The 56,897-nt window shown below is 67.6% G+C and carries 55 protein-coding genes and 2 tRNA genes (2 of these 57 cut by a window edge); 32 read left to right on the top strand and 25 right to left on the bottom strand.

The features are described 5' to 3' along the window. The 5 genes from sigM to G3I17_RS17060 form a co-directional block, all read left to right on the top strand. Positions 1–167, top strand: partial view of an RNA polymerase sigma factor SigM gene (sigM, locus tag G3I17_RS17080; RefSeq protein ID WP_239062590.1) — the 3' portion only. Its footprint begins 547 nt before the window's first position; only the last 167 of its 714 coding nucleotides appear in the window; its start codon lies off the left edge, out of view; its stop codon occupies positions 165–167. A 109-nt stretch (positions 168–276) separates the two neighbouring features. Then, the gene (locus G3I17_RS17075) at positions 277–1,038 is read left to right on the top strand and encodes a hypothetical protein (RefSeq protein ID WP_164597254.1); all 762 of its coding nucleotides are present in this window, start codon (positions 277–279) and stop codon (positions 1,036–1,038) included. Positions 1,039–1,159: 121 nt separating this feature from the next. Then, a complete protein-coding gene (gene trxB, locus G3I17_RS17070) occupies positions 1,160–2,146 on the top strand; it encodes a thioredoxin-disulfide reductase (RefSeq protein ID WP_164597252.1) in 987 nt (328 codons plus the stop codon). Positions 2,147–2,193: 47 nt separating this feature from the next. Further along, positions 2,194–2,523, top strand: coding sequence for a thioredoxin (trxA, locus tag G3I17_RS17065; protein WP_164597250.1), 330 nt, complete (start codon positions 2,194–2,196; stop codon positions 2,521–2,523). A gap of 59 nt (positions 2,524–2,582) precedes the next feature. After that, on the top strand, positions 2,583–3,710 hold the full coding sequence (locus G3I17_RS17060; RefSeq protein WP_164597249.1) for an N-acetylmuramoyl-L-alanine amidase: 1,128 nt from the start codon (positions 2,583–2,585) through the stop codon (positions 3,708–3,710). 18 nt (positions 3,711–3,728) lie between these two features. On the opposite strand, the gene G3I17_RS17055 is transcribed toward G3I17_RS17060, so the two are convergent. Then, on the bottom strand, positions 3,729–5,867 hold the full coding sequence (locus G3I17_RS17055) for an MMPL family transporter (protein ID WP_164597247.1): 2,139 nt from the start codon (positions 5,865–5,867) through the stop codon (positions 3,729–3,731). Between the two features lie 88 nt (positions 5,868–5,955). Here G3I17_RS17055 and G3I17_RS17050 point away from each other — a divergent pair, with 88 nt between their 5' ends. Beyond that, positions 5,956–6,303, top strand: coding sequence for a helix-turn-helix transcriptional regulator (locus G3I17_RS17050; protein WP_164597245.1), 348 nt, complete (start codon positions 5,956–5,958; stop codon positions 6,301–6,303). On the opposite strand, the gene G3I17_RS17045 is transcribed toward G3I17_RS17050, so the two are convergent. From G3I17_RS17045 to G3I17_RS39850, 4 genes are read right to left on the bottom strand one after another with little or no spacing between them, the layout of a single operon-like run. Next, complete coding sequence (locus tag G3I17_RS17045) at positions 6,289–6,954, bottom strand: permease prefix domain 1-containing protein (RefSeq protein WP_164597242.1); 666 nt, start codon at positions 6,952–6,954, stop codon at positions 6,289–6,291. The two genes, G3I17_RS17050 and G3I17_RS17045, sit on opposite strands and share 15 nt — an antisense overlap. Before the next feature lie 29 nt (positions 6,955–6,983). Continuing rightward, the gene (locus tag G3I17_RS17040) at positions 6,984–7,364 is read right to left on the bottom strand and encodes a DUF2784 domain-containing protein (protein ID WP_164597238.1); all 381 of its coding nucleotides are present in this window, start codon (positions 7,362–7,364) and stop codon (positions 6,984–6,986) included. Next, positions 7,364–8,020 (bottom strand): GNAT family N-acetyltransferase, encoded by a 657-nt coding sequence (locus G3I17_RS17035; protein ID WP_164597235.1) that lies wholly within the window; start codon positions 8,018–8,020, stop codon positions 7,364–7,366. The genes G3I17_RS17040 and G3I17_RS17035 overlap by 1 nt, the downstream gene beginning before the upstream one ends. 16 nt (positions 8,021–8,036) lie before the next feature. After that, positions 8,037–8,213: a hypothetical protein gene (locus G3I17_RS39850; protein WP_203590311.1), complete on the bottom strand. Its 177-nt coding sequence runs from the start codon at positions 8,211–8,213 to the stop codon at positions 8,037–8,039. A 216-nt stretch (positions 8,214–8,429) separates the two neighbouring features. Between G3I17_RS39850 and G3I17_RS17030 the strand changes: the two genes are divergently transcribed. The 4 genes from G3I17_RS17030 (at position 8,430) to G3I17_RS17015 (ending at position 12,019) form a co-directional block, all read left to right on the top strand. Further along, the gene (locus G3I17_RS17030; RefSeq protein ID WP_164597233.1) at positions 8,430–9,740 is read left to right on the top strand and encodes a PLP-dependent aminotransferase family protein; all 1,311 of its coding nucleotides are present in this window, start codon (positions 8,430–8,432) and stop codon (positions 9,738–9,740) included. 104 nt (positions 9,741–9,844) lie between these two features. Beyond that, entirely contained in the window at positions 9,845–10,792 is a 948-nt protein-coding gene (locus G3I17_RS17025; RefSeq protein ID WP_164597230.1) for a D-alanine--D-alanine ligase, read from the top strand. 7 nt (positions 10,793–10,799) lie between these two features. After that, on the top strand, positions 10,800–11,675 hold the full coding sequence (locus G3I17_RS17020; RefSeq protein ID WP_164597227.1) for an SURF1 family protein: 876 nt from the start codon (positions 10,800–10,802) through the stop codon (positions 11,673–11,675). After that, the gene (locus tag G3I17_RS17015; RefSeq protein WP_164597223.1) at positions 11,672–12,019 is read left to right on the top strand and encodes a DUF3817 domain-containing protein; all 348 of its coding nucleotides are present in this window, start codon (positions 11,672–11,674) and stop codon (positions 12,017–12,019) included. The genes G3I17_RS17020 and G3I17_RS17015 overlap by 4 nt, the downstream gene beginning before the upstream one ends. 3,338 nt (positions 12,020–15,357) lie before the next feature. Here the strand turns inward: G3I17_RS17015 and G3I17_RS17010 are convergent. The 8 genes from G3I17_RS17010 to rpmH all read right to left on the bottom strand — a co-directional run bounded on the left by G3I17_RS17010 (position 15,358) and on the right by rpmH (position 21,847). Beyond that, positions 15,358–16,332, bottom strand: coding sequence for a ParB/RepB/Spo0J family partition protein (locus G3I17_RS17010; protein WP_164597222.1), 975 nt, complete (start codon positions 16,330–16,332; stop codon positions 15,358–15,360). 321 nt (positions 16,333–16,653) lie between these two features. After that, the gene (locus G3I17_RS17005; protein WP_164597340.1) at positions 16,654–17,475 is read right to left on the bottom strand and encodes an AAA family ATPase; all 822 of its coding nucleotides are present in this window, start codon (positions 17,473–17,475) and stop codon (positions 16,654–16,656) included. A 983-nt stretch (positions 17,476–18,458) separates the two neighbouring features. Further along, on the bottom strand, positions 18,459–19,133 hold the full coding sequence (rsmG, locus tag G3I17_RS17000) for a 16S rRNA (guanine(527)-N(7))-methyltransferase RsmG (protein WP_164597338.1): 675 nt from the start codon (positions 19,131–19,133) through the stop codon (positions 18,459–18,461). A 52-nt stretch (positions 19,134–19,185) separates the two neighbouring features. Further along, the gene (locus tag G3I17_RS16995; protein WP_164597336.1) at positions 19,186–19,692 is read right to left on the bottom strand and encodes a R3H domain-containing nucleic acid-binding protein; all 507 of its coding nucleotides are present in this window, start codon (positions 19,690–19,692) and stop codon (positions 19,186–19,188) included. Between the two features lie 113 nt (positions 19,693–19,805). Continuing rightward, positions 19,806–21,011, bottom strand: a complete 1,206-nt coding sequence (gene yidC / locus G3I17_RS16990) for a membrane protein insertase YidC (protein WP_164597219.1) — start codon at positions 21,009–21,011, stop codon at positions 19,806–19,808. Beyond that, positions 21,012–21,323 (bottom strand): membrane protein insertion efficiency factor YidD, encoded by a 312-nt coding sequence (gene yidD / locus G3I17_RS16985; protein ID WP_164597216.1) that lies wholly within the window; start codon positions 21,321–21,323, stop codon positions 21,012–21,014. Next, entirely contained in the window at positions 21,320–21,679 is a 360-nt protein-coding gene (rnpA, locus tag G3I17_RS16980; RefSeq protein WP_164597214.1) for a ribonuclease P protein component, read from the bottom strand. The genes yidD and rnpA overlap by 4 nt, the downstream gene beginning before the upstream one ends. A gap of 30 nt (positions 21,680–21,709) precedes the next feature. Next, positions 21,710–21,847: a 50S ribosomal protein L34 gene (gene rpmH / locus G3I17_RS16975; protein ID WP_083933330.1), complete on the bottom strand. Its 138-nt coding sequence runs from the start codon at positions 21,845–21,847 to the stop codon at positions 21,710–21,712. Between the two features lie 640 nt (positions 21,848–22,487). Here rpmH and dnaA point away from each other — a divergent pair. The 6 genes from dnaA to G3I17_RS16945 all read left to right on the top strand — a co-directional run bounded on the left by dnaA (position 22,488) and on the right by G3I17_RS16945 (position 30,064). Beyond that, positions 22,488–24,152 carry a chromosomal replication initiator protein DnaA gene (gene dnaA / locus G3I17_RS16970; protein ID WP_164597210.1) on the top strand — a complete coding sequence of 555 codons (1,665 nt, stop codon included), beginning with the start codon at positions 22,488–22,490 and terminating at the stop codon, positions 24,150–24,152. Positions 24,153–24,663: 511 nt separating this feature from the next. Beyond that, the gene (dnaN, locus tag G3I17_RS16965) at positions 24,664–25,809 is read left to right on the top strand and encodes a DNA polymerase III subunit beta (protein ID WP_164597206.1); all 1,146 of its coding nucleotides are present in this window, start codon (positions 24,664–24,666) and stop codon (positions 25,807–25,809) included. 34 nt (positions 25,810–25,843) lie between these two features. Then, a complete protein-coding gene (gnd, locus tag G3I17_RS16960; protein ID WP_164597204.1) occupies positions 25,844–26,764 on the top strand; it encodes a phosphogluconate dehydrogenase (NAD(+)-dependent, decarboxylating) in 921 nt (306 codons plus the stop codon). Positions 26,765–26,840: 76 nt separating this feature from the next. Continuing rightward, positions 26,841–27,977, top strand: a complete 1,137-nt coding sequence (gene recF / locus G3I17_RS16955) for a DNA replication/repair protein RecF (RefSeq protein ID WP_164597202.1) — start codon at positions 26,841–26,843, stop codon at positions 27,975–27,977. Beyond that, complete coding sequence (locus G3I17_RS39845) at positions 27,970–28,584, top strand: DciA family protein (RefSeq protein ID WP_164597200.1); 615 nt, start codon at positions 27,970–27,972, stop codon at positions 28,582–28,584. The genes recF and G3I17_RS39845 overlap by 8 nt, the downstream gene beginning before the upstream one ends. A gap of 145 nt (positions 28,585–28,729) precedes the next feature. Then, on the top strand, positions 28,730–30,064 hold the full coding sequence (locus G3I17_RS16945) for a hypothetical protein (RefSeq protein WP_164597198.1): 1,335 nt from the start codon (positions 28,730–28,732) through the stop codon (positions 30,062–30,064). Between the two features lie 22 nt (positions 30,065–30,086). Here the strand turns inward: G3I17_RS16945 and G3I17_RS16940 are convergent, their stop codons facing one another. The 3 genes from G3I17_RS16940 to G3I17_RS16930 are packed head-to-tail and all read right to left on the bottom strand — an operon-like array spanning position 30,087 to position 31,860. Then, the gene (locus tag G3I17_RS16940) at positions 30,087–30,644 is read right to left on the bottom strand and encodes a hypothetical protein (RefSeq protein WP_164597196.1); all 558 of its coding nucleotides are present in this window, start codon (positions 30,642–30,644) and stop codon (positions 30,087–30,089) included. Beyond that, a complete protein-coding gene (locus tag G3I17_RS16935; protein ID WP_164597194.1) occupies positions 30,641–31,237 on the bottom strand; it encodes a hypothetical protein in 597 nt (198 codons plus the stop codon). The genes G3I17_RS16940 and G3I17_RS16935 overlap by 4 nt, the downstream gene beginning before the upstream one ends. Further along, positions 31,234–31,860, bottom strand: coding sequence for a hypothetical protein (locus G3I17_RS16930; protein ID WP_164597192.1), 627 nt, complete (start codon positions 31,858–31,860; stop codon positions 31,234–31,236). Before G3I17_RS16930 ends, G3I17_RS16935 begins: the two co-directional genes overlap by 4 nt. Positions 31,861–32,233: 373 nt before the next feature. On the opposite strand from G3I17_RS16930, the gene gyrB reads away from it, so the two are divergent. The 7 genes from gyrB to G3I17_RS16900 all read left to right on the top strand — a co-directional run bounded on the left by gyrB (position 32,234) and on the right by G3I17_RS16900 (position 38,890). Continuing rightward, complete coding sequence (gene gyrB / locus G3I17_RS16925) at positions 32,234–34,225, top strand: DNA topoisomerase (ATP-hydrolyzing) subunit B (RefSeq protein WP_343238336.1); 1,992 nt, start codon at positions 32,234–32,236, stop codon at positions 34,223–34,225. 81 nt (positions 34,226–34,306) lie between these two features. Further along, entirely contained in the window at positions 34,307–36,958 is a 2,652-nt protein-coding gene (gene gyrA, locus G3I17_RS16920) for a DNA gyrase subunit A (protein WP_164597186.1), read from the top strand. Next, complete coding sequence (locus G3I17_RS16915; RefSeq protein WP_164597185.1) at positions 36,958–38,004, top strand: DUF3566 domain-containing protein; 1,047 nt, start codon at positions 36,958–36,960, stop codon at positions 38,002–38,004. The genes gyrA and G3I17_RS16915 overlap by 1 nt, the downstream gene beginning before the upstream one ends. Positions 38,005–38,113: 109 nt before the next feature. Beyond that, a tRNA-Ile gene (locus G3I17_RS16910) sits at positions 38,114–38,187 on the top strand. Between the two features lie 32 nt (positions 38,188–38,219). Continuing rightward, positions 38,220–38,351, top strand: coding sequence for a DLW-39 family protein (locus G3I17_RS40815; protein ID WP_020386709.1), 132 nt, complete (start codon positions 38,220–38,222; stop codon positions 38,349–38,351). Between the two features lie 13 nt (positions 38,352–38,364). Further along, positions 38,365–38,440 (top strand) — tRNA-Ala (locus G3I17_RS16905). 93 nt (positions 38,441–38,533) lie between these two features. After that, the gene (locus tag G3I17_RS16900; protein ID WP_164597183.1) at positions 38,534–38,890 is read left to right on the top strand and encodes a VOC family protein; all 357 of its coding nucleotides are present in this window, start codon (positions 38,534–38,536) and stop codon (positions 38,888–38,890) included. Positions 38,891–38,951: 61 nt separating this feature from the next. Here the strand turns inward: G3I17_RS16900 and G3I17_RS16895 are convergent, their stop codons facing one another. Beyond that, positions 38,952–39,617 carry a Type 1 glutamine amidotransferase-like domain-containing protein gene (locus G3I17_RS16895; RefSeq protein ID WP_164597182.1) on the bottom strand — a complete coding sequence of 222 codons (666 nt, stop codon included), beginning with the start codon at positions 39,615–39,617 and terminating at the stop codon, positions 38,952–38,954. A gap of 113 nt (positions 39,618–39,730) precedes the next feature. Here G3I17_RS16895 and G3I17_RS16890 point away from each other — a divergent pair, with 113 nt between their 5' ends. After that, the gene (locus G3I17_RS16890; protein WP_164597180.1) at positions 39,731–39,982 is read left to right on the top strand and encodes a hypothetical protein; all 252 of its coding nucleotides are present in this window, start codon (positions 39,731–39,733) and stop codon (positions 39,980–39,982) included. Between the two features lie 24 nt (positions 39,983–40,006). Here G3I17_RS16890 and G3I17_RS16885 read toward each other — a convergent pair whose 3' ends face one another. Further along, positions 40,007–40,516 carry a GNAT family N-acetyltransferase gene (locus G3I17_RS16885; protein WP_164597178.1) on the bottom strand — a complete coding sequence of 170 codons (510 nt, stop codon included), beginning with the start codon at positions 40,514–40,516 and terminating at the stop codon, positions 40,007–40,009. A gap of 458 nt (positions 40,517–40,974) precedes the next feature. Here G3I17_RS16885 and G3I17_RS42120 point away from each other — a divergent pair, with 458 nt between their 5' ends. Then, positions 40,975–41,616 (top strand): VanZ family protein, encoded by a 642-nt coding sequence (locus G3I17_RS42120; RefSeq protein WP_164597176.1) that lies wholly within the window; start codon positions 40,975–40,977, stop codon positions 41,614–41,616. Positions 41,617–41,703: 87 nt separating this feature from the next. Here the strand turns inward: G3I17_RS42120 and G3I17_RS16875 are convergent, their stop codons facing one another. Further along, positions 41,704–42,303, bottom strand: a complete 600-nt coding sequence (locus tag G3I17_RS16875) for a pentapeptide repeat-containing protein (protein WP_164597173.1) — start codon at positions 42,301–42,303, stop codon at positions 41,704–41,706. 75 nt (positions 42,304–42,378) lie between these two features. On the opposite strand from G3I17_RS16875, the gene G3I17_RS16870 reads away from it, so the two are divergent. Then, a complete protein-coding gene (locus G3I17_RS16870) occupies positions 42,379–43,290 on the top strand; it encodes an NAD-dependent epimerase/dehydratase family protein (protein WP_203590308.1) in 912 nt (303 codons plus the stop codon). 46 nt (positions 43,291–43,336) lie between these two features. Next, entirely contained in the window at positions 43,337–44,101 is a 765-nt protein-coding gene (locus tag G3I17_RS16865) for a protein phosphatase 2C domain-containing protein (protein WP_164597170.1), read from the top strand. Here the strand turns inward: G3I17_RS16865 and G3I17_RS16860 are convergent. From G3I17_RS16860 to G3I17_RS16850, 3 genes are all read right to left on the bottom strand, one after another. Beyond that, positions 44,084–45,067 carry a DUF4328 domain-containing protein gene (locus G3I17_RS16860; RefSeq protein ID WP_164597168.1) on the bottom strand — a complete coding sequence of 328 codons (984 nt, stop codon included), beginning with the start codon at positions 45,065–45,067 and terminating at the stop codon, positions 44,084–44,086. The two genes, G3I17_RS16865 and G3I17_RS16860, sit on opposite strands and share 18 nt — an antisense overlap. A gap of 78 nt (positions 45,068–45,145) precedes the next feature. Next, positions 45,146–46,687 (bottom strand): glycerol-3-phosphate dehydrogenase/oxidase, encoded by a 1,542-nt coding sequence (locus tag G3I17_RS16855; RefSeq protein ID WP_164597166.1) that lies wholly within the window; start codon positions 46,685–46,687, stop codon positions 45,146–45,148. Next, complete coding sequence (locus G3I17_RS16850) at positions 46,684–47,316, bottom strand: TetR/AcrR family transcriptional regulator (protein ID WP_164597165.1); 633 nt, start codon at positions 47,314–47,316, stop codon at positions 46,684–46,686. The genes G3I17_RS16855 and G3I17_RS16850 overlap by 4 nt, the downstream gene beginning before the upstream one ends. Positions 47,317–47,410: 94 nt before the next feature. Between G3I17_RS16850 and G3I17_RS16845 the strand changes: the two genes are divergently transcribed. The 5 genes from G3I17_RS16845 (at position 47,411) to G3I17_RS16825 (ending at position 53,268) form a co-directional block, all read left to right on the top strand. Next, positions 47,411–48,991: an FAD-binding oxidoreductase gene (locus G3I17_RS16845; RefSeq protein ID WP_164597163.1), complete on the top strand. Its 1,581-nt coding sequence runs from the start codon at positions 47,411–47,413 to the stop codon at positions 48,989–48,991. A gap of 119 nt (positions 48,992–49,110) precedes the next feature. Further along, positions 49,111–51,321 (top strand): discoidin domain-containing protein, encoded by a 2,211-nt coding sequence (locus G3I17_RS16840; protein WP_164597161.1) that lies wholly within the window; start codon positions 49,111–49,113, stop codon positions 51,319–51,321. A 41-nt stretch (positions 51,322–51,362) separates the two neighbouring features. Then, positions 51,363–52,082, top strand: coding sequence for an SDR family oxidoreductase (locus G3I17_RS16835; protein WP_164597159.1), 720 nt, complete (start codon positions 51,363–51,365; stop codon positions 52,080–52,082). Continuing rightward, positions 52,079–53,122 carry an S-adenosylmethionine:tRNA ribosyltransferase-isomerase gene (locus tag G3I17_RS16830; protein ID WP_343238333.1) on the top strand — a complete coding sequence of 348 codons (1,044 nt, stop codon included), beginning with the start codon at positions 52,079–52,081 and terminating at the stop codon, positions 53,120–53,122. Before G3I17_RS16835 ends, G3I17_RS16830 begins: the two co-directional genes overlap by 4 nt. Then, positions 53,119–53,268, top strand: coding sequence for a hypothetical protein (locus G3I17_RS16825; protein WP_164597157.1), 150 nt, complete (start codon positions 53,119–53,121; stop codon positions 53,266–53,268). Before G3I17_RS16830 ends, G3I17_RS16825 begins: the two co-directional genes overlap by 4 nt. Before the next feature lie 131 nt (positions 53,269–53,399). Here the strand turns inward: G3I17_RS16825 and G3I17_RS16820 are convergent, their stop codons facing one another. The 3 genes in view from G3I17_RS16820 to G3I17_RS16810 are tightly spaced (at most 9 nt apart) and all read right to left on the bottom strand, a layout consistent with a single transcriptional unit that may run on beyond the window. Beyond that, complete coding sequence (locus G3I17_RS16820) at positions 53,400–54,470, bottom strand: LacI family DNA-binding transcriptional regulator (protein WP_164597155.1); 1,071 nt, start codon at positions 54,468–54,470, stop codon at positions 53,400–53,402. 9 nt (positions 54,471–54,479) lie between these two features. Continuing rightward, positions 54,480–56,453: a DUF2264 domain-containing protein gene (locus G3I17_RS16815; RefSeq protein ID WP_164597153.1), complete on the bottom strand. Its 1,974-nt coding sequence runs from the start codon at positions 56,451–56,453 to the stop codon at positions 54,480–54,482. 8 nt (positions 56,454–56,461) lie between these two features. Continuing rightward, positions 56,462–56,897, bottom strand: the 3' portion of a protein-coding gene (locus tag G3I17_RS16810; RefSeq protein WP_164597152.1) for a sugar phosphate isomerase/epimerase family protein. It continues 371 nt past the right edge of the window; the window shows 436 of its 807 coding nt (coding positions 372–807); the start codon falls outside the window, past its right edge — the gene reads right to left on this strand; it ends in the stop codon at positions 56,462–56,464.

The following is a 56,897-nucleotide window of genomic DNA, read 5'->3' as shown; positions in this document are numbered from 1 at the left end:
CGATCGAGGAGGCGGCCGCGATCCTCGGTTGCGCGCCAGGCACGGTGAAGAGCCGATGTGCCCGTGGCCGGGCCCGGCTGCTGCCGTTGCTCCGGCATTGGCAGACCACCCGCGGCGGTTCCGACGTACCCGAGAAGACCGCCGCGGAATCAGTGGGAACCGAATGACGTACCCACCCGTCGTAGCAGAGTCGCCATCCTGCGACCCCGTGATCGCCGACCGGAGCTTTTCACTGATGAACACTCTGCGCACCTCCCGTGAGGAGGCGAGTTCCCGATGACCGAATCCGGTCTGCCGACCAGTGAGCACCTCGAGCACCTCGACACCGACACCATCGCCGACCTGATCGAGAACCTGCTGCCGGCACCCGAGGCGCACCGCGCTCGTGAACACGTGAAGGCCTGCCCGGACTGCCAGCAGACGCATGACGCGCTGCTGCAACTGACCGAGGACCTGGCCGACGAGGGCCGCGCCGACATCCCGATGCCCGCCGACGTGGCCGACCATCTGGACGCCGTGATCGTCTCCGAGTCCGTACTCCGCGCCTCCACGGTCGGCGTGCACTCGCTGGTCCAGTTGCGCGAGGAGCCCCGCCGGCATCTCCCGAAGCTCGTGCTGGCCGCGGCCGGCGTGATCGTGATCGCCGCGATCGGAGTTGGCGTCGTGCTCAGCACCGGGGAGCACGGCAACGACGGCGCCGCCGGGATCAACCCGACCGTGCCGATCGACTCGATCCCGTCGCTGTCGGCCGACCAGATCGGTCCGAGTGTGCAGCGCTGGCTGGAGAACGCCAACGGCCCGCTGCTGCACGCCGTCCCGATCGAGGTCGACTGCGCCAAGAAGTTCGCCGCCGGCCTGCCCAACCCGGAGGTCCGGCTGGTCCAGCAGGCCAAGATCGACGGCAAGCGGGCCACCCTGATCGGCGTCCAGGGCGCCTCGCAGCGCGATATCGAGATCTCGGTAGTCACCGGTTGTAGTACGTCCGGTGGCGTCGCGACGCCTTTCTACTACACTTCAGTGACGTTGCGTAACCGCTGATTTCGTTCGGTGAGTCCAGTGGCGTAGCAGGCCCGGCCCATGGGTACGGTGGGAATGGTCGGCCTCTACGATCCGTTGAGTACGACGTAACCCGTCTCGACGACACCCGAGGAACGCCTGAATGAGCGAGGCAGAAGTCCGCAACGTCATCATCATCGGCTCCGGCCCGGCCGGATACACCGCCGCCGTCTACGCGGCGCGCGCCCAGTTGGCGCCGCTGGTCTTCGAAGGCTCCGTCACGGCTGGTGGCGCGTTGATGACCACCACCGAGGTGGAGAACTACCCGGGCTTCTCCGAAGGCATCATGGGCCCGGCGCTGATGGACGAGATGCGCACCCAGGCCGAGCGCTTCGGCGCCGAGCTGATCGCCGACGACATCATCGCCGTCGACCTGACCGGTGAGATCAAGTCCGTCACCGACTCGGCCGGCACCGTGCACCGCGCCAAGGCCGTCATCCTGGCGATGGGCTCGGGCTACCGCAAGCTCGGCCTGGACCACGAGGACCGGCTGTCCGGCCACGGGGTGTCCTGGTGTGCGACCTGTGACGGCTTCTTCTTCCGTCAGCACGAGATCGCCGTGATCGGCGGTGGCGACACCGCGATCGAGGAGGCGACCTTCCTGACCCGGTTCGCCGACAAGATCACCATCGTGCACCGCCGCGGCGAGCTGCGCGCCTCCAAGATCATGGCCGAGCGCGCGTTCGCCAACGAGAAGATCGACTTCGCCTGGAACTCCGAGGTGGCCGAGATCAAGGGCGACGAGAAGCTGAGCGGCATCGTGCTGCGCGACACCGTCACCGGTGACACCCGTGAACTGCCGGTCACCGGCCTGTTCATCGCGATCGGTCACGACCCGCGCTCGGAGCTGATCAAGGGCCAGGTGCACCTGGACGAGGACGGCTACGTGCTGGTCCAGCCCGACAGCACCCGGACCAACCTGCCCGGCGTCTTCGCCGCGGGCGACCTGGTCGACCACATCTACCGCCAGGCCATCACGGCCGCCGGCACGGGCTGTTCGGCGGCCCTGGACGCCGAGCGCTTCCTGGCGACGCTGGAGTTCGAGGCGACCGTTTCGGCGGCTGAGGCCACCGAACCCGTCACCGTCTGATTCCCGAACCACCCTCCACCATTCGAGCAACTCCGAAGGAGATCGCCATGGGCGACAAGATGAACGCAGTGACCGACGCCGAGTTCGACGCGACCGTACTGAAGAGCGACAAGCCGGTACTGGTCGACTTCTGGGCCGAATGGTGTGGCCCGTGTCGTCAGGTCTCCCCGATCCTGGAGGAGCTGGCCGGCGAGCACAGCGACAAGGTCACCTTCCTGAAGATGAACGTCGACGAGAACCCGGTTACCCCGAGTACCTATCGGGTTACTGGGATCCCTACCATCAATGTCTACGTGAACGGTGAACTGGCCAAGTCCATCGTGGGCGCGAAGCCGAAGGCTGCGCTGCTCAAGGAGCTGGCTGCCTTCACCGGCTGAGACACTGCTTTGGACGCCTCCGCGAGGGGGTGTTTTCCGCCGCACGGCAAGGAGCATTGATGGCAGCCTCCCAAGGCATCTACCGAATCGGCGACAGCGGTGAGGCCGTTGCCGAGATCATCGGAAAGCTGAAGCGGCTAGGGCTGCTGCAGCCGGGCGATCACTACGTCTACGACGAAGCGACCGCTCATGCTGTGCGGGGGTTCCAGCAGCAACGCGGGCTGATGATCGACGGCATCGTCGGCCCGCAGACGTATCGCGCGATCGACGACGCCCGTTGGCGGCTGGGTGACCGGCTGCTGACGTACGTCGTCTCGCACCCGCTCACCGGCGACGACGTCCAGGCGCTGCAGGCGAAGCTGCAAGAGCTGGGCTTCGCGGTCGCCCGGGTGGACGGCATTTTCGCGGCGGACACCCAGCGCGCGGTGACCGAGTTCCAGCGCAACATGGGCCTGCCCGCCGACGGCACCTGCGGCCCCTCCACCTTCAAGGCCCTGCAGCGGATCCGCCCGATGGCGACCGGTGGCCGGCCTGACGCTCTGCGCGCATCGGAGGCCGTTCGCGCCGCCGGTCCGCGGTTGTCGGGCAAGACCGTCGTGATCGACCCCGGGCATGGTGGCTTCGACTACGGCTGGGAGGGCTTCGGGCTGCGCGAGTCCGACGTGGCCTACGACCTGGCTTCGCGGATCGAGGGTCGTCTCGGCGCGACCGGCGTACGGGCCTATCTTTCGCGCGGGCGGGACCAGGGGCCGGACGAGCTGGCCCGGGCCGCATTCGCGAACGAGACCGACGCGAATCTCTGCGTCTCGCTGCACACCGACGGGTCGATGAATCCTGAGGCCCAGGGCATCGCGACGTACTACTACGGCAACGATCTGCACGGCGCCTCGTCGAGCGTGGGCGAGCAGTTCGCCGGCCTGGTGCAGCGCGAGATCGTCGCCCGTACCGACCTGCTGAACTGCCGCACCCACGAGAAGACGTGGGACCTGCTGCGCCGCACCAAGATGCCCGCGGTCCGCCTGGAGATCGGCTACGTGACGAACCCGCACGACTCGTCGCGGCTCGCCGACGCCGCCTTCCGCGATGTGATCGCCGAGGCCATCGTGGTCGCCATCCAGCGCGTCTACCTGCCGCCGGAGCAGGACGCCTCAACCGGCATGCTGCACTTCGGCCAACTCACCGTCTGAGCTCCGCCGGCACTCGCGCTACGAGTGAGCCGGCTCGAGCTCATCAGCCGGTACTACGTCCGCCGGCTCAGCTCGTTCGAGCGCGATGACCGGGAGCAGCCGGTCGAGCCAGCCGGGCAGCCACCAGGCGTGGGCGCCCAGCAGGCGTAGTACCGCGGGCACGATCACGCAGCGGATCAGCAACGCGTCGAGCAGCACGGCGACCGCCAGGCCGAGACCGAACTGCTTCAGCATCCGGTCCGGGCTGAGCAGGAAGGCGCCGAAGACGACGATCATGATCGCCGCGGCGGCCGTGATCACGCTGCCGGTGTTCGCGAGCCCTTCCCGGACCGCCTCCCGGGCATCGCCGCTGCGGCGCCACTCCTCGTGGATCCGGGAGATCAGGAACACCTCGTAGTCCATCGACAGCCCGAACACGATCGCGAAGATCATCACCGGCACGAACGCCTCGATCGGCCCTTGTTGCGCGCCGAACCAGCCCTGCTGGAAGACCAGCGTGATCACCCCGAGCGAGGCGCCGATGCTGAGCAGGTTGAGCACGGCGGCCTTGAGCGGGATCAGCAGCGACCGGAACACCGTCATCAGCAACAGGGCCGACAGGCCGACCACGACTAGAACGAAGATCGGCAGCCGCTTGCTCACCGCATTGGCAAAGTCGTCGGCAGCCGCGGTCGAGCCGCCGATCAGATAGGTCGCCTTGGTCTGGCCGGCCAGCGCGGGCAAGGTGTCGTCGCGCAACCGCTGGACGAGTTCGCTCGTTGCCTCGTCCTGCGGCCCCGACGTCGGGAAGGCGAGCATCGACGAGACCTTGCCATCGGCGAGCACTTGCGGCGGGGTGACGGCGGCGATGCCGGGATCCTTCGCCAGCAGGCTGTTCAGCTCCTTGGCCGCGTCCGGGGTTCCCTCGGACATCACGATCAACGGGCCGTTGAAGCCGGGACCGAAGCCCTTGCTGAGCAGGTCGTACGCCTTGCGGCTGGTCTTGGCGGGGTCGTCCGTACTGGCGTCCGCGAAGCCGAGACGCAGGTCGAGCGCCGGCAGGCACAGCACCACCAGGGCCACCGTGCCGAGCACGAGCGGAACCCACGGGCCGCGCTGGACCACCGTCGCGAGCTTGCGCCAGCCGTCGCCCGGGTGGCGACGCGACTTGGCCGCGTGCTTGCGGATGCTGCGCTCGATCCGCTTGCCGAACAAGCTGAGCAAGGCCGGCAGCAGGCTCACGGCCGCGAGCATCGTCGTCAGCACGGTGACTGTCACGCCCAGCGCCAGACCTTGCAGCGAACCAAGCCCCAGGGCCAGCAGGCCAAGCAGCGCGATCACCACAGTGCAGCCGGCGAAGAGGACCGAGCGGCCGGCGGTGTCGAGCGCGATCCGGCCGGCCTTCGGGCGATCCGCGCCCTTGAGCAGCTCACCGCGGTACCGGGAGAAGATCAGCAGGGCGTAGTCGATGCCGACGCCGAGCCCGACCAGCATCATCACCGGCGCGGTGTAGCTGGGGATCGTGAACACGTGCGAGGCGAGGATCAGCAGGCCGAGCGTGCTGCCGACGGCGAAGACCGCGGTCAGCAGCGGCAGGCTCGCGGCGAGCAGGGAGCCGAAGAGGAAGACCAGGATCACCAGCGCGGCAAGGATTCCGGCGCCTTCCGAGGCTCCGCCGGCGCTCTCCTCAGCGCCCCGGACCAGGTCGCCGCCGAGCTCCACCTGCAGGCCGTCCTTCGCGATCTCCTGCGCCTTGTGGATGATCGCCCGCACGTCCTCGGCCGGCATGTCCGGCGCGGCCACGTCGAGTTCGACGGTCGCGTACGCCGTCTTGCCGTCAGTCGACAAAGAGCCTTTCGCCGTGAAGGGATCGGCGACGGCGTGCACGTGCGGCAACTCGGCCACTTCGGCCAGCATCGTGCTGATCCGGCTCTTCGCCTGGGCCAGCCCGCTTTCGTCGTACAGAACGACCTGAACAGACTCGGTCGCTCCTTGCGGCTGGTGCTCACGGAAGGTGTCGACCACCCGCTGCGAGTCCGTGCCCGGCAGCGAGTTGTCGTCCTTGTACGTGTTCCCGATCAGCGTCGACCCGGCCGTCACCACGATCAGCGCGACCAGCCAGAGCGCTACCGCCAGGCCCGCCCGCCGCATCGCCCACCCCGCAACCCGATGCAACATCTCCCTCACCCTTTCCGTCGCTTGCCTACGTGTAGTACGTCTACATGTCGCCTAGCGACGGTAGCATGTGTATGAGTAGACTGGCTACATGAAGGCGGATGCGCTCCGGGGGCACTTGGACCCGATGATCCTGGCGGTGGTCGAGTCCGAGCCGCTGCACGGCTACGCGATCATGGAAGCCCTGCTGGAACGCAGCGGCGGCGAGCTGGACCTACCGACCGGCACGCTCTATCCGGCGCTGCGGCGTCTCGAGCGAGCCGGTTACCTGGCCAGCGAGTGGAGCACCGTGGGCGGCCGCAAGCGCCGGACGTATGAGCTGACGTCGGCCGGGGAGAAGATGCTCGCCACCGGCAAGACCGAGTGGGACGCCTTCCGCGCCGTCGTAGAGGGCGTCCTGCGGCCGAGAGGTGCTTCGGGCCAGTCAGGTCAGGCGTAGGCAGCGGTGAGCTGAGCGGCCGACCAGCAGCAGGGGCGCGATGACGAAACCGCCCACGACGAGCATTCCCTGGGCATCGGTGCCGTCAGTGATCGCGCTGGCCGTTGCCAGTGCCAGACCGATCCCGCTCACCGCCGCGCAGCTCGCCAGCGCGAACTGTGCGATCACCTTGGTGCCGCGCTCGCGCACCATGGGATAACGCAGGCCGACCCCGCTGGCGATCAAGGCCAGCACACCGCCCGCGATGGCGAGCATCCCGACCAGCATCACGAGCTGGTTCAGGAAGGCGGTGGCCGGGTCGCCCGAGTCCGGGTGCTGGGTCCAGCTCCAGGTGCCCTCCATCCACACGATCGGCTGCGCCAGCATCACGAGCACGAGCAGGACCGCAGTACGGCGTCCCTGGGCGATCCCCAGCTCCGACCGGTAGCCCGCCGCCACCTCGTCCAGGTCACCGAAGTCCGCCACTGCCTGCTCGGCCGCCTGTCGCGGGCTCAAGCCGTCGGCCTCGTAGGCCTCAGTGGCGTCGACGAAGCTGTCCCGTGCCTCGGTCATCAGGTCGGCCTTGCGGCGACGTGGTCCTCGCAGCGCGCGGCTCAGGCCGGTCAGGTACGTCTCGACCGGGTCCTGGACGACGGTTCCGTGACTGGACACGATTCAAGTATGGGGACAAGTCGGTCCAATCACGTCCGGGTCTCCACTGATCGACCCCTGGTTCGTCTGCTGACGAAGTACAGGCCGACGTAAGAGATCACCAGGAGTGCGAAGCCGACTTTCTCCGCGACCCAGGTGTAGCCGGCCGGGTAGATCGTGCCGTCGATGTAGTGCTGGATGAAGCCGTCGGTGTACGGCTGCTCGCCGCCCTCGCGCCGCCAGTGCTTCTCCAGCGCCGTCACCGGGCAGCCGAAGTCGAGCACGACGATCGACAGGTTCCAGATGCCGACGAACAGATGGGCCCAGATCACCCGTCGCCATTTCCAGGCCAGGAAGCCGCCGATCAGGAAGAACACCAGCAAGGCGCCGTGCACGATCGCCACCAGGTCGGCCAGCACCCGGTAGATCATCAGGTCTCCGTCTTGCGGGGCAAGGTGTCGCGGACCGCGGCCGGTGCCGGGCGGGTGGGTTCGGGCCGGATCGCGCCCATCAGGCGTTCGACCGCGGCCTCCATCTCGCTGCGCCAGGTGATGGCCGAGCGGAGATCGAGTCTCAGCCGGGGGTTGCGCGGATGATCCCGTACTACGCCGAAGCCGACCGCCTGCAGGAAATCGGTGGGCCAGACGCATCCCGGCCCGTCCCAGCGGGAGTCGCCGAAAGCCTCGACGGCTCGGAAGCCGCGTTTGAGCACATCCTTCGCGACCGCCTGGATGAGGATCTTGCCGAGCCCCATACCGAGGTACCGCGGCATGATCCGCCCGGTCGCCAGTACTACGGCGTCCGGGCTCACCGGCGCGGTCGGGAACGCCTGGATCCTGGGCAGGTAGTTCGCCGGCGCGTAGAGCGCATAGCCGGCGGGCGCGTCGTCGACGTACAGGACGACCCCGGCAGTACCCCAGTCGAGCAGCAACTGGGAGAGCCAGGCTTCCTTCTCCAGCTGGATGTCGCCGTTGCGGCTCGCCTGGCGCGCGGCGACCGGGTCGAGCTCCCAGAAGACGCAGGCACGGCATGGCACCGGCAGCTCGTCGAGATTGGCGAGCGTGAGCGGTTCCAGCCGTCGCGCCATCAGTACATCCGCAGGTTCACCGAGCGGCCGGCGCCGGCGTCTGGGCGTCGGGTGTCTCAGCCGCCTCGGGGGCCACGTACCGCTGTTGCACCTTGGCCGCGGGTTGCCGTCGGAACAGCTCCCCCGCGAACCCGGCGAAGACGCCGAGCAGTAGCCCACCGAGCGCCCATCCGAACGCCTTGCCCATGCTCATCCGATCCCGCCTTCCGCAGCACTCCAGGTCGTGCGCTGGGGGCCGGCGGCCGTCTCAGCCACCAGTCGGCACCATGGTCGAACCTGCCCCTATAAGGCATGGTAGTGAGAGGTGGCGCCGATCGGCAGTCCGGGCACGCGAACACGCTCGGCTACTTCGGCGTAGCCTGGTGCCTTCCCCGGCATGCCCCTCGTCGCCTGTTCTTGGAGCCGCTTCGTGAGTGCTGACCTGCCCGATGTCCGGCAGACCCGTCTCGACAACTTCGTCGACCGGTACGCAGCACGGACCAAGGGTATGACCGCATCGGAGATCCGGGCCCTCTTCTCGGTGGCCAGCCGCCCTGAAGTGGTCTCTCTGGCAGGCGGAATGCCCAATATCGCCGGCTTGCCGCTCGACGTGGTCGGCAGCGCCGTCCGCGATCTCGTGGTCAACAACGGCGCGGTCGCGATGCAGTACGGCTCCGGCCAGGGCGACCCGACCCTGCGCGACCAGATCTGCGACGTGATGCGGCTGGAGGGGATCGAGGCCCATCCGGACGACATCGTGGTCACTGTGGGTAGCCAGCAGGCCGTCGATCTGGTCACCCGCGTGTTCTGTGATCCTGGCGACGTCGTGATCTGCGAGGCCCCGTCGTATGTCGGTGCGCTGGGTGTTTTCCGTGCGTACCAGTGTGAGGTCGTTCACGTCGCGATGGACGACGACGGCGTCGTACCGGAGGCGCTGGAGCAGGCGATCGCCGCGGTCCGGGCGGCCGGCAAGAAGATCAAGTTCTTCTACACGATCCCGAACTTCCACAACCCGGCCGGTGTCTCGCTGTCCGATGAGCGCCGCCGCCGGGTGCTGGAGATCTGCCAGCGAGCCGATCTGCTGATCCTGGAGGACAACCCGTACGGGCTGCTCGGCTTCGACGGTGAGCCGCAGCGCGCGTTGCGGGCCGACGATCGCGAAGGGGTCATCTACCTCGGCTCCTTCTCCAAGACGTTCGCGCCCGGTTTCCGGGTCGGCTGGGCGGTCGCACCGCACGCAGTACGGGAGAAACTCGTGCTGGCGCAGGAGTCGGCGACCCTGTGCCCGCCGATCTTCAGCCAGCTCGCCATCTCGTCGTACCTGAGCCGGCACGACTGGCTCGGTCAGGTGAAGCAGTTCCAGGAGATGTATCGCGAACGCCGCGACGCACTGCTCGCCGCGCTCGCCGACAAGATGCCTGCGGCAACGACCTGGACCCGGCCTGGTGGTGGGTTCTACGTCTGGCTGACGCTGCCCGAGGGCCTCGACTCGAAGGCGATGCTGCCGCGCGCTGTCACCAACCGGGTCGCGTACGTGCCCGGGACCGCCTTCTTCGCCGACGGTTTCGGCTCGCAGTGCATGCGGCTGTCCTACTGTCACCCGACGCCCGAGCGGATCACCGAAGGGGTCGCCCGGCTCGCCGCGGTGATCAACGAGGAGCTCGAGCTGCGGCACACCTTCGGTCCGATGAAGCCGGGTCCGCGCGGCAACTACGACGCGCCGGGTCCCGAGCTTAGCTAGCTTTTTACTGGGCACCGGGTTGGTCGGCCCGGTCGTGGCGGTACCGTTCAAACGGGCCTCGGGACCGGCGCCCGCCGGAGTCGCCTACTAGGATCGGGATGTTTATGAGTGATCTGGGTCGAGTGCTGGTACTGGCCGGCGGTCTGTCGCACGAGCGGGACGTTTCACTGCGCTCCGGCCGACGCGTCGCCGAAGCGCTGCGCAGCGTCGGGGTCGAGGTCGAGCAACGAGACGTCGACTCCAGCCTGGTCGAGCGCCTCCGCAACGACCCACCTGATGCGGTCTTCCCGGTCCTGCACGGCGTCACCGGCGAGGACGGCGCGCTCCGCCAGGTCCTCGACCTGTACGGCGTGCCGTATGTCGGCGCCGACGCGGCCGCCTGCCGGACCGCCTTCGACAAGCCGGTGGCGGCGACGATGGTCGGCTCGGCCGGTCTGTACACGCCGCCATCCGTCGTACTGGGCCACGACACCTTCCGCGAACTGGGTGCCGCCGCGTTGATGGAGGCCGTGATCGGCGAGATCGGTCTGCCTTTGGTCGTGAAGCCTGCTCGCGGTGGATCCGCGCTCGGCGCCTCGATCGTGCGATCGGCCGACGAGCTGCCGTCGGCGATGGTGAACTGCTACGCCTATGGCGCGGTCGCGTTGATCGAGCGGTACATCGACGGCGTCGAGGTGGCCGTGACGATCGTGGACGTCGGCGATGGGCCGCGAGCGTTGCCGGCCGTTGAGATCCAGCCGGACTCCGGGTTCTACGACTACGAGGCTCGCTACACGGCCGGCGCGACGCAATTCATCGTGCCGGCTCGACTTGAGGCCTCTATCGCCAAGGCTTGCGCCGACGCCGCTGTGACCGCACACAAGGCCTTGGGGTTGCGGGATCTGTCCCGCTCGGACCTCGTCGTCGACGCCGACGGGGTGCCGTGGTTCCTCGAGGTGAACGTGGCGCCGGGGATGACCGAGACGTCGCTGGTGCCGTTGGCTGCTGAGGCTGCTGGCATCGAGCTCGGTGTGCTGTGCCGCGATCTGCTGGCCGCGGCCGCTGCACGTTGAGGTTCTGATGCCCGTCGCGCCGACCACTCCGCCGGTGGCTCATTCGTCTACTTCATCCGCATCGTCGGGGTCGGCCTCGCCGCTTTGGCGAACGATCTTCACGCCGCGGTGGATCGGGCTGCTGTTCCTCGCGCTGGCGATCGCGGCCGTGATGTCCGTGCTCGGCGTGTGGCAGCTGGACGTCTACCACTCGAAGACCGCAGCTGCGACGGCCAAACGGGCCGAGGGTGCGCCGGTTGCATTGCACACGCTGTTCTCGATCGACGAGGGTCTGCCCTCGAAGGCGGTCGGACGGAAGGTGACCGTCGCCGGCACATGGGGGCCTGCGGCCGATCAGTTGTTCATCTCGGATCGCCGGCTGGGTGACCGGGATGGGTTCTGGGTGGTTTCTCCGGTAGTACTGGATTCTTCTGGTGCTGCTGATGGCTCCAAGGGCGCGGTCATGGTGGTCCGCGGCTGGGTCGGGACGGTGTCGGATCCCGCGGCTCAGCCCCCGGCCGGGCGAGTGGAACTGTCTGGCTCTGTCGCTCAGTCCGAGGCGCAGGATGCTTCTGGTGACGCGGCGAAGGGCCGGACCCTGCAGTCGCTGCGGATCCCGACGATCGTGCACCTGGTGGACTACCGCATCTACGACGCCTTCGTGGTGCTGTCCTCGATCGACAAGTCGGCCGGGTCTACTGCTTTGGCTCCCGCGATCGTGCCCGCGCCGACTCCGCCGACCGACCACGCCGGCCTGCGCAACGTCGCCTATGCCTTCCAGTGGTGGATCTTCGCGGCCTTCACGCTCTGGATGTGGGGCCGGATGGTCCTCGACGCGCACCGCGCGGATGACTCCGACCAGCCGGAAGGCGACCTGGAGCCAAGCGGTACCGTTTCTGCGTGACCTCCCCCGTAGACCCCGCCACCACCGCCAGCACACTCTCCCCAGCGGTGAGGAGCGCACTCACCCGGTACCGCGTGATCGCCTACATCGTCGGCGTCATGCTCCTCGTCCTCGTCTTCGTCGCGATGCCGCTGAAGTACATCGGCGACAACCCGTCCGCGATGAACGTGGTCGGCCCGCTCCACGGCTTCCTCTACGTCGTCTACCTACTCGGCGCCTTCGACCTGGCCCGCCGAGTCCGCTGGAGCCTCCCCCGCCTGGTCCTGGTGGCACTGGCCGGCACCATCCCGTTCCTCTCGTTCTACGCCGAACGCAAGGTCACCCACGAACTAACCAAGCCGTAACCCACGCAGCCGCCTCCACCAAACGCAACCCCGCCAACGCCCCCGCCCTAACTTCGGCGGTACGACCGCCCTCCCTCATCCCTGATCTTCATCCCCACCCCTGGTCCCACACCGCACAACCCTGACCCCAGTTGGCCCCCACGCAACACGGCCGCCCCGCCAACTTCCCTCGCGCACCCAGCCCAACCCTCCAAAACCTCGCATTCCCCCCGCGCCTCGCTGTACCCAAGCCAGCCCTGGCCGCCACCACCACCGCCACTGGCCGACGCGCCCTCCAGCCCGCCTCTGCTCCAGCAGCAACAAGGCCCCGCCCTAGGCCAACCTCAGCACCCCGCGATCGGCACCGACATCCCCAACGTCGCCCCCCATCGCCCAGCACTGCAGTCGTAGTCGCCGCCGCCGGATCTCAGCCGGCCTCCGCCGCGCCGACACATTCGACCTACCACCAGACCCCGCAGCCGGCCCGCATCTACTCAGGCCGCGCGCGATCTGCTGGGCCACCGTCAACCACTGCGGCACACCCACTCGCAGAACGGGCACCGACAAACTCCCACCGGCAGTCGCGACCCCCCGGCGTCTACACGAGCCAGAATCCTGGCTCGCCGACGATGTTTCACATGAAACATTCGGGCAGATAGGTCGCCAAGTTTCTATGTCGACAAATCCCAGCCGACCCTTCTCGCACCCCCAGCGGACTAGGCAGCCGAAATCTCAGCCCACGAAAGCAACCACCCAAATCTCCACAGAACCGCGATCCTCCACCTCAACAGCACCCACCACGCAGTCACCAACTACCTCATCACCATCAACAACCCAACCGGCCCTGCCTGCACCCTCCACCTCCGCACCAGCCCACCCCCAGCCAGCCAGCCAGCCAGCACGACGCTGCCGACAGACAGGGTCATCACGCAACCTCACCAAGGTCCCCGGTGCCCTCGCTGCACGCTCTCCCGCGCCCCAGCCGTGACCCCGCCAACGGCCAAACCTCACCCAGCAGTGGACAACCACCTACCGCCTAGACCGCCATTGGTACTGACCGGCCACTAGTTCAAGAGCCCAACTCAACCGACGCCGTTGGGATAGCCCGCCAGCGAGAACGGCCCGCCAGGCCCGCCGGTGAAGGCACCAGACCTATCCCCCGGACCCCGCGCCGCGCCGCGCCGCGCCGCGCCAAGTGACCGTCATCCTCCTCATGCTCGCCATTCACCCGGACTCACTGTCGGCAATCCATCGAAGGCCACCACCCACTTCTCCGTGCGGCCAGCGATGCCGCGCCCAGCCGCCCACAAATGCTCCTGCCGCGGACCGTCTCCAACCGGCCGAATAGTCGACCCTGGCCGATCACCGAACCAACCAGCCCGATCCGCGGACCCTCGCTCGGTAGGCCTCCCAAACCTGTCGCCCCTAACCCCACGCCCCGACCAACGCCGGCACGCGTCGCACCCCGTCGCCACCCGCCCTCCTACTGCCAGCCGCACACCCACGCACCACCCGCCCCGACCCGCCCCGGAGACAACAGAGCCCGCCGGCACCCAGCACGACCGTCCCCCGAACCAGCAACGACCCCACACCCCCGGACACTCCCGTTCCCCACCAGCCGCCAGCCCCGTTTCACGTGAAACCCACACCCAGGCGCACGTTCCAACGAGAAGCGCTCGGCCAGGCCGGCACTCCCCTTCAGTCACCTCAAGGCCGCGTCGCCGACCGTACGACCCCCTCGCGGCGAAGTCCCCAAAACCCCACCTCTGCCAACGCCATACCCCGGACCAACGAGCAATGCAGACGTCGCCCTCGCTGACCAACGAGCAAATGCCCACATCACCTCAGGCCTTAAATACAACGCTCGCGCTAGCCGACTCCCAGTTCGGCTCACTCATTTCCCGGTCCCGCTCACTAGCCGAGTCCCACCCGCCAGCCCCGCCCCGACCGCTCACCCGAACACCACTCCCGCTTCGCCTCCGAGGTCTCCTGCCCCTACCAGCCTCACTCCGACCCCCCTCCCACTCGCAGTCCCCACCCGCCTGCCGGACCCCGGTCCACTCTCACTCCGAGCTCCCCGCCGTGCCCGATGCCCGGTGCCACTGCCCGTGCCGGTGCCCGCTGCCGATGCCCGGTGCCACTGCCGGTGCCACTGCCCGTGGCACTGCCCGTGCCCGTGCCCGTGCCGTGCCCGTCTCCTGACGCCCGTCTCCTGACGCCCGATGCCAGTGCCCGATACCAAGACCGTGCCGGTCCCGGTCTCGTACCGGCATCGATCAAGATGCCCGCGCCTGAGGCCGTTGCCCGTGCTTGTGCCCGTACCGATCCCGATGCCAGCGCCCGTCTCGATCCCGGTGCGGATGCGGATGCGGATGCGGTCACGTTGCCGCTCGGCCCGTCTCCAGGTGAGCCTCAGTCCCGTCGCCTGTCCTCGCTCTGAGCTGCCTTACCGCCGTCCTGGGCAATCGGAGGCTGTGCGCTCGTAGGCAGGAGCAAGCCTCAGGTAGCGGAGGAGGCGGCTCGCTCGGCAGCGAGATGCCTCCACCCACGGGTATGGCGACGGGGGGTAGCAGCGAGCGATTGAGGAGAGGCGGCAGTGCGGCTCCTCATGTTGGAGCGGAGAACCGCCCGCCGACTGTGCGGCGGTCGATGGCTCTCGCGGCGATTGCCTGCAGGTTCATCTGCCGTCCTGTAGTGGGTGGTTGCGCGGCTGGCCGGCCTAGATGACGGTTCGTCAGTCAGGTCATCCCCGTCGAGACCTCCACGCCGAGGTCGTCTCCTGATGGTGTGCGTCGACGGTGGAGGGCGACGGACGCCGTGCCTGAACCACCGCCGAGCGTCTGGGCGGATTGCTGCGTGCGTGGGAGGGAGGACCGCCTATCGGGCGGCTTGATGACGTGGGATGGAACGACGGTTGCGGTGGAGAGCGGGCCTCGTTCGCTTCCACTCGAGGGCTGCGGCCATGGTCATCATGGCGACCCCGGCCTGTTCGCCGCAGGGATCCGGGGGCCGGTGCGGATCCAGGCCTCGCGGTGCAGGCGGTCGGAATGAAGGCACTGCCGGTGAAGGGCTAGTAGGGGTTCGGGGCTGGCGAGGAAGGGGTATTGGGTGCGGGCTGACGGAGGTGGCAGATCTTGCTACTAGCGACCTTCGGTACTCGGCATTCGTGTCGGTAGTGGGGTGCCGAATCCGCACGGGGCCAAACGCGAGGGACGGGCAGGCTCCGTGCCGGGGCGCTGCACCGAAGCCGCTGAATACTCCGCACTCTGTGCTGAGGCATGGGCCCGAGCGGATCTGCGCCGGCGGTGCCGTAGGGCCAGGCGTTGAGGGCCTCGACGCCGGACGGCTGTGGGGCGGGGTTAGGACTCGTTTGGGGGCGGGGGGTTGTTGGTGGACTTGTTGGGGTCCATCAGGGTGACGATTCGTTCTAGGTCGTCGATGGTGGCGAACTCGACGGTGATTCGGCCCTTGGTTTTGCCGAGGTCTACCTTGACGCGGGTTTCGAAGCGGTCCGAGAGGCGGTCGGCCAGGTCGACCAGGCGCGGGGCGACGGGCTTCTTGCGGCGGCGGGCCGGGGTGGGGTCTTCCGCCGACATGTCGCCCATTGCGACGATCTCTTCGACTGTGCGGACCGACATTCCCTCGGCGACGATTCGCTGGGCGAGTCGCTCGATGGCATCTCCGCTCGGCAGACCGAGCAGGGCACGGGCATGGCCTGCGGACAGGACGCCGGCGGCAAGACGGCGCTGGACCGAAGCGGGGAGCTTCAGGAGTCGGAGGGTGTTCGAGATCTGCGGACGCGAGCGACCGATGCGCGTCGCCAGCACCTCTTGGGTGCAACCGAAGTCGTCGAGCATCTGCTGGTACGCCGCGGCTTCTTCCAGCGGGTTCAGCTGGCTGCGGTGCAGGTTCTCCAGGAGCGCGTCGCGGAGCATGACGTCGTCGGAAGTCTCGCGGACGATCGCCGGGATCGTGGTGAGCCCGGCCTCCTGGGTCGCTCGCCAGCGGCGTTCACCCATGACGAGCTCGTACGTCGTGTCCGTCAGTCGGCGGACGACGATCGGCTGGAGCAGGCCGATCTCCTTCACCGAGTGCACGAGCTCCGCCATCGCGTCCTCGTCGAAGACACTGCGGGGCTGCTTCGCGTTCGGGGTGATCTTGTCGACGTCGATCTCAGCGAACTGCGCGCCGGGTACGGCGGCGAGTTCGGGGCCGGCCGGTACGGGCGGCGCTCCCGGAATCGAGTTCGACTTGCTGCCCAGGCTGTTGGTGGTGCCGGGAGCGGGCGTGCTGGGAATCAGCGCACCGAGTCCACGTCCGAGTCGGGTGTTCATCGCCGCTCCCTCGAGTTCAACTGCTTCTGATCGACTGACTGCTTCGACTGCTGGGCCGTTCGGCTAGCTGGTACTGCCGGAGTTTCAGCGACAGCAACTGCGCAACGGTAGCTGGTCTGAGGTGATGACCGCAGGGCCGGTCCCCCTCCTGTGGACAGACCCTTCACCGGCAGGCCCGTTTCACGTGGAACACGACAAGCTCCCGGCCCCGTCTTTCACGTAAGACCCGAACGCGGCAGGCCCACGTTTCACGTGGAACGCCTTCGGGAAAGCGAACGGCTCGCCGGCAACACAGTGCTGGCGAGCCGTCGGCGGATCAGATCAAGAAGCGTTGTTGCGCATCGCGATCTCGCGCGACGCCTCCAGGTAGGACAGTGCGCCGGCAGACGCCGGGTCATAGGCGAGCACGGTCTGCCCGTGGCTCGGCGCCTCGGAGATCCGCACCGAACGCGGCACCGCAGTGCGCAGTACGCGGTCCTGGAAATGGCCGCGAACCTCGGCTGCCACTTCACCGGCCAGCTTGGTGCGGGCGTCGTACATGGTGAGGAGGATCGTCGACACATCGAGTGTCGGGTTCAGGTGCGACTTCACCATGTCGATGTGGCGCAGCAGCTGGGACAGACCCTCCAGCGCGTAGTACTCGCTCTGGATTGGAACCAGCACCTCGCGGGCTGCGGTCAACGCGTTGACCGTGAGCAGACCGAGCGACGGCGGGCAGTCGATGAAGACGTAGTCGTACTTCTCGCCCGCGGCCTCGGTCTCGGCCAGGTGGGCGTCGAGCGCCTTCTTCAGCCGGCTCTCTCGAGCGACGATGCTGACGAGCTCGATCTCCGCACCGGCCAGGTCGATCGTGGCCGGGACGACCACGATGCCCGGGTGCTCGACGCAGGGTGCGAGCAGCTTGCTCAGCGGCTCGCCCTCGATGACCGCCTCGTAGACACCGGGGGTGCCTTCCGAGTGCTCGATCCCGAGTGCCGTCGAGGCGTTGCCCTGGGGGTCGAGGTCGATCACCAGAATGCGCGCGCCATACAGGGCGAGGCCCGCGGCGACGTTGACGGTAGTTGTGGTCTTGCCGACGCCACCCTTTTGGTTGGCGACCACGAAGACCCGGGTCTCTGCGGGCAGCGGGAACTCGCGGCCCATCGTGCGTCCTTCATTCACCAGCAGGGTCCGTTCGGTGGCGGCGGCGATCGGAGTTTCGAGAAGTCGTCGTTGAAGCTCGTCCGAGGTGGCCCGCGCGGCGATCTGTGCGGCAGTCATAGCGCCCATTCCGATAGGTGCGTTGCTTGGCCCGAAGAGGATGTCGGTGGGGGTCGGAGCAGACTTACCCCCAACCTTATCCACAGGCCTCTGTGGATGAATTCCCGCGTGAGAGGCCGATTCCAGGGGGTAGTCATCCACAGGCCGGGGTGATTCGGGGAACTCTTCCTCATCACCTGCGGCGGCAGCTGTTTGCCCTGAAACGGCGTCCTCGGTTTCACGTGAAACCGGTTCTGATGGCGCGGCGGCCGGCGCGTCTCCGAGGCCGATCGAAGCCGCCGCCTGGAGCGCGGACGGCCCTCCCGAGGTCTCCTCGAAGTCTGTCTCACCGCCCCCACCCAACTCAACCCGATCCGGAGAATCGGTCGCCGAAGGTCGAACCGGCGGAGTGAACACCGGCGCTGCCGTCAACCCATGCGTGGGCGTCAGGGTGCCAGCAGTCGGCTGTGCATCAGGCGTCGCCGCCAGATGGGCCTCGGTCAAAACTGTGCCGGGCTCCTCGCCTGCGGGAGCAGGCTCCACTCCGCTTGCGAGAGCGGCCGGCGCATCGACCGGCGTTGGCGCGGATGTCGTTGGCACAGCTGGCGTTGCGGAGGCCGGGGCCGATGACTCGCTAGGAGCGGCCGCTGCGGCCGGCTCCGTCGGTGCTGACGACGAGGCAGTCGGCTCAGAGGGGATCTCGGTGCTGGTCGCGGACGCCCGGGCGGGCGAGGTCGATGGGTCGGGAACGGTGGCTGAGGCGGCAGAGTCCGGGGTTACTTGGAGGGTGGCGGCGGGTTGGTCAGCCGGCCAGCCGATTCCTTGTGACACCCGAGGTTCACCGGTGCTTTTCTCAGGCCATCCGAGGGCACGACTCACGAACTCGATCACCTCCCGCGTCTCCTGTGCTGGGATCCCCGCGCAGCACGTCCGGCCACAATACTCACGACTGTCGTCGGCTGGGCCAGTTCGTCGACGCCGAGCTGGTGAACGTGCCATTCCTCGGCCCCGAGGGCCTCGAGTTCGGCTTCGGACGCGTCGAGCTCCTCCTCCGCGGAGGCTCCCTTCATCGCCAGCATCAAGCCGCCCTCAACCGTCAGCGGCAGGCACCAGCCAGCCAGCTTGCCGAGTGGAGCGACAGCGCGAGAGGCCACCACGTCGTACGGTGCCTTGCCGCGCGCAGCGCCTTCAACAGCAGAACGACGGCCGGGGATCAAATCTTCGGCGCGGGCGCGGACTACCTCGGCGTTCGTGCAGCCGAGAAGCTCCACTGCCTCTTCCAAGAACGTGGTGCGCCGGAGCAACGGCTCGACGAGCGCCACCTGGAGGTCCGGCCGCACGAGGGCGAGCACGATCCCCGGCAGACCCGCTCCCGTGCCGATGTCGGCAACGGTGGAATCTTCAGGGATCAAGCGCTCGAGCACCGCACAGTTCAGTAGGTGCCGGTCCCACAGACGCGGCACCTCGCGCGGGCCGATCAGGCCGCGCAGTGTTCCCTCGGTTGCCAGCAGGTCGGCGAACGCCGCAAGCCGGCCCGCCGCTCGTGGGTACAGCTTCTCCACGAGCGGCGGTGTTTCACGTGAAACGTCTTCCGTCACGAGCAGGACGCGGCGTTCATGCGGGCTGGACGACGACCCGACGACGCGGCTCCTCGCCCTCGGACTCGCTGGTCAGGCCGGCCGCCGCGACGACATCGTGGACGACCTTGCGCTCGAACGGCGTCATCGGAGCGAGCTTCACCGCCTCCCCCGAAACCTTCACCTCGTCGACCGCCTTGCGGCCGACCTCTTCGAGCTCGGTCTTGCGGTTCGCCCGGTAGTTCGACACGTCGAGCATCAACCGCGACCGCTCACCGGTCTCCCGGTAGACCGCCAGCCGGGTCAGCTCCTGCAACGCCTCGAGCACCTTGCCGTTCTCGCCGACCAGGTTGCTCAGGTCGGCGCCGACGATCGACACCGCTGCGCGGTCGCCGTCGATGTCCATATCGATATCGCCGTCGAGATCGGCGATGTCCAGCAGCTCTTCCAGGTAGTCGGCCGCGATGTCGCTCTCGGCCTCCAGTGCCTTCAACCGGTCGCCCGGCTGGTCTGCCGGCGCGGTTGCCGTCTCGGTGTCCTGCATGCCGTCGCTCACGGCCACTCCTTCACATTTCGAGATCCGCCCCACGGGGACCCAAGTCGTACACAGCAGAGAAAACGGGGTGCCGGTTCAGCCGGCGGTCCGGACGACAGGCGTCAGGAGCGGCCGGAGGAGCCACCACCGGGCTTCTTCTGCGCTGCCTTCTTCTGGGCGGCCTGACGAGCGGCACGCGACTTCGCGGCCGGCTGACGCTTGCCACCCGAGGCCTGTCCGGATGTCTGCTTGGCCGCGGCGGCCTTCTTGACCGGCTGCTGGCCGTTGCTCGACACCTTCGGGGTGTCCTGCACCTTGGGCGTGTCCTGTACCGACGGCTCACTGACCTTGCGCGTACTACGCGACTGACGCTTCGGCTGCTGCCGGTTCGCCGGCCGACGGTCGGTTGCGACCGAGCCCTCCTCGGCATCGCCCAGGCCCTCGTCGGCCGGCCGGCCGGCGCGCAGGTTGTGCTCGCGCTTGCGAGCCTCCATCGCGTCGAAGGCAGGCGTCCCCGGGGCCGGGTTACGGCGGATCACGTAGAACTGCTGGCCCATCGTCCACACGTTCGAGACGAACCAGTAGATGAGCACACCGATCGGGAAGTTGAAGCCACCGATCAGGAAGAACACCGGGAAGACGTAGAGCATGATCTTCTGCATCTGCGCCGCCTGGCCCTCGAGGGCCTCCTTCGGCATGTTCTTGCGCATCAGCTGGAGCTGCGTGGTGAACATCGTGCCGGTCATCAGCAGGATCAGCACGATCGCGACGATCTTGACGTTGTTGGCGCCGTCGCCGTTCGCCTTCAGGAAGGTCTGCGAGATCTCCGCGCCGAAGATCTTCGCGTGCTGCAGCGAGTCGACGTGCGGCTTCATGATCTCGCTGTGCCACTTGCCCTTCGACGCGTAGTCGAGGACCCGGAACAGTGCCAGGAAGATCGGCGACTGCAGCAGCAGCGGCAGGCAGGAGGAGAACGGGTTGGTGCCCGTGTCCTTGTAAAGCTTCATCATTTCCTGACCGAGCTTCTCCCGGTCATGGCCGTACTTCTTCTGCAGCTCCTTCATCTTCGGCTGCAGCAACTGCATGTTCCGGCTCGAGCGGATCTGCCGCACGAACAGCGGGATCAGCAGCGTCCGGATGATGATCGTCAGGCCGGCGATGGAGAGCGCCCAGGCCCAGCCGCTGTCCGGATCGAACACCTGCGACAGCAGCCAGTGCCATCCCACCAGCAGCGCCGAGACCGCCCAGTACAGCGGCGTCATGACGGCGTTGAAAACGTCTACGATCCCGTCCCACAATGCGAGTTCGGGGATGGACTGAAGAATCACTCAAGCACCTCGCTGCACAGGCCCGCCGTCAGCTGACGGCCCGGGCTGGTTGGCGGAGACTGCATCTCCGCGCTGGTCGACATCTGTGGGGGGAACGGGGTCGTAGCCGCCGGGGTTCCACGGGTGGCAGCGGGCGAGTCTCCTCGCCGCCAGCCAGCTACCGCGCACCGCACCGTGGCGTTCGACCGCTTCCAGGGCGTAAGCAGAACAACTGGGGTAGAACCGGCACACCTGCCCGTACATCGGGCTGACGAACTTCCGGTACAACTTCAGAAAGCCGATGATCCCGTACTTGACGGGCGCGATCTTCATCGCATGTCTTTCGGCTCCGTCAGGACCCGCCGTAGCGCAGCCTGCACATCGGCCTCGAGCTCCCCGTACGACGAAGAGCCCGACGGCGGCAGCGCCCGAACCACGGTCAGGCTGCCGGCCGGCAGGCCGGGGAGCTGCGCCGCCATCAAAGCGCGCAGACGGCGGTGGACGCGGTTCCGCAGAACCGCATTGCCCACCGCCTTGTTCACCACGAATCCGACTCGAGCGGGCTCGGCCGTCGGGCCGGACCCCGGCAACAGATGGACCACAACGGCGCGCCGACCCGCGCGGCGTCCGGTACGGACGGCGCGACGGAAGTCGTCGGACCGGCGCAGCCGGTTCGACGCGGGTAACACGAGGTGGTCACCGTCGCCAGCTCAACGGCGTCAGGCCGCGAGGCGCTGGCGACCCTTCGCACGACGCGTTGCGAGGATGGCGCGACCCGCACGGGTACGCATCCGAAGACGGAAGCCGTGCTTCTTGTGCCGACGACGGTTGTTCGGCTGGAACGTCCGCTTGCTCACTGGAATGACTCCGGTTACTCGAGATCACATTTGTCGACAAATCCACTGATAGATCTGCCCCTGGTACCTGGCTCTGTGCTCACCTCTGGAAACCGTCGGAAAGGATGGTCCCGCAGGGAGCGCAGCACGAAACGGCCGGTTCAACACCGACTGATCCACGGTACGTGGCGCCCTGTGGACAGGTCAAACCAGCCGTCCCCATACTTATCCACAGGCCTGTGGATGAAACGACCCTTCAGCAACCCGTCACTGGCAGGTCACCACAGCTACACAGGGCGACAGATTGCCGGGACGCTGAACATGACTACGCTCCGGCGTCTACCCGACACGCCGCAGGTTGCCCCCAATTTGAGGCCCATAGCCTGTGGATGACGGCTTGAAGCGGTGTGGGCGGACTTGTTAGCGTCAGCCCCTCACACCAGAGGTCCCACACCCCGAGACCGGTAACCAAGTAGCTCCACGCTTCGTTCACAACTGTGGACAAGGATGTGGACAATGAGGAAAACCGGCTGAGGAGAAAGCAACTGCTACGTGCGGCCGACCGGCAGCACGGGTGGGGTGCCGGGTCGAAAGGTCGCGTTGTACCGGGAACCAGCCCGGGAGCGGTGGCCACCGCAGCGAAGGATTCGGGGAGCAACGCGTGGTCGAGGACCAGTCCGCCAATGCGGAGAGCAAGGCGGAAGTGAATGATCTGGATGTTGCCTGGACCAGGGTCCTCGCCGGACTGCCACCGAACCAGCGTGCCTGGCTGACGAACTCCCGGCCGGTCACCCTGCACGAGAGCACCGCGATCGTCGCCGTCCCCGACGATTTCACCCGCGGCCAGCTCGAGACCCGGCTTCGGCCGGACCTGGAGCGCATCCTCACCGAGAGCTTCGGCCGGGACATCCGGATTGCCGTCACCGTCGACCCGTCGCTCGATCCCGAGCTGCGCGAGCCGGCGCCGACACCGAAGCCCGTAGTACGGGAGCCGGCGCCGGTGATCCAGTCGCCGCTCAACCAGCCGCCGAACCTGCCGCTCACTCAGCCGTTCGGCCAGCCCATGCATCAGCCCGTCCATCAGCCGCTGCACCAGCCCCTGCACCAACCGACCCATCAGCCGGTGCAGCAACCACCGCACCAGCCGGTCCATCAGGGTCTGCAGGAGCCGACGCATATTCCGCAGCACACCGAGCCGGTCGCGCAGATCTCGCCGCCGCCGCTCGGGTCGGTAGCGCCGCCGCCGAACGGATCGGCCCAGTTCCAGCCGCCGACCGATTCGCAGGGTGAGGCGCGACTCAACCCGAAGTACACGTTCGAGACCTTCGTCATCGGCAGCTCGAACCGGTTCGCGCACGCCGCGGCCGTCGCGGTCGCCGAGGCGCCGGGCAAGGCGTACAACCCGCAGTTGATCTACGGCGACTCCGGCTTGGGCAAGACCCACCTCTTGCACGCGATCGGGCACTACGTCCGCAGTCTCTACACCGGCGCCCGCGTCCGTTATGTCTCCAGCGAAGAGTTCACCAACGACTTCATCAACGCGATCCGCGACGACAAGGCCGCTCAGTTCCAGCGCCGATACCGCGACGTCGACGTCCTGCTGATCGACGACATCCAGTTCCTGGAAGGCAAGATCCAGACCCAGGAAGAGTTCTTCCACACCTTCAACACGCTCCACAACGCGAACAAGCAGATCGTGATCAGCTCCGACCGCGCGCCGAAACGGCTCGAGGCGCTGGAGGACCGGCTGCGCAACCGGTTCGAGTGGGGCCTGATCACCGACATCCAGCCGCCCGACCTCGAGACCCGGATCGCGATCCTGCGCAAGAAGGCCGCGACCGAGCGGCTGACCGCGCCGCCCGAGGTGCTCGAGTTCATCGCGAGCAAGGTGCAGACGAACATCCGTGAGCTCGAAGGCGCACTGATCCGGGTCACCGCGTTCGCCAGCCTCAACCGGCAGCCGGTCGATCTGTCCCTGGCCGAGATCGTGCTGAAGGACCTGATCCCCGAAGGCAGCAAGCCCGAGGTGACGGCCAGCATGATCATGGGCCAGACCGCCTCGTACTTCGGACTGTCGATCGACGACCTGTGTGGTTCGAGCCGTAGCCGGGTGCTCGTGACCGCCCGGCAGATCGCCATGTACCTGTGCCGCGAACTCACCGATCTGTCGTTGCCCAAGATCGGTCAGCAGTTCGGTGGCCGCGACCACACCACCGTGATGCATGCCGAGCGGAAGATCCGGCAACTGATGTCGGAACGGCGCAGCGTCTTCAACCAGGTCACCGAGCTGACCAACCGGATCAAGCATCAGGCCAAGCAGCAATGAGGGGCCGTGTGACCGGGTCGAAAAGCGTGTACGCCAAGCGCTACGACGCGGTCACACGAACCTCACAGCCTGGGGACAGAGCTGTGGATAACTGTGGGTATCTCGGTGGACACACTTCCGCAATCTGTGGATTGCCTGTGGGGACAAGATCCGTCGTACCCAGCCGTCCACGGTTTGCCCGTAATTCGTCCACAGTTCGTCCCCAGGGCAAAACGGCACCTGACCTGCGAACTCGTCGCTTTTCCACACAATCCACAGGTGCGAAGAACCCTATGGAATCCCTAGTTAGATCGAAGTCCGAAATTGGTTCTGGCGGCCCAACCTGGGGAAAACTCGGATTTCGCACCTGCCCGACGGTCCTCCGGACCGGCCTGTCAGGCTGTCCCCACGAGCAGCAGAACGACGGGGACGCGACCCGCCCGAACCGCCACGTCAAGCCCGGTTGGCACACATCACATCTGTCCGTGGCAGGATCTGCCTGGCACACAGCCGAAACAGGAGGCACCCAGCGGTGAAGTTTCGCGTCGAGCGCGACGTACTGGCCGAGTCGGTGGCCTGGGCCGCGCGCAGTTTGCCCAGTCGTCCCAGCGTTCCGATCCTTGCCGGACTGCTTGTCGAAGCCGAGGAAGGACAGATCACCCTGTCCGGATTCGACTACGAGACCTCCGTCCGCGTGACCGTGCCGGCCCAGGTGGCCGACACCGGCAAGTGCCTGATCTCCGGCAGGCTTGTCGCTGACATCTCGAAGAGTCTCCCGAATCAGCCCGTGGACATCTCGGTGGACGGCGCGAAGGCGCAAGTCACCTGTGGCACGTCCCGATTCACGCTCCAAACGCTTCCTACAGAGGAATATCCGGCTCTGCCGGATCTCCCGGCGGCCAGCGGCACCGTCCGCAGCGACGTTTTCGCCCAGGCGGTCGCTCAGGTCGTCACCGCGGCGGGCCGCGAGGACACGCTTCCGGTACTGACCGGAGTCCGGGTCGAGATCGAGGGATCCACTATCTCGTTGCTGGCCACCGACCGGTACCGGTTGGCGATCCGCGAGCTCGAATGGAACCCGAACAGCCCGGATGCCTCTGCAGCAGCCCTTATCCCAGCCCGCGTGCTGTCGGAAACCGCGAAGGCGATGACCGGAACCGACATCATCGTCTCCCTGGCAACTCCTGGCAGCGGCGAAGGCATCGTCGGTTTCGAGGGCGAGGTGTCCGGTGGCAACCGGCGCGCCACCACCCGGTTGCTCGACGGCGAGTTCCCGAAGGTCCGCGGCATCATCCCGACCGACGCGGCGATCGCGACCCGGGTCCGGATCGACACCGCGACCCTGGTCGAGGCGGTCAAGCGCGTCGCCCTGGTGGCCGAGCGGAACGCACCGGTCCGGCTGACGTTCTCCGAGGACACCGTGACGCTCGACGCCGGCAGCGGCGACGAGGCGCAGGCATCCGAGTCGATCGAGGCCCGGGTGGTTGGCGAGCCGGTTACCGTGGGCTTCAACCCGACGTACCTGCTGGACGGTCTGAACGCGATCGGCACCTCGGTCGCGCACCTGGCCTTCACGCAGGCGACGAAGCCGGCCGAACTGACCGGCGTGAAGGACTTCGACGGCGAGCCGATCAGCGAGTTCCGGTACGTGCTGATGCCGGTCCGCCTGAACAGCTGAACCTCACGACGCCAACAGAACAAGGGGAATCACGATGGAGCTCGGCCTTGTCGGTCTCGGCAAGATGGGCGGCAACATGCGCGAGCGGATCCGCGGCGCAGGCCTGACAGTCGTCGGTTTCGATCACAACCAAGCCATCTCCGATGCCACCGACCTGGCCGATATGGTCGGCAAGCTGACGGCGACGGACCAACCGAAGATCGTCTGGGTGATGGTGCCGGTCCAGGCCATCGACCCGGTACTGGCCGAGCTGGCCGAGTTGCTGTCCGAGGGCGACATCGTGATCGACGGTGGCAACAGCCGCTGGACCGATGACATCCGGCGGGCCGAACTGCTGTCCCACAAGGGCATCAAGTTAGTCGACTGTGGTGTGTCCGGTGGTGTCTGGGGTCTCGAGAACGGATACGCGCTGATGTGCGGCGGCGACGCCGATACCGTCGCGACCGTGATGCCGATCTTCACCGCGCTCAAGCCCGAGGGCGAGTTCGGTTTCGTGCACGCCGGCAAGGTCGGCGCCGGCCACTTCGCCAAGATGGTCCACAACGGCATCGAGTACGCGATCATGCAGGCGTACGCCGAGGGATTCGAGCTGCTCGAGGCCGCCGACATCGTCGAGAACGTGCCGGAGGCGTTCGACTCCTGGCGCGAGGGCACGGTGATCCGGTCCTGGCTGCTCGACCTGATGGTCAACGCGCTCAAGGAAGACACCCACCTGGACAAGATCCGCGGCTACGCCGACGACTCGGGCGAGGGCCGCTGGACCGTCGAGGCCGCGATCGACCACGCAGTACCGGTGCCGGCGATCGCCGCGTCGCTGTTCGCCCGGTTCTCGTCCCGCCAGGACGACTCCCCCGCGATGAAGGCGATCGCCGCGATGCGCAACCAGTTCGGTGGCCACGCGGTCAAGGGCGCCGGCGAAGACCCGTCGTACGCGACACCGCCGATCAAGCACTGAGCGCGTAGTCCGGGTCGCCGGTACGATCGGCGACCCGGGCCACTGGCCCCAGGATCCGCCCAGCAGAGGAATTCAGGTGTTTGTCACCGCGCTCGGACTGCTCGACTTCCGGTCGTACCACCAGGCCGAGGTCCAGCTCCAAGCGGGAGTGACCGCTTTCGTCGGCCCGAACGGCCAGGGCAAGACCAACCTCGTCGAGGCGATCCACTACACCGCGACGCTCGGCTCGCACCGGGTCGCGAACGATGCACCCCTGGTCCGGGCCGGCGCTCCGCGCGCGATCGTCCGGACCGAGATCCACTCCGACCACGATCGCGATCTGGTCGTCGAGCTGGAAATCAATCCTGGGAGGGCAAATCGGGCCCGGATCAACCGATCGCCGGTGCCGCGGCCGCGCGAAGTGCTCGGATTGCTCCGTACGGTCCTTTTTGCGCCCGAAGACCTCGCGCTGGTGAAGGGCGATCCGTCCGAGCGGCGCCGGTTCCTGGACGAATTGCTCACCCTGCGGACTCCTCGGCTGGCCGGGGTCCGGCAGGACTACGACCGGGTGCTGAAACAGCGCAACTCGTTGCTCAAGAGCGCCTCGGTGGCGCGCCGGCAGCGTCGCTCCGGTGGCGAGGACCAATTGCGCACCCTCGAGGTGTGGGACGACAACCTCGTCCGGACCGGCTCAGAACTGCTCGCAGCGCGACTCGAGCTGCTGGAATCCCTGCGCCCGTTGGTCTCCGGCTCTTACGATGCCGTTGCCAGAGGCAAAGGAGATGCCCGGCTCGAGTACAAGGCGTCGGTCGCTCTGGAGCCCGGCGTGGCGAGTCGTGAGCAGCTCGCCGAAGTACTCAAAGCGGCGGTGATCGAGCGCCGGAACGATGAGCTCGACCGTGGCGTCTCGCTCGTCGGGCCGCATCGCGACGACCTCGTCCTCGGCCTCGGGGACTTGCCCGCGAAGGGGTACGCGAGTCACGGTGAGTCCTGGTCGTTCGCGCTCGCGTTGCGGCTGGCGTCGTACGAGCTGCTCAGGACGGACGGGGGTGAGCCGGTGCTGATTCTGGATGACGTGTTCGCCGAGCTCGACACGAGTCGCCGCGATCGGCTGGCCGAGCTCGTCGCACCCGCCGAGCAGGTGCTCGTCACCGCGGCGGTCGGCGCCGACGTACCGATGGAACTGAGCGGCGTACGGTTCGAGGTCGGCGACGGTATGGTCCGCCGTGCCTGAGGACGGCGACCTCCGCCCCGAGCCGGCGCCTCGCACGGAGCCTGGCCGGAGCGAGCCGGAACGCCAGAATTCCTCTGAGAGCGGCGTCGAGAGCGAGTCCGTCGAAGCGCCTGAGCACGACAAACGCGGCCTGGACCTGGCGAGGTCGCTGGCCAGCAGGCTCAAAGGGGCGGGCCCGATCAAGCCTGTCAAGAAGACGCGCCGACGCCACCCGACCGGCAACCAGATCAGCAGCGCCCGCGCCGACGACCGCGATCCCCAGCTGCTGACGAACACGATGGGCCGGCTGATGCGCGAGCAGGGCTGGGAGGTCGACGTCGCCGTCCACGGCGTGATGGCCCGCTGGCCGTCGATCGTCGGCCCGGAGGTGGCGTCCCACTGCCAGCCCGAGTCGTACCAGGACACCGTGCTCACGGTCCGTACCGACTCCACTGCCTGGGCGACGCAGGTCCGCCTGCTGGCTCCTGACCTCGTGCGCCGCCTCAACGCCGAGCTGGGCGACGGCACCGTCACCCTGGTCAAGGTCGAAGGCCCCAACGCCCCCAGCTGGCGTAAGGGGCCCCGCACAGTCCGTGGCGGCCGCGGACCCCGCGATACCTATGGCTGACAGGCCAGCTGAAGAGACCTGCCGAATCACCTAGTGCCCTGCGTCCGAAGTTCTTTGGCGCTTGCGGCGCCCAGGCACGCACCTCGCACCTGACCACCGCAATCACTCAAACAACTTCGGACGCAGGGCACTAGGATCGGGCGCGATGCGCACGATTGTTGATGGCTTTCGCGAGATGGTCCACCTGATCGGAGATACCTTCCGGCTGTGGTGGCGCAACCTGCTGCCGTTGGTCACCTGGTTCCTGGCCGGGTACGTCGGCTTCCGGGCGTCGATCCAGGGCGCTATCTGGCTCGATGAGCATCAGCATTCGAGCTTGGGTGTAGGGGTCTTCTCCACCGGCGTACTGATCCAGATCGCCGCCACCGTTGGGATGATCCGGACCTGCGCCACCTCCCTCTACCGCTGGCGCGACGCGGCGGGCAACAAGGCGGAGGAGACCGCAGACCCGACCCAGCAGGGGCTGATGGAGCTGCTGGCCGTCACCTTGCTGCCGATGATCGCGGTCTGGTCCGCCTGGGGATTCCTGGACGACCGGGTCCACTCTCTGTCGATCAGCAACATCGTCCAGCGCGGTGTCGGGGGTGGCGCCGCGTTCTTCGACATCGCCGGCAAGGCCTGGCATTCGTATCTTCCCGCCATCGTGATCCTGCTCGTCCTGCGTCGCGTCCTCGAGGCGATCGACGATCGCTGGCCGAGCCGGCCGGCGAAGTTCGCCCAGGTCTGGGCCGAGGCGTTCTTCCTGTTGCTCACCGTCGTGGTGACGCCGTTCGCCGTCGGCGAGTTCACGGACTGGATCGAGGGCCGGAACTTCTGGTACGTCTCGGTCGACTGGTGGGACGGCCTGAAACATTTCTTCGCCGGCATCCACATCCCGATCCCGGCCGGGATCGAGTTCCTCTGGGGCTTCTTCTGGGACAGCCTCTGGCCGTTGTTCAAGTCCGGCGTGGCGGAGCCGCTCACCTGGCTCGCGATCACCACCGTCGTCTTCGGGCATCGCGTGCTGACCGGCAGTGGGGTGTTCCGCGGGACCAGGGTCGAACGACGCCTCGTCGCAGCCGACGAGGCGCCGAAGCCGAACCGGCTCGTGGCGCTCACCAACCAGGCGCCGAACCTGCTGCTCGGTGGATTGCGGGAGAAGTTCTACCCGGCGCTGACGGCCTTCCGGCTCCTCGTCCGGGTCGGACCGGTCTTCCTCGGCGTGGTCTGCACGGTCTACACGCTGTGGTGGCTCGCCAACGACTGGGCGTTCACCATCATGGTGCGGTTGATCGGCGTGCACGGCGCCGACTGGGGTCTGATGAACAACGAGATCGCCCAGCTGGCGACCGACGTCGTCTTCGAAACACTGCGGATCGCCTTGCTGGCGGCGGCTTTCGACCTCTGTATCTCCGTCGGCGCCGAACGCCGCGCGGCGGCCGCCGCCGCCGCAGCAGCCGCTGCGAAACAGCAGGCCGAACCGGAGCCGGCTCAGGCCTGACGGCCGGTACTGCGGGGCCGGGTCAGCGGGTCATCAAGACTCGGCGGAAGTCGTTGCGGGTCTCGACCTGGATACCGCTGAGGTGTGCAACAGCCGACTCCGGTACGACGTAGACCTGCGCAAGCCGGCCTGTCTTGTTGCGAGTGAACGGGTGGTCGTCGTCTCCGCAGCTCGTCGGAAGGGCGAAGTCGTAGGCTGACTGGCTCTCCCAGATGTTGCCGCGATCGTCACGGAGCTTGGCAACGCAGGTGAAACCGCTGGCGCCCATCGCCAGTCCGTCCAGTGGGGTGATCGCGACTTCGGCGACGATCACCACCGAACCGGCCGGCTGGTCCAGCGAGATCTTCTTCTTCTCCGCGTCGACCAGTTGGGTGTACGCCTCGAGCGACTCCAGCTTCCACTGCACCCGGTCGATCGTCACCGGCCCCTGCTGGACCACCTCGGTCACGGAGCCGTCCTTGTAGACCTTCTCGGGGTCGCCGAGATAGGTCTGCAGCAGGAGCACCGCGCTGGTGGCCGCGAGGGCGATCAGCAAAGAGACCTGCACGGCCAGCCGGAGCGCACGCTGAGGGGACTTCATGAGGCCACCCGCGTGATGCTCCTGGGAATCAGGTACTCCGGTGCGGCGGCGTCGATCAACCGCTGGGCGATCTTCTCGTCCGGGATGCCGAGATCGACGGTGACGTCCTGGGCCAGGACGTTGTAGAGCTGGCTCGTCCTGACGCGCAGCGTCAGCTCCTCGACATCGGCCGGATTCACCTCGAACAGGACCGCGCCGGTCACGCCGAAGCCTGGTGCGGCGAAGTCGAGTTGGCTGCCGTACGTGTCGGAGATCGGTTCGTAGACGGTGCCCTCGTTCGTGCTCAGCTGGAGCTCCCGGCCTGGTGTCGGCTCGGTCCCCTGCACCGTGTCGTACTCGATCGCGACGAAGATCCCACCCGACTCGATCGACTTGCTGTCACTGCCCTCGTCGGACAGATAGGACCGGGCGAACTTCACCCGGTCCACAGCGACAGTCGAGCCGCCGAAGGGGAGCGCCTCACCGATGGTGCCGTGCTTGACCACCCGGGTGGCGTCGTCATAGACGTTCGCCGGGTCGGCCAGCCGGGTCAGTCCGCCGAGCAGGACGAACAAGATGCCGACGAGCACGGTGGCCGGCCGATAGAGCTTCATTCGGACTCCGTCGTGATCTTCGTCGGGACCCGGACCACGGCCACTGCCGTCTCGTTGTGCCAGAACGGATCCTCCGACGCGCCGAGCATGCCGGCGTCGGAGTCGTAGCTCTCGGCCAGTACGCCGACCTCGGTCAGCTCGCCCTTGTAGTTGGGTGACACGTCGAACTTCGCTACGCACTTCTCGGCCGGCAGCCCGAAGACGAGCACATAGCCGATGATGCCCTTACAGCTCACGTTCGCAGGCTTGATCGGATCCTTGCCGGGGACGATCCACCACAGCAGTCGTTCGCCGCTGAAGTCGTCGCTGGTGCGTTCTTCCTCGTCGATGTTCTTCAGCTGCAACTCGACCTCGAGCCGGGCCTTCGCCGGGCTGTAGTCGGTTTTCGGGGTGCGGACGATGGTGGCCGCGCTGACACCGACCTCGAACCGGCCGGCCTTGACAGTGGTGGGTGCGTCGAAGGTGTCGACGCTGCGGCCCTGGTGTTCCTTCCAGCCGCCGGTGAAGGTGATGACGAGGGCGAGGACGACGACCAGAGCGGCGGCGATCAGCCATTTCCGGCGGTGCCGGTGGATCACCCGGTCGGCGATCATGGCGTCGATGACGTCGTCGAGACTTTCCACGGCAGCGATCTTAGGGGGCATCGGGGGCGGTGGTCCCGGCCCGATCAGGTCTCGGTTCCCAGACAGTCAGTGGCGATCCGGTCAGAAGCCACTGAGCGCCGTGAGCGCTTTCCGAGCCCCCTCCCCGCGTGGGGGGACATGGAAAGGAGTCCGAAAAGACGCCCTGTCCACAGTTTTAGCCGCCTGGTGGCAGGTTCTGCTTCGGTCGACGGGTAAGATGGAGCTGTTGAGAAAGTCACCCCGCTGATGAACACAGTAGGGCGGCTTCTACTGTGCATCGATGCCCCGCGTACGCGGGGTCCGAGGAGGACAACAGCCGGTGACCGACGAGCCGACCGAGATCGACGAAACAACGTCCGCCGACAGCACCGGTATCGAAATCGAAGAAGCACCGCTGACCGAGATCACCTCCAGTGTGGTCGATCGTGAGTACGACGCAAGTGCGATCCAGGTCCTCGAGGGCCTCGACGCCGTGCGCAAGCGCCCCGGTATGTACATCGGGTCCACCGGTGAGCGAGGTCTGCACCACCTGGTCTACGAGGTGGTCGACAACGCGGTGGACGAGGCGCTGGCCGGGTTCTGCGACAAGATCATCATCACCCTGCTGCCCGACGGCGGCGTCCAGGTGGTGGACAACGGCCGCGGTATCCCCGTCGACATCGTCGAGTCCGAGGGCAAGCCGGCCGTCACCGTCGTACTGACCGTGCTGCACGCCGGTGGCAAGTTCGGTGGCGGTGGGTACAAGGTGTCCGGTGGTCTGCACGGTGTCGGTGTCTCCGTCGTGAACGCGCTGTCCGGCCGGCTCCGGGTGGACGTCCGCAAGAACGGCCTGGCCTACATGCAGTCCTTCACCATCGGTGTCCCGGACGAAGACCTGGCCCAGATCGGCACGTCGGACTCCAACGGCACCACGATCACCTTCTGGCCGAGCGCGGACGTGTTCGAGACGACGGTGTACTCCTTCGAAACGCTGTCCACCCGCTTCCGCGAGTACGCGTTCCTGAACAAGGGCCTCGAGCTCGTGATCCGCGACGAGCGGCTGGACCACACCCCCGAGGGTGTGCCGGTCGAGCAGTCGTTCAAGTACGACGACGGCCTGGTCGACTACGTGAAGTACCTGACCGGCATCCGCGAGACCGTGCACCGCGACGTGATCGCCTTCGAGGCCGCGCAGGGCGACGACTCGCTCAGCCTCGAGGTGGCGATGCAGTGGAGCGGCTCGTACCAGGAGTCCGTGCACACTTTCGCGAACACGATCAACACCCACGAGGGCGGTACGCACGAAGAGGGCTTCCGGGCCGCGCTCACCTCGCTGGTCAACTCGTTCGCCGAGGACCAGGGCATGATCAAGAAGAAGGAGGACAGGCTCACCGGTGACGACATCCGGGAGGGCCTGACCGCGATCATCTCGGTCAAGCTCGGCAATCCGCAGTTCGAGGGCCAGACGAAGACCAAGCTCGGCAACACCGAGGTGAAGGGCTTCGTCCAGCGGGTCGTCAACGACCGGCTCGGCGCCTGGTTCGAGCAGAACCCGGCCGAGGGCAAGGACATCATCCGTAAGGCCACCGCGGCCGCGAGTGCCCGGATCGCCGCCCGCAAGGCGCGCGAACTGGCCCGCAACCGCAAGGGCCTGCTGGGTGGCGGCGGGTTGCCGGGCAAGCTGTCCGACTGCCAGTCGACGAACCCGGAGGAGTGCGAGGTCTACATCGTCGAGGGTGACTCGGCCGGTGGCTCCGCGAAGGGCGGCCGCGATCCGAAGTACCAGGCGATCCTGCCGATCCGGGGCAAGATCCTCAACGTCGAGAAGGCGCGGATCGACCGGGTCCTGCAGAACAACGAAGTACTGGCGATCATCTCCGCCCTCGGCACCGGTATCCACGAGGACTTCGACGAGGAGAAGCTGCGATACCACAAGATCGTGATCATGGCCGACGCCGACGTCGACGGTCAGCACATCCGGACGCTGCTGCTCACGCTGCTGTTCCGCTTCATGCGGCCGCTGATCGAGCGCGGTCACGTGTATGCCGCGCAGCCGCCGCTCTACAAGCTCCGCTGGAGCAACAGCCCGCACGAGTTGGCCTACACCGAACGCGAGAAGGACGGCCTGGTGGCCGCCGGCATCGAGGCCGGCAAGAAGTTCCCGAAGGAGAACGCCACCCAGCGGTACAAGGGTCTGGGCGAGATGAATCCGCAGGAGCTCTGGGAGACCACGATGGACCCGGCCAACCGGGTGCTGCTGCAGATCACCCTGGACGACGCCGCCCGCGCCGACGAGACCTTCGCGACGTTGATGGGCGACGACATCGAGGCTCGTCGCAACTTCATCCAGCGCAACGCCAAGGACGTCCGGTTCCTTGACATCTGAGGGCCGCCCGGGTTCCGCCCGGGCGCACCTCGCGCAGCGCCGACCTCACCGACGTACTGACACGAACGGGACGAGCACCAGATGACCGAGACCCCCCTTTCTCCGGGACACGACCGGATCGAGCCCCTCGATCTGCAGACGGAGATGCAGCAGTCGTACCTCGACTACGCGATGGCCGTCATCGTCGGCCGCGCGCTGCCCGAGGTCCGTGACGGCCTCAAGCCGGTGCACCGCCGGATCCTCTACGCGATGTACGACGGTGGCTACCGGCCCGATCGCGGCTTCTCCAAGTGCTCCCGCATCGTCGGTGACGTGATGGGTCAGTACCACCCGCACGGTGACTCCGCGATCTACGACACTCTGGTCCGGTTGGCGCAGCCGTGGGTGATGCGCGCGCCGTTGATCCAGAGCCAGGGCAACTTCGGGTCACCGGGTAACGACCCGGCCGCCGCGATGCGGTACACCGAGTGCCGGCTGGCCCCGCTGGCGATGGAGATGGTGCGCGACATCGACCAGGAGACGGTCGACTTCCGCCCCAACTACGACGGCCGCTCGCAGGAGCCGGTGATCCTGCCCAGCCGCTTCCCGAACCTGCTGGTGAACGGCTCGGCCGGGATCGCGGTCGGGATGGCGACGATGATCCCGCCGCACAACCTGCGCGAGGTCGCCGCCGCGGCCCAGTGGTGCCTGGAGCACCCGGAGGCCACCCAGGAAGAGGTCCTGGCGGCGTGCATGGAGAACATCAAGGGACCGGACTTCCCGAACGGCGCCCTGATCGTCGGCTACAAGGGCATCGACGACGCCTACCGCACCGGTCGTGGCTCGGTCACGATGCGCGCGGTGGTCGACATCGAGGAGGACGCCAAGGGCCGTACCAGCCTGGTCGTCAGCCAGCTGCCGTACATGGTCAACCCGGACAACCTGGCGCAGAAGATCGCCGAGCTCGTCAACGGCGGCAAGATGACCGGTATCGCCGACATCCGTGACGACACCTCGTCCCGGACCGGCCAGCGCCTGGTGATCGTGCTGAAGCGCGACGCCCAGCCCCGGGTCGTCCTGAACAACCTCTACAAGCACACCCAGCTGCAGGACACCTTCGGCTGCAACATGCTCGCCCTGGTCGACGGGGTGCCGCGCACGCTCAGCGTCGACCTGTTCATCACCCACTGGATCGACCACCAGATCGAGGTCATCCAGCGGCGGACCAAGTACCGCCTCCGCGAGGCCGAGAAGCAGGCGCACATCTACCGCGGTCTGGTGAAGGCGCTCGACGCGCTGGACGAGGTCATCGCGCTGATCCGCCGCAGCCCGGATGTCGAGGAGGCCCGCAGCGGGCTGATCTCGCTGCTGGAGATCGACGAGATCCAGGCCCAGGCGATCCTGGACATGCAGCTGCGCCGGCTGGCCGCTCTGGAGCGGCAGAAGATCATGGACCGGTTGAGCGAGCTCGAGATCGTGATCGCCGACCTCGAGGACATCCTGGCCGACCCGGTCCGGCAGCGGACCATCATCCGGGACGAGCTGACCGAGATCGTCGACAAATTCGGCGACGAGCGCCGGACCGAGATCATCGCGGCCGACGGCGACCTGTCCGTACAGGACCTGGTCCCCGACGAGGAAGTGGTCGTCACGATCACCCGCGGCGGTTACGCGAAGCGCACCAAGACCGACCTGTACCGGACGCAGAACCGCGGCGGCAAGGGCGTTCGCGGTGCGACGATGCGCGCCGAGGACGAGATCGGGCACTTCTTCGCCACCACGAACCACCACTGGATGCTGTTCTTCACCACCAAGGGCCGGGTCTACCGGGCCAAGGTGTGGCAGCTGCCGGAGTCGGCGCGCGACGCCAAGGGCTCGCACGTCGCCGGCCTGCTGTCGTTCCAGCCGGACGAGGAGATCGCCCAGGTCCTGACCCTGCGCGACTACGAGCAGGAGCCGTACCTGCTGCTCGCCACCAAGCGCGGCCTGGTGAAGAAGACGGCGCTGACCGACTACGACTCGGCCCGGCAGAGCGGCATCATCGCGGTCAACTTCCGTGACGAGGACGACGAGCTGATCGGCGCCGAGCTGGCTTCGGCCGAGGACGACCTGATGCTGGTCTCCAAGAAGGGCCAGTCGATCCGCTTCACCGCGAACGACGAGCAGCTGCGGCCGATGGGCCGGGCCACTTCGGGCGTGACCGGGATGAAGTTCCGCAACGGCGACGAGCTGCTGTCGATGGCCGTCATCCGGGCCGGCTCCGAGGAGGACGCGCAGTACGTCTTCACCGTGACCGACGCCGGCTACGCCAAGCGCAGCCGCGTCTCGGAGTACCGGCAGCAGGGTCGTGGCGGTCTGGGCATCAAGGCGGTCAAGCTGAACGACGAGCGTGGCCTGCTGGTCGGCGCGCTGATCGTCGTCGACAGCGACCAGGTGCTCGCGATCAAGAACAGCGGCCAGGTCGTCCGGAGCCGGGTGGACAGCGTGCCGGTCAAGGGCCGCGACACGATGGGCGTGAAGTTCGCCGGGGTCGGCGAGTCCGACGCCGTGGTCGCGATTGCCCGCAACACCGACCTCACCGTGAGTGACGACGAGGCAGAGGTCGTCGAAGGCGCCGAAGAAGTTGCCCAAGATGTGGACGGATCGACAACCGAAACCACCTCTGGAAGCGTCAGCACAGATGACCAGCATTCGACGGACGTCGACGGCGCGGCTACGGTCGAAGATGACGAAGCCGGCCAGGAGGGCACCTGATGACCAACCGCGCGAGGCCGACATGGCCTGATGGAGCGGACAGCCCCAAGTCCCAGCGACCGCAGAGCGGCGCCGGGAAGGGCCAGTCCACCCCACCTGCCACCCCGGCCTCCAACGGTCGTAGCAGTTCGACCGGCAACGGCCAGCCCAGACCCGGTACTGCGAACGGTCAGCGGCCCGGCGAAGCGCGCCAGCCGCGTCCGGGCGGGCCGTCGGCGACCCCGTCGACGCCGGACCAGCCGTCCCGTCCGCCGCAGCAGCCCCCGGTTCGGCCGGCGCCGCAGAAGCCGGCTGGTTCGAGCCCGTACTCGGCCGGCTCGGCGCCGACCACTCCCCGGCCGACGCCCAGCACACCCAGTACTCCGGGCCGCCCGGAGCCGCGGTTGCCGTTGGGCGGTGGCCAGCCCGGCACCTCGGCGTACGGGCAGACCGGCAAGCTGGCCACGCCGACCCACACCCCGACCGAGAGCTTCGGGGACAAGCTGAACGCGGCGAAGCAGGCGGTGCTCGGCAGGGCCAGTGCCCTGAAGGAGTCCGCCACCTCGATCACTTCCTCGGCCCCGGCGGCCTCTGACTCCACCGAGACGCTGAATGTCGGGCAGAAGGCCAAGCTCGGGAAGCGCGACGAGTTCAAGCCGGTCGTCGAGCCGGCGCCGAAGGTCTCGTCCCGGCCGCAGACCCGGAAGGCCCGGCTGCGGTTGACGCGGCTGGACCCGTGGTCGGTGATGAAGACCGCGTTCCTGCTGTCGATCGCGTTCGGCATCGTCACCTGGGTGGCCGTCTTCATCGTCTGGTCGGCGATCGGCGCGGCCGGTGTCTTCGACAACATCAACAACACGGTCCGCGAGGTGCTGGGCAACCAGGACGGCGACCAGTTCCAGATCGAGACCTACATCAACACCGGCAAGGTGATGGGATTCACCACCCTGCTGGCGTGCGCCGATGTGCTGATCATCACGGCGCTCGCGACGCTCGGATCGTTCCTCTACAACATCGCGGCAACCCTGCTGGGCGGCCTCGAAGTGACGCTCGCGTCGGAGGACTGAGACTTCGACTGTGGCTTCGATCGGGTCGTTGTGCGGCCCGATCGAATCCAATTTGGGAGGCAGGCACCGGGTGCGGTAATCTCTCCCAGGTTGTTCCCCCGCAGTTCGCGGGCCTATAGCTCAGTTGGTTAGAGCGCTGCCCTGATAAGGCAGAGGTCACAGGTTCAAATCCTGTTAGGCCCACCCCGATCGATCCAAGATCCAAGGAGATCCCGATGCTGAAGAAGGTTCTGCTGGTCCTGCTGGCCAGCGTCGGTGGATACTTCGTCTACAAGAAGACCCAGCAGTCCCGCGCCGAGCAGGACCTCTGGGCCGAGGCCGTCGACCCGGTCACCCCGGGCCGCTGAAACACACCCCCACGGGGGCGTAGCTCAACTGGCAGAGCACTGCCTTTGCAAGGCAGGGGTTAGGGGTTCGAGTCCCCTCGTCTCCACCAAACAGCCGGTTCCGCTTGGAACCGGCTTTCTGCTTGTACGAGGCCCGAACTAATTGCCTGTTTCGGAAGCCCTGGTGGGTCTAAGCTCTGCGGATGTCCTTGGAATGGGAACAGGTAATCGTTCACTCGGTCGATCCGGTGGCCTTGGGGCAGTGGTGGGCCGAGGCTCTTGGGTGGGTCGTGGTCTACTCCTCTGCTGACGAGTTCGAGATCCGCCCGGAGGCGGATCGCGTACCGGGGCTGGACTTCGTCCGGATCGAGGAGATCAAGAAGGTCAAGAGCCGACTGCATCTCGACTTCAGGCCCGATGATCAGGACGCCGAGGTGGCTCGTCTGGTGGCTCATGGCGCACAGCGTGTTGATATTGGCCAGGGTGATGATCAGTCTTGGGTGGTGCTGGCAGACCCCGAGGGTAACGAGTTCTGCATCCTTGGCCAGCTACGTCAATAGTGCGTGGGGATGGCGTGGGGCTACGGCTGGATCTCAGATGCGAGTACTGCGGCAGCGGCTGTTAGCGGGGGAACAGTTTCCAGTGGCCTTCGGAGACGACTTCGACGGTTCCGTCGATCACTTTGAGGGCGGTCTGATCGTCTGTCGCGTAGGCCCGTACCGGCATGGTGGCGGCCCATTTCTCGGCGCTGGCCATGGTGTTGTTCTCGAAACCCGGGTAGTCCAGGTGCGGGAACATCGAGAAATCGACCAGGCCGAGCGTTTTGTCGCCACCGCCGGGTGGGGTCCAGCCGACGAAGCGCTCGCCGATGCTGGGGGTCATCACCATGCTCCCGGCGCTCAGTCCCACGTAGACCGCGCGCAGTGACGGCAGGAGGTCGGCCAGTCCGGACTGCTGCATCCAGTAGGACAGGTACATGGCGTCGCCGCCTCCGACCAGCAGGACGTCAGTCTCCTGCACCAGGGGGACCCAGACCTCTTCGTCGATGCTGGGCAGCGCGGTGAGCTCAAGCACTGCCAGGGACTTCCAACCCAGTTCGGTCATCGGGCAGAGGGGTTGTTTTCCGCTGATCAGCATCCATGCCTGGCCGGCGCCGCCGGGCTGGGCGTACATCGCGGTGGGTATGCAGAGCGCGTTGCACTCGGCAATCGGCTTGCCCAGCAGGTCGACCAACGCGTCGTGGATGCTCGGGTTCTTGATGCCTGAGTCCGTGAGGAGAAGCTTCATGATGCCTTTCCTGGCTAGATCGCCGGCCGCTCGAAGGATCGTACAACTGGTTGCACAGGTCCGGTAAGCACCGATTGACCACGAGGGTCCATCCTGCAGTGGTGGATGTGCTGATGGAGTTGCAGAGGCGGGAGCCGATCTTTCATCGGGCATCTGGGGGTGTGCTGGAGCGGCGGTATGCCGAGGGAGTACCGGATGCGTGGGCGGCGGACGAGTTCGGGTGTCGGGAGCTGGGGCCGGATACCTATCTGCTGACGTACCGATTGCGGCAGGGGGATCGAGTGACGCGGCGGGCGACGGTTTGGCGGTCGAGTGGGGGTGGGTGGCAGGCGCTCTACCACCAGGGGACGGTTGTCACGACGTGAGGCGGTACCTGCTCAGGGCAGGTGTCAGCGGTCCCGCCCCTGCTGCAGAGCGACGTCCGCTACTGAAGTCTCTGTTGAGAAGGTTCGGAAGCCCCGGTGTTGGTAGTTCGTGAGGGCGTGTGGGTGGTCGTCGGACGAGGTCTGTAGCCATACGCGGGCGGTCGGGGTCGGGTTGCCGATTTCCCAGGCCAGCTCTGTGGCGCGGACCAGGAACGCGGCGCCGAGGCCCTTGTCCTGGTACTCCGGTGCGACTCCGAAGACCACGATGCCCACGTCGCCCTTGGTGCCGTTCTCCAGCTCGACGAAGCCGGCCGTCTCCCCCTCCACCAGGGCAAGCCAGCTCCGTACTGCCGGGTGGGACAGCTCGGCGACCCACTCCTCGTCGCTCCACTGCAGTCGCCCGTGCGCTTTCAACGGGGCCCAGATCCGGGTGTAGATCGACCGAATGGTGGCGGCCGACTCGGGGCCGGTCTCAGCCAGCTCGAGCCGCACCGGCGAGGGCTTCCCCGGTACGAGCTGTTTCGGGGAAGTCATCTCCAAGCGCGTGATGATTTGGGTCGCCTCCGAGCTCTGGTCGCGGGCGGCGGGGGTGGGTGGATCGGGTGGAGATGAAAACTGAAGTGTGGTGCTGAAATGAGTGGGGGGCAAGAGGTGAGCGATCGGCGGGTGCGACCCGAACTACGCCGGTACGTCGACGTCCCGGTCGAGGTGATCGGCACGGGCGGCTCGCTGCTATGAGAGCTGTTGCCTCGGGCTACTAATTTGCTTGCCCTATGCATCGATTGATGGATGGGCGTGTCAGTTCGTGTACGGATTGTCACGGGGAACTCACTGTTTGTTTGCGGGTGCGTGCAGATGTCCTGACTGGCCTAGCGGTCGGTGGAGTGGACGCCGGAGTCTCTGGGGAGGAAGAGATATCGGGCAACCACTGACGACCTTGCGCGCGGGTACCTACCGGGACCGCGTGGGCCGACTACGGAGGTTCCGGACGCGTGCTCGAGACGTATCGCGGCATTCCGCACCTGCTGGACACCTGGGTCGTGCTGACCGGGATGGCGGTTCCGATCGCCCTCTCGTCGATCCGCCGGCCAGGCGACCTGGTGCCCCGGATCGCGGCCCTGTTGATGCCGGCTGCCTTCGCGCTGATCCTCGCGGCCACGCTCAGCCCGACCAGCCACCGACTACCCGGGATCGGCAGCTGCGGCACGCACCTGACCACAACCGGCGGGCTCACCTCGATGCAGGGGCTGCTCAACGTGCTGCTGTTCATCCCCGCCGCGGGCCTGCTGACCCTGGCGAGCGGCCGGCCGGCGGACGGGATCGCCGCCGGGATCGGGATGTCCGCCGCGGTCGAGGCGATCCAGGCGCTGATCCCGCCGCTCGGCCGGTCCTGTCAGCTGCACGACCTGGTCGCGAACACGCTCGGCGCCTTCGCCGGCGTCGGCCTGGCGGCGGCGCTGCAAATGGCCGTGCAGAGAGCGCTGCGAGCGGCGACCAGCCCGGTCACCCTGACGAATCCCGGGTACGTCGTGGAACACGGCGCAGTACTCGTGAGACGCCCTGCCGCTCGGCATCGCCGGGGCGAGCTGGCGCCGGCGCTCGTGAAGGTCCGCCCCGCTGTCAGGGTGCGCTGAGGTCCGCTGGATGGTTATCCACAGGTTGTGGGTAAACCGGGGGATGACGGGTCATAACCCTGGAGATATCCACAGGCACGCCCTGGATCAGGGCCGTACCTCCAGCCCGAGCGAGGTGGTGATGACGATCGCCTGGGGCAGATCCACGATCGCGTCCCTGAGCGTGACGGTCAGCGGGTCGAGCGTCGACAGGTCGGAGCCGCGCAGGTCCGCGCCGGTGAAGTCGGCGCGTTGCATCGAGGCTCCGGACAGGTCCACGTTCCGCAGTACGGCCTTGTTCGCGCGCAGACCGGAGAGCTCGGCCTCGCGCAGCTTCGTCCCGCTCAGCTCGACTCCGCGCAGGTCGGCGCGGGTCATCGCGACGAACGACCAGTCGCCGCCCTCGACCTTCATCAGGTTATGAGTGCAGTCGTCGAAGATGCTGCCCATCAGCTTGCACCGGGTGAAGGTGCTGTCGAAGAACGAGCACCGGACGAAGGTGCAGTTCACGAACGCGGCATCGGTATGCGTCGACGCATTGAACCGCACCCCGCGGAAGACGCACTCCTCGAACACCCCGCGCTGGTTGTTCACCTCCGTCAGATCGGAATCGATGAACAGCACCCGCGTATACGTCTGCCCCGACGGATCGGCGTCGTCCCAGTCCCGGATCGTCGACTCAGTCTTAGGTGCGGGCCGCTCTCCCATGGCACTCCCTTCGGTTAGCCCGCAGTTTGCCTTGCACCACCGACAAAGTTCACCCCAACCGGGAGGATGGCCGATGTGACCGGATCAGAGCGAGTGATGGTGTTCGGTGCCGGCGGGTTTCTCGGGGGCGCGATCTGCCGGCTGCTGGCCGAGCGCGGGATCGAGTACCGCGGCTTCACGCGATCCACCGGCGACCCGCACAGACGGTTCGATCTGGCGACCGGGCACTGCTACGCGCTGGACACCCAACTCGGGCTCTACAAGCCGACCGTGATCGTCAACGCGGCCGCCGCGACTCATGGCGACGTCCTCGAGCTCACCCGTGGCAACGTCGTCGCGGTCCAGTCGCTGCTCTCCTCGATGAACGGGCACGCGAGCAACGCGCGCTTCATCCAGATCGGTTCCGCCGCGGAGTACGGCGGAGCGCCGCGCGGTACCAGCCAGGACGAGCAGGCCGAGCTCCGCCCGGGCGCGGCGTACGGGTACACCAAGCTGGCCGGCTCCGAGCTTGTACTGCGCGCGCAACGCAACGGCGCCGACGCGGTCGTGCTGCGCTCCTTCAACATGACCGGACCGGGATCGCCACCGAGCACTCTGTTCGGCCGGGTGCTCCGCCAGCTCGGTACGACCGACGCGATCCAGCTGGGCTCGCTCGAGGCGTGGCGGGACTACCTCGACGTCCGCGATGTCGCCGAGGCGGTGCTCGCGGTTGCGACGGCGGAAGGCAAACTCCCGCCGGTGCTCAACGTCGGCTCGGGCAAGGCGACGCTGGCCAGGGACGCTGTCCACGGGCTGGCCGAGGCCAGCGGGACCAGCACGAAGATCGTCGAGGGCGAGGTACACGCCGACCACGCGGGCTCCCCCGCCGACACGGTCGCCTGGCAACAGGCCGACAGCTCCCTGATCAGCAAACACCTCGGCTGGTCCAGCAAGATCCCCCTTGCCCAGTCCCTCACGGACACCTGGACCGCCCGCCCGAGAGAATAGGCCGGCCACCTGCTACGCGACTGCACGGGACAAGGAGACACGGCCTGTGGATATCTGGTCGGTTTGTGAGCCCGCTCCGGATCGGCAGGGGCCGAACGAGGACCTGGTGATCAGCGGGCCGGACTTCGTCGTCGTGCTCGACGGTGCGACCGCGCCGAAGGGTGTCGAGTCGGGGTGCGTGCATTCGGTCGCCTGGCTGGTCGCTCGGCTGGGGACCCATCTGGCGCTCCCGTTGCTCGGGCGGTCGCAGGTGCCGTTGCCGGATCTGCTCGCGGCCGCGATCACCGAAGTACGGGCTGAGCACGAGGACACCTGCGACCTGGCCAACCCCGACAGCCCCTCGTCGACCGTCGCGATGATGCGGGTCAGCGACGAGCAGGTCGAGCACCTCGTGCTGGCCGATTCGCCGATCGTGCTGCGCGCCCCCGACCGGCGCGTGACGGTGCTCGCGGACAACCGGGTCGATTTCCTGCCGGAATACACGTTCGAGGCCGTCCGCCGGTTGCGCAACCAGCCGGGTGGCTTCTGGGTCGCGAGCACCGAGCCCAAGGCGGCGTACGAAGCAGTCTCCGGTACTACGGAACGCGCAGCGGTCGAGCTGGTCGCCCTGCTGACCGACGGCGCCTCCCGGTACTCCGAGCGCTACGGCCACACCTGGGACGACCTGGTCGACACACTCGCAACGGCCGGTCCGCAAGCTCTGATCGACCTGGTCAGGCAGCACGACGAGGACGCGGCCGTCGGCGCCTTCCGCGGCAAGCGGCGTGACGACGCGACCGCAGTGCTGTGCCGGCTACGGCTGCCATCGTGATGGCGCGGACGATGGTGGGTACGGCGCGTACGTGGGAAAGTCCGGCGGCCGTGGGGCGTACTGCGGTGGGCCTGCTGGTGGTTGGGTGAGGCTCGGCGCCATCCGCCCGTCCTGCCAGGAGTTGGTACGAAGCATCAGCAGGGCGATCGCGATCCCGGCCACGACGAGCAGCGCGGCGGCGACGCTGAAGCCGATGTTCACCGCGAGCGCCGTCCGGACCATGAAGCCCTGCAGGTCGTAGATGTCCACATAGTCGCCGGTCGCGTCAGCCGCCTCCCTGCGATCGACAAGCCGGACGACCCAGACGAAGAAACTGATCACTGCGAAGCTGCCCCCGCCGACGATGATCACCCAGAACGCCGCCCACGAGGCCCACCAGCCGTAGAGCAACGCCCGCCATGTGTGACCCTTCGACTGACCCAGCGCCTGATCCTGCGTATCGGCCGGCTCGCTGGCCCGGACGACGTCCTCGACCACCTGCAACGGATACCAGAACTGGACGATGGGGCAGATCCAGCTTCCGATCACCCAGCTCCGCTCATGCCGATGAGCGGGCCGTAGACCGCCTGGCTGTTGTGCACCTCGAGACGCACCGCCGGTCAGGGCGAAGAGCTCGGTGTTCTCCCGCGCCCGCCACAGCCAGATCAGGAAGAGGACTCCGGTGCCGATCACCAGCAGGCAGACGACGTTGAGCAGTGGACCGCTGTTGGCGATCGACTGCACCCCGCGATCGAGCTCGTTCTCGGAGAGCTGCCCGTAGACGAGCCGCTTCACGTCGGCGTACGACCGCCACATCAGCACGGCCTGGGCGATGGTGACGAGCGTCGTCAGCACCATCAGGACGAGAAAGACCACCGTGATCCGCCGCAACGGCTTGTACGTCCGCACCGGCGGCATCATCACCGGCGGCAGCATCGGATGGGGGCCCGGGTGATAGCCGGGCGGCCCTGGATACGGCTGACTCACCGACCTCACCTCCCACAGACAAGTTAACCCGCTCGCGGGAGCTTGGAGCAGTTGTCCACAGGCCAGATCCTGCAACTCTCAGACCGCGGCGAAGGCCTCTCGCGCGGCCGGCAGCGCCAGCGCCCGATCCACCGCCGACAACCCGATCCGCGTCCGCCGGTCGAGCAGGTCGTCCTCCGTCAGCGCCCCTTCATGCCGGACCGCGAAGCGCAGCTCGGCATGCGTGGTCGACAACCCAGGAGCAACCGGCTCCAGCAACGACGGCTCCACCGCGATGACGTCGGCCGCCTCCACGCCGTACCGGGCGACAAACCGCGCCGGCGCTCGTACCGCCGCCAACCGCACCCGATCGGCCGCGCCCACCAGCGGAATCCGATGCGTCAGACAAGGCCGCCGTCCCTCCAGCGAGGACTGAGCCAATGCGGTGTCGAGCGCGTCCTGCGCCATCCGCCGGTACGTCGTGAGCTTGCCGCCGACGATCGTCACGAGCCCGTCCGGACTCGTGATCACCGCATGCCGCCGGGAGATGTCGGCCGTCTTGTCCTCACCCTTGTGATGCCCGGTGTCGAGCAGCGGCCGCAGACCCGCATAGCTGCCGAGCAGATCGACACGTGTCAGCGGCACCCGCACAGCGGCGCTGATCGTGGACAGCAGGAAGTCGATCTCGGCCTCCGTTGCCAGTGGAACGTCGCTGACCGGACCGGGCGCTTCTTCATCGGTCAGCCCGACATAGACCCGGCCGTCGGGCGCGGGAATCGCCATCACGACCCGCCGCAGCTCCCCCGGCACCGGCACGGTCAGTACTGCGGACAACCCACCGAAGGCCGACTGTGGCAGGACCAGATGGGTCCCCCGGCTCGGCCGCAATTTGATGCCGGAGGCAACTTGATCGGCCCAGATCCCGGTCGCGTTGATGACGATGCCCGCGTCGAGCTCGAGTCGCCGGCCCGACAACTGATCCACCAGCACCGCGCCTCGCCCGGTCGCCTGCTCGGCGGCGCAGTGCGTGATGATGCGAGCCCCGTACGACGCCGCGGTGCGCGCGATCGCGACGACCAGCCGCGCATCGTCGTACAGCTGACCATCCCAGGTGAGGAAGCCGCCACGCAGACCATCGGGCCGCACCGTCGGGGCGTAGCGCAGCACCTCCGCGGAGCTGACGCGGCGGGAGTGCGGCAGGTAGTCGTCACTCGTGCGGGCGAAGGTGCGCAGTACGTCCCCGCCGAAGAAAGCGCCACGCAGCATGGCGGCCTGGGCGAGCCTGGCCTGTGGAAACCAGGGTGCGACCTGCGGCACGGGGTGAACGAGATGAGGTGCCGTGGTCTTCATCAGGATGCCGCGCTCGACCGCGCTCTCGTAGGCGATGCCCACATGCCCGGACGCGAGATACCGCAGACCGCCGTGGACGAGCTTCGAACTCCAGCGACTCGTACCGAAGGCGAGGTCGTGCTTCTCGACCAGCGCCACGGTGAGACCCCGCGCGGCCGCATCGAGCGCGACTCCGGTGCCGGTGACGCCGCCGCCGATCACCAGCACATCGACCCGGCCGGTCGTGTCGAGCCAGTCGAGCTCGCGGGTCCGCCGGGCCGCGTTGAGGCTGGCGTTGCCCACCGCGATCATGGAGTGAGGTACCTGGTGAGCATCACCCGCAGCTCTTCGTCCAGCTCGGGGTACTCCTTCGGCTCGGCGAGCACCGGTCCGGAGACCGCGGACGCGAGCGACACCAGGATGATCTGCCGCGACAGCCAGTCGGCGTTACCGGCCCGGATCGAACCATCCGCCTGGCCCGACTCGATCCCGGCCTTCACGAGGGCGAGGTGCGCGACCGTGCTGCTGCCGCGCCGCTCCAGCAGGTACGGCGTGAGGAACTCGGGGTCGAGCTCGATGATCTTGCGCATCAACGGGTGGGTCCGGGTCTTCGCGACCACCTCGACGACGCCCTCGATCAAGCGGGCCCGGCCGTCGACGGCGTCGGGCTGGAAGGCCGAGACGAGCGCCGTGGTCCACTCGCGCGTCATCAGCGCGGCGACCACCGCCTGGACGTTCGGCCAGCGCCGGTACAAGGTGGCGCGGGAGACCTCGGCGTGCCGGGCGATGTCGGCCATCGTCATCCGCCGCATCCCGATCGCCAGCAGCAGCTCGTACGCCGCGTCCAGGATTCGCTCCTCGCCGATCGCGTTCGCCGGCGTCGGTCGCGACGATCCGGTCGTGCTGGAGGAGGTATCGGTTTCGCTGCTACGCTGAGACATCACACGTCATAGTGTATCAGCGACTGCGGTGACTACAAGAGTGATTCACCCCTCGGTGACGCTACCTCCGAAGAGCCCAGATGGGGAGCCGTCCATGACCGAGTCCGACCTGCCGGTGGTCAACCTCACGCCCGGCCGCTGGGGCGATCCGGCCCACGAGGTCGAGCTCCCCGCCGCTGCACTGGAGGCGCTCAAGCATCTCGGCGTACGGCGCCCGCCGGCTCCCGTCGAGCCCGCAGCCCCGAGTGCCCCCGACGACGTGGTCGTGAAGCTGTTGGTGGAGCTGCTCGGGTCTGAGCAGGTGAAGACCGATCTCGAGACGCGCTGGGGTCACACCCGCGGCTACTCGACACCCGATCTCCTCCGTCATCGCGCGGGTGACACCACCGATATGCCCGCCGCGGTCGTCTACCCCGGCTCGCACGACGAAGTACAGGCGCTCTTGACGACCTGCTCCGAGCATCGCGTCGCAGTCGTCCCGTACGCCGGCGGCACCTCGGTCGTCGGCGGGCTGGCGGCCCAAGGCACTGCATTCGTCGCGGTCGACCTGCGGCGGCTCGACCGGCTGGTCGAGATCGACGAGGTGTCCAGGACGGCGACGATCGAGGCCGGGGTCCGCGGTACTGCGGCCGAGGCGTTGCTCGCCGAGCGCGGCTACACGCTCGGGCACTTCCCGCAGTCCTACGAAGGCGCGAGCATCGGCGGCTACGCGGCGACCCGGTCGAGCGGGCAGTCCTCAGCGGGGTACGGCCGCTTCGACCAGATGGTCGTCGGGCTCACGCTGGCGACTCCGCGCGGCACGATCGAGCTCGGCAACGCGCCGATGTCCGCGGCCGGCCCGGATCTGCGCCAACTCGTCCTGGGCTCGGAGGGTTCGCTGGGCATCATCACGAGCGTCGTCCTCCGGATCCGCCCGCGCCCGGCCGAGCGCTCCTTCGAGGGCTGGCGATTCGCCTCCTTCGATCAGGGCCTGACCGCGATCCGCCGGTTGGCTCAGGACGGTCCGCTGCCGACCGTGCTCAGGCTGTCCGACGAAGCCGAGACGGCGATCAACCTGGCCGACCCGGATGTCCTCGGCGGCGGCTCCGGCGGAGTGCTCGCGATCGTCGGCTTCGAAGGCACCCGTACTTCGGTACGCCACGCCGAGGTGGCCGAGGTGCTGGCCGCCGCGGGAGGCGAGTCACTCGGCGAGGGCCCGGGCGAGACGTGGCGCCAGGGGCGGTACCGGGCTCCCTATCTCCGCGATCCCCTGCTCGACGAAGGCGCGTTGGTCGAGACGCTCGAGACGGCCGGCTTCTGGTCGGCCCTCCCGGCGCTGAAGGCGGGCGTGACCGAGGCATTCGTCAACGAGCTGTCCGGCCAGGGAACGCCGCCGATCGTGCTCTGCCACGTGTCGCACGTCTACGAGACCGGCGCTTCGATCTACTTCACCGTCATCTCCGCGCAGACGGACGACCCGGTGGCCCAATGGCGTCAGGCGAAAACCGCAGCCAGTCAGGCGATCGCAGCGGCAGGCGGCACCATCACCCACCACCACGCCGTAGGCACCGACCATCGCGACGCCTATGCTGCCGAGATCGGCCCGTTGGCGATCGAGACGCTGCAAGCGGTCAAGCGTGTCCTCGACCCGAACGGCATCCTCAGCCCCGGCATTCTGATCCCGCCGACTCCGTAGTGTCGGATTCTTGCAATAGGTAGTCGAACTATTGCGCGACGTTAGCTCCTTCCTTAAGGTGTGGCGCACATTGCCCTCCGGCCGGTCTGACCGGTCCGCCCCCATGGAAGGCGCAACTCATGCCCCCACGCAGGTCCGCACGCCCAAATCACTACCGATTGGCCGCTCTGGCGGTCGCCGCCGGCACCGCGATCACTGGCGCCGGTCTCTCAGCACTCCCCGTTCAAGCCGCACCGGCGGCGATCCAGGCCGTCGGCGCCTCGCTCCCGTTCACCATCCTGGAGGCCGAGAGCGCCGCCACGAACGGCAGCAAGATCGGCCCGAGCTACGCCCAGGGCACGCTCGCCGCCGAGGCGTCGAACCGCCAGGCCGTCACCCTCAACGGCGGCCAGTACGTCGAGTTCACCGCTCCCGGTACGACCAACGCGATCAACGTCGCGTACTCCGTTCCGGATGGCCGTACCGGCACCCTGTCGGTCTACGTCAACGGGCAGAAGCTCTCGCAGTCCCTAGCGGTGACGGCGAAGTACAGCTTTGTCGACACCGGCTGGATCGTCGGGTCGCGAACCCACAAGCTCTACGACCACGCCCGCCTGCAACTCGGCCAGACCGTCAACGCAGGCGCGAAGATCAAGCTCCAGGTGGACGGCGAGAACACCGCCGGGCCGTACACGATCGACGACGTCGAGTTCGAGAACGTGGCCGGTCCCGCCGGTCAGCCTGGTGGCTCGATCTCGATCACCGATCGCGGCGCGGACCCGAACGGCAACAACGACTCGACCGGCGCGATCCAGAGCGCCATCGACAGCGCCCGCGGTTCAGGTGGAACAGTGTGGATCCCAGCCGGCCGGTTCAAGGTCGGCGGCACGATCAACCCCGACGGCGTGACGCTGCGCGGCGCCGGCCGCTGGCACTCGACGTTGCTCAGCAGTCACCTGATCGACCGCCCGAACGGCGGCGGCAACGTGAAGCTCTACGACTTCGCGGTGATCGGTGAGGTGACCGAGCGGCACGACGAGTCGCCGGACAACTTCGTCAACGGCCAGCTCGGCCCGAACTCGATCGTCTCCGGGCTCTGGCTGCAGCACCTGAAGGTCGGCCTGTGGCTGACCGGCAACAACGACAACCTGGTGGTCGAGAACAACCGGTTCTACGACATGACCGCGGACGGCCTGAACCTGAACGGGACCGCCAACAACGTTCAGGTGCGGAACAACTTCCTCCGCAACCAGGGCGACGATGCGCTCGCGATGTGGTCGCTGCACGCGGCGAACCGGAACAGCACGTTCGCCAACAACACGATCGTGCAGCCGAATCTGGCGAACGGCATCGCGATCTACGGCGGTACCGACCTGACCGTGCGGGACAACCTGATCTCCGACACGAACGCGCTCGGTGGTGGGATCGCGATCTCGAACCAGTCGTTCGGCTCGCCGTTCTACCCGCTCGCCGGGACGATCACCGTTTCCGGCAACACGCTGATCCGGACCGGCGCGATGAACCCGAACTGGGGTCAGAACCACCCGCACGGCGCGATCCGGGTGGACGCGTACGACACCCAGATCAACGCCCAGGTGCGGTTCACCAACAACCGGCTGGTGGCCAGCCCGTGGTCGGCGTACCAGTTCGTCGATGGTGGCGGTGTCGGGCGGCGGGTGCAGAACGTCAGCGTGGACGGCGGTTCGATCGAAGGCGCCGGGACCTTTGCCTTCCAGGCAGAGACGACCGGGGCGGCCTCGATCAGCAACGTCGCGGCGAGCAACATCGGCCGGGCCGGTGTCTACAACTGCGCTTACCCGGGCGGTACGTTCTCGCTGAACCGCGGTGCCGGGAACAGCGGCTGGGACTCCACCTGGAGCGGCTGCAACTGGGTCGAGCCGGGCAGTGGCGGCGGTACCGACCCCGGCCAGCCGACTGGGAACCTCGCCGCTGGTAAGCCAGTGACGGCGACCAGCACCAACCAGAACTACGTCGCGAGCAACACCGTCGACGGCAACGCAGGCAGCTACTGGGAAAGCGCCAACAACAGTTGGCCGCAGTCGCTGACCGTGGACCTTGGCAGCAACCTGAACGTCAAGCGGCTGGTGCTGAAGCTCCCGCCGGGCTGGGGTGCACGGAGCCAGACCATCCAGGTGCTCGGCAGCACCAACAACTCGTCGTTCAGCCAGTTGGCCGGGGCTGCGGGCCGCACCTTCGACCCGGGCTCGGGCAACGCGGCGACGATCACCCTGCCGACCGCGGTGAACACGCGCTGGGTGCGGCTCACCTTCACCGCCAACACGGGGTGGCCGGCCGGTCAGCTCTCGGAGTATGAGATCTACGGCCAGTAGTGCTTGACCTCAGGTTCGCTTGAGGTATGAGGGTGACGGGCATGACTCCTGAATCTTTGACTCGTCCCGTTGCTCTCATCACCGGCGCCAGCGCGGGGCTCGGCCTCGCGCTGGCGCACGGCCTGGCCGAGCGTGGGTGGGCGTTGATCATCAACGCCCGCGGCGCCGATGCGCTCAAGAACGCGGCCGATGCGCTGGCCGCTCGTACGGACGTCGTGCCGCTGGCCGGTGACGTCACCGATGCCGAGCATCGGGCCGATCTTGTCGATGCCGTCGGCGAGCTCGGGCGGCTCGACCTCCTCGTCAACAACGCCAGCTACTTGGGGCCGAGCCCGCTCCAGCATTTGGCTGCCACCGATCTCGATGAGCTGCGGCGCGTGTACGAGGTCGACGTGATTGCGCCGGTTGCTCTGACCCAGGCGCTGCTCCCCGAGTTGACCGCTGCCGCTGGGATCGTGATCAACCTCAGCTCGGACGCAGCCGTCGAGGCTTATGAGGGTTGGGGCGGCTACGGGTCGGCCAAGGCAGCACTGGACCACGCGAGCGCAGTACTGGCCGCAGAGCAGCCGGGGCTGGCTGTGTACGCGATTGATCCGGGTGACCTTCGCACGGCGATGCACCAGGCGGCCTTTCCTGGCGAAGACATTTCCGATCGGGCCGAGCCTGCGAGCGTCGTACCGGCGTTTCTGCAGTTGCTGGACAGCCGGCCGGCGAGTGGTCGCTACCGGGCCGCCGAGTTCGCTCCGGCGGTGACTTCGTGAGTGACCCCGTGAGAGTCCATCCGCAGACCAGGTTCACGCTGCCCGACGAGCTGAACGCGGTCGAACCACCGGAGGCGCACGGGCTCGCGCGGGACCAGGTGAAGCTGCTGGTCGCGGAGGGGTCGACCGTCACGCACACGAGGTTCGACCGGATCGGCGAGTACCTGCGGCCGGGCGACCTGCTGTTGGTCAACACGTCGGGGACGCTGGCGGCCGCAGTCGACGGCTCCTGGATCACCGGGTCGGGTGTCGCTCCCGTGGTCGTGCACTTCTCGACAGCGCTGGACGACGGCAACTGGGTGGTCGAGTTGCGCAGCGGTGGCTCGCCTATGTTCGGTGGCTCGGCAGGTGATCGGGTGGAGTTGGCTGAGGGAGTACTGACTCTGCTGAAGCCCTATGAGCCAAGCAGCACGAGGCTGTGGCGCGCCAAGCCGCCGGCGGCAGACGTGGTCAGCTACCTACGGCGGAACGGCCGACCGATCACCTACAAGTACGTCGGCCAGCGGTGGCCGCTCGCGCTCTACCAGACGGTGTTCGCGAGCCAGCCGGGCTCAGCGGAGATGCCCAGCGCGGGCAGGCCGTTCAGCTTCGAGCTGGTGAGCCAGCTGGCGGCAGCCGGAGTACTGATCGCTCCGATCCTGCTGCACTGCGGAGTGTCCTCGCTGGAGAGCCACGAGCCACCACTGCCCGAGCGGTACGACGTATCGGAGCACACTGCACGGCTGGTGAACTGGGTGAAGGCCAATGGCGGCCGGGTGATCGCAGTCGGCACCACAGCGGTCCGTGCGATCGAGTCTGCTGCTTCGGGTGGGGCTGTTGCCGCGTCGAAGGGCTGGACTGACCTTGTACTCGGTCCAGACCACCCGGCAACCGTGGTGGATGGACTGATCACCGGCATGCATGCGCCGGAGGCGTCCCACCTGCTGTTGCTGGAATCGGTGGTCGGGGGCGACGTCGTCCAGCGTGCTTACGACGCCGCCCTCGAACAGTCCTACCTGTGGCACGAATTCGGCGACGTCAGTCTTCTGCTCCGTCAGTGAGTTCGGCGGCCACGTCTGCTTCAGCCGGTTCCGAGGTCTCGAAGCCGGCGGTGGTCATGGGTGGCCCGGTCGGCGCCGGGGTGGCGTCGTTCCCGGGCCGGGCCCGCTTCTCGACGGCCCGCGGGCTCACCGCGGCCACCACCTGATGTCTGTAGGCATCATGAATGTCCTTACCTGCAAGGTCCCCCGTTGGGACTTCACTCCTTTGACGAGTGACAGGTGCCCAACGTCATGCGCCGACGCGAAATTGTGGCCTAGGCCCGAATTGGTTCCATCTTCAACTGCCGCTGCTCAACGGCCGGACGGAGGACCTGATCACGATGTGGGTGCCGAGGAGCTGGCGTTCACGGCCCGAGCCGGGGGCCGGGCGCTCGACGGCCAGGCGGACCGCGGCCTTGCCCAGCTCCTCGTGTGGCATGTAGACGGTGGTCAGCGGTGGTGACAGCTCCTGCGCGACGGGGATGTTGTCGTAGCCGACCAAGGAGATGTCCTCGGGCACGCTGAGGCCCTTCTCGCGCAGGGCCGCGAGTGCTCCCGACGCCATCACGTCGTTGTGCGCGAAGATCGCGGTGAACTCCAGGTTGTCTCCGAGCGCTCGCAGACAACCTTGGTAGGCGCCGCTGCGGTCGGCGGTGCCCGGGATCACGAGAGCCGGGTCGAGCGCAGTACCGAAGTCCTGAAGGGCTTGGCGGTAACCCTCGACACGGCCGATGGTCGTCGTCGAGCGCTCCGGCCCGGTCAGCGTGAGCACTCGCCGGTGTCCCATCGACAGCAGGTGACTGGTGGCCGCGTACGCGCCGCCGCGGTTGTCGTACTCCACCACCAGAGCCGGTACGCCGGGCGCCAGCGGTGGTCGGCCGCAGAGCACCAGCTGGGACCCACGGGCGTGCAGGGCGCGCGCATGGCTCGCCATCCGCTGCTCGTACTCGTCGGTCTGCTCGACACCGCCGACCAGGATCACCGCCTCGACGTCCTCGGTCTCTTCGAGCCGGGCGAACACCTCTTCCTCGCGGCGCAGCTCGCGGCCGGTGATGTAGATGGCGCTGAGCCGGCCATAGTCCTGGGCCGCCTCGGCGACTCCGGTCGCGACCAGGCTGCGCAGCGGCGAGACGACGTCCGAGACGACCATCGCGATCGTGCCCGTCGGGGCGGCCCGGCGCGGCGTCCGGCTGGTGACGACGTAGTTGAGCTCCTCGACGGCTTGCAGCACCTTGGCGCGGGTCGGCTCGGCGACGGGATAGTCGCTGGCCAGCGCGCGCGAGGCGGTGGCGACCGAGACCTGGGCGCGCTTGGCGACGTCACGCAGCGTCGGCCCGCTCCGCCGCCCCGCCCCCTCGATCTCAGCCATCAGTACTTCTTACCTGATCCCAGCGAAAATATCGTTCAGGTCGAACTCCTGCTCGGGCCCGTCGGGCCAGCTCACCCGGACGACGGCACCGGCAACCGTCGCGCTGACCGACTCGTCCAGGTCGACGCCACTCAGCGAAACCCCTGCCACATAGACGGTGCTGCCGGCCGAGGTGGTGCCGTGCAACTCGGGCACCACGGCCCATTCGCCGTACGCCGTCCCGAACGACGCCGGCGACGCACCGGCCGACTCCCAACCGTGCAGACCCGCTACCCGCGACTGAAGCTCGCCACCCTGTACTGCGACCGTCGTCCCGGCGATGTCCGTCGCGAAGGCACTCGGATGCGGGCCGGCGACTGCCCAGCCCGCCAACCGCACCGGCAGCGACGGTGGTACCCAGACCAGTCGATGGATCCGTACCTCGAGCGCACCCTGTACCGCCGTGATGCTGTCGATGCGAGCCGAGGGCAGCACCGGCCCACCGTCAGCCGTGTCGCTCCCCACCCACGGGGAGAACTGCGGGAACCGCGGCGCGTGCCAGGACGCGAGCCAGTTGTCGCCGGCCGCCACGGCGTGGATCCGTCGCCGAGCGCTCCAGACCCGGCGGATCTTCACCTGCAGCTCGTTGTCCGACGGGTCGTGTAGCGAGGTCGGCCCGGTCCTGGTCGAGTAGGCGAACCGCGCATAGAGCGGGTCGGGCGCACCGGCGTCGGCCGCGTCGGGCTTCAAGTGATCGCTGCCGTGGTTGTGCACGCGCACCAGACCGTCGGCGGCAGTGTTCTGGATGAGCAGGCCTGCCGGTGCGACGGCGCGCACATAGTCCGACTCGTCCGCGGGGAGCGACTCCTCAGCGGCGGTCCAGACGGGGTGGTCCGCCGGCAGCATTAGCGCGAGGAACCCCTTCGATGCCCAGTACGGCGAGCCCGGGCCGGAGTACCGCTGCAGGGTCGGTAGGTGTTCGCCGTGCCAGCCGAGCGACAGTACGCCGTGCTCCGTGATCGAGCCGTGCTCGACGAAGTACCGGAGGCCGGCGGACAGGATGCGGCGCGACTGGCCGGGGCTGAGGGGTGTCTGGCTCGCCAGCTCACCGAGTGCCACCGACGCGAGTGTCGCTGTCCGGTACGTCATGCTGCGGCCGTAGTAGAGCGGTGAGCCGTCGCGGTCGAAGGTCTTGGCGAACGACTCCAGGAACTCGTTCAGCCGCGACCCGAGCTTCTCCTCCAGCGTGGTGAGACCGCGAAGCCGCGCGTGCAGCACCGGGTAGAGGTGCATCGCCCAGCCGACGTAGTGATCGAACGCATCCCCCGCGCCGTCGCTGTACCAACCCTCCCCGCGGTACCAGCCCTCGATCAGCCCGAGCGCGCGGTCGAGCACGTACTGCGTCTGCTCGTCTGCGCGGCCGACTCCTTCGAGGAAGCTCGCGATCGTCGCCGGGAACAGGTACCAGTTGTTGGGCGCCGGCTCGTGCTCGATCGTCGCCCGGAACCAGGCGGCCAGCCGATCCTGCTCGTCGGGCTGGAGCCGGCCCCAGGTGTCGTCCTTGGTCAGATGCAGGCTGAGCGCGATCCCGGCGGCCTCCACGTGCGGCTGACCGTCGCGGCCGATGTGCCCGACGACCGGCCAGGACTCGTCGTCGGCACCGACCGTACGGGTGCCGGCGATCAGGCCGTCGACGTACTTGCGCAGGTGGCCGTTCTTGTCCGAGCCACCCGCGTGCAGGAAGGCGGCCAGCAGGAAGGTACGGGCGAAGCCTTCCAGCCCGTCCGTCGCCGGACCTTGCTGCGACGGACGGCCGGGGAAGTTGATCCGTGCGCCCAGCGGGGATCGATAGGCGTCCGCCGACGCGAGCAGGTGATCGGCGACGGCGACCCAGTGATCCCGGGTGAATCCGGTGTACGGGCTCAGCTCGCGGTCCTCGCCGGGGAGCAACGAGGCGAGCGCTCCGGAGAGCTGGAGTGTGGGCAGCACGGGCTTCAAAAGCATTACCTTTCTTAGGCGGAGATCCAGGTCCAGGTCGCCGACAGCGCCTCTTCGAGCGGTGGCAGATGCGGGTGCCACTTCAGCTCCCACTCGAGGGAGAGCCAGTAGTCGCTGTCTTGCAGGACCTGCAGGAGTTCGGCGATCGGGTAATCGCCGGTGCCGATGGGGACCGGCTTGTAGTCGGTCGAGTCCTCGTCCTTGATCTGGACGAAGTCGATCCAGGGCTTGAGCAGCTCGAAGGCCTCAGCGGGCGTCTCGCCGTGGCTCCAGGTGTGCGCGCTGTCCCAGATCACCTTGGAGTTGTGGCTGGGAGCCTCGGCGTCGAGCAGTTTGCAGAGCGCGGCCATCTTCGCCCCGGCCGAGTGCGAGTCGTGCGTCTCCAGCAGGATCCGTACGTCGGTCGGCGCCGTCGTGACCCGGTCGAGCGCCCGGATCTCGCCGGCCGTC

It is taken from the genome of Streptomyces sp. SID13031 (genome assembly GCF_010548305.1).
In the GTDB taxonomy this organism is placed as follows: domain Bacteria; phylum Actinomycetota; class Actinomycetes; order Propionibacteriales; family Kribbellaceae; genus Kribbella.
This window is presented reverse-complemented; position numbering and strand designations above follow the sequence as displayed.

Coding starts and splice junctions, on each gene's coding strand:
- G3I17_RS17075 (WP_164597254.1), top strand. CDS start 277: ATGACCGAATCCGGTCTGCCGACCAGTGAGCACCTCGAGCACCTCGAC.
- trxB (WP_164597252.1), top strand. CDS start 1,160: ATGAGCGAGGCAGAAGTCCGCAACGTCATCATCATCGGCTCCGGCCCG.
- trxA (WP_164597250.1), top strand. CDS start 2,194: ATGGGCGACAAGATGAACGCAGTGACCGACGCCGAGTTCGACGCGACC.
- G3I17_RS17060 (WP_164597249.1), top strand. CDS start 2,583: ATGGCAGCCTCCCAAGGCATCTACCGAATCGGCGACAGCGGTGAGGCC.
- G3I17_RS17055 (WP_164597247.1), bottom strand. CDS start 5,867: ATGTTGCATCGGGTTGCGGGGTGGGCGATGCGGCGGGCGGGCCTGGCG.
- G3I17_RS17050 (WP_164597245.1), top strand. CDS start 5,956: ATGAAGGCGGATGCGCTCCGGGGGCACTTGGACCCGATGATCCTGGCG.
- G3I17_RS17040 (WP_164597238.1), bottom strand. CDS start 7,364: ATGATCTACCGGGTGCTGGCCGACCTGGTGGCGATCGTGCACGGCGCC.
- G3I17_RS17035 (WP_164597235.1), bottom strand. CDS start 8,020: ATGGCGCGACGGCTGGAACCGCTCACGCTCGCCAATCTCGACGAGCTG.
- G3I17_RS39850 (WP_203590311.1), bottom strand. CDS start 8,213: ATGAGCATGGGCAAGGCGTTCGGATGGGCGCTCGGTGGGCTACTGCTC.
- G3I17_RS17025 (WP_164597230.1), top strand. CDS start 9,845: ATGAGTGATCTGGGTCGAGTGCTGGTACTGGCCGGCGGTCTGTCGCAC.
- G3I17_RS17020 (WP_164597227.1), top strand. CDS start 10,800: ATGCCCGTCGCGCCGACCACTCCGCCGGTGGCTCATTCGTCTACTTCA.
- G3I17_RS17010 (WP_164597222.1), bottom strand. CDS start 16,332: ATGAACACCCGACTCGGACGTGGACTCGGTGCGCTGATTCCCAGCACG.
- G3I17_RS17005 (WP_164597340.1), bottom strand. CDS start 17,475: ATGGGCCGCGAGTTCCCGCTGCCCGCAGAGACCCGGGTCTTCGTGGTC.
- G3I17_RS16995 (WP_164597336.1), bottom strand. CDS start 19,692: ATGCAGGACACCGAGACGGCAACCGCGCCGGCAGACCAGCCGGGCGAC.
- yidD (WP_164597216.1), bottom strand. CDS start 21,323: ATGAAGATCGCGCCCGTCAAGTACGGGATCATCGGCTTTCTGAAGTTG.
- gnd (WP_164597204.1), top strand. CDS start 25,844: ATGGAGCTCGGCCTTGTCGGTCTCGGCAAGATGGGCGGCAACATGCGC.
- G3I17_RS16945 (WP_164597198.1), top strand. CDS start 28,730: ATGCGCACGATTGTTGATGGCTTTCGCGAGATGGTCCACCTGATCGGA.
- G3I17_RS16940 (WP_164597196.1), bottom strand. CDS start 30,644: ATGAAGTCCCCTCAGCGTGCGCTCCGGCTGGCCGTGCAGGTCTCTTTG.
- G3I17_RS16935 (WP_164597194.1), bottom strand. CDS start 31,237: ATGAAGCTCTATCGGCCGGCCACCGTGCTCGTCGGCATCTTGTTCGTC.
- gyrA (WP_164597186.1), top strand. CDS start 34,307: ATGACCGAGACCCCCCTTTCTCCGGGACACGACCGGATCGAGCCCCTC.
- G3I17_RS16915 (WP_164597185.1), top strand. CDS start 36,958: ATGACCAACCGCGCGAGGCCGACATGGCCTGATGGAGCGGACAGCCCC.
- G3I17_RS40815 (WP_020386709.1), top strand. CDS start 38,220: ATGCTGAAGAAGGTTCTGCTGGTCCTGCTGGCCAGCGTCGGTGGATAC.
- G3I17_RS16900 (WP_164597183.1), top strand. CDS start 38,534: ATGTCCTTGGAATGGGAACAGGTAATCGTTCACTCGGTCGATCCGGTG.
- G3I17_RS16895 (WP_164597182.1), bottom strand. CDS start 39,617: ATGAAGCTTCTCCTCACGGACTCAGGCATCAAGAACCCGAGCATCCAC.
- G3I17_RS16890 (WP_164597180.1), top strand. CDS start 39,731: ATGGAGTTGCAGAGGCGGGAGCCGATCTTTCATCGGGCATCTGGGGGT.
- G3I17_RS16885 (WP_164597178.1), bottom strand. CDS start 40,516: ATGACTTCCCCGAAACAGCTCGTACCGGGGAAGCCCTCGCCGGTGCGG.
- G3I17_RS16875 (WP_164597173.1), bottom strand. CDS start 42,303: ATGGGAGAGCGGCCCGCACCTAAGACTGAGTCGACGATCCGGGACTGG.
- G3I17_RS16855 (WP_164597166.1), bottom strand. CDS start 46,687: ATGATCGCGGTGGGCAACGCCAGCCTCAACGCGGCCCGGCGGACCCGC.
- G3I17_RS16850 (WP_164597165.1), bottom strand. CDS start 47,316: ATGTCTCAGCGTAGCAGCGAAACCGATACCTCCTCCAGCACGACCGGA.
- G3I17_RS16845 (WP_164597163.1), top strand. CDS start 47,411: ATGACCGAGTCCGACCTGCCGGTGGTCAACCTCACGCCCGGCCGCTGG.
- G3I17_RS16840 (WP_164597161.1), top strand. CDS start 49,111: ATGCCCCCACGCAGGTCCGCACGCCCAAATCACTACCGATTGGCCGCT.
- G3I17_RS16835 (WP_164597159.1), top strand. CDS start 51,363: ATGACTCCTGAATCTTTGACTCGTCCCGTTGCTCTCATCACCGGCGCC.
- G3I17_RS16820 (WP_164597155.1), bottom strand. CDS start 54,470: ATGGCTGAGATCGAGGGGGCGGGGCGGCGGAGCGGGCCGACGCTGCGT.
- G3I17_RS16815 (WP_164597153.1), bottom strand. CDS start 56,453: ATGCTTTTGAAGCCCGTGCTGCCCACACTCCAGCTCTCCGGAGCGCTC.